Below are 55,818 nucleotides of genomic sequence, written 5' to 3'. Positions count from 1 at the left end.
ATCTTCAGCACGAATGGCCACATCAGCCAGCACGCTGACATTATCGGGTTGAACCTCGAGAATGCCACCTGACAGGTAGATTACCTCTTCACTGTCGTCTTGCTTTCTGATGCGAACCATACCGGGCTTAATGGCGGTGAGCAATGGAGTGTGGCCATGCATGATCCCCAGCTCGCCCTCAACACCTGTGACTTGCAGGTACTGAACGCGGCCAGAGAAAATGCTTTCTTCCGCACTGACTACATCCAAATGAAGTGTCATAGCTGCCATCTCATCCTCTCCGCAACCGGATTACAGTTTCTTAGCTTTCTCGACGGCTTCGTCGATGCCACCAACCATGTAGAACGCCTGCTCAGGCAGTTCATCGTACTCGCCGGACAGAATGCCCTTAAAGCCAGAGATGGTGTCTTTCAGAGAAACGTACTTGCCGGGAGCGCCGGTAAATACTTCGGCTACGAAGAAGGGCTGAGACAGGAAACGCTCAATCTTACGGGCACGGGCTACGGTCTGCTTATCTTCCTCAGACAGTTCGTCCATACCCAGAATGGCGATGATGTCCTTCAGCTCCTTGTAGCGCTGCAGGTTAGACTGCACGCCACGAGCCACATCGTAGTGCTCCTGACCGATGACCAGGGGATCCAGCTGACGAGAGGTGGAATCCAATGGGTCGATCGCCGGGTAGATACCGCGGGCCGCAATGTCACGGCTCAGTACTACGGTCGCATCCAGGTGAGCAAAGGTGGTCGCAGGAGACGGGTCAGTCAAGTCATCCGCAGGTACGTATACCGCCTGTACGGAGGTGATGGAGCCTGTCTTGGTGGAGGTAATACGCTCCTGCAGAACACCCATCTCTTCCGCCAGAGTCGGCTGGTAACCTACCGCAGAGGGCATACGACCCAGCAGTGCGGACACCTCGGTACCGGCCAGGGTGTAACGGTAGATGTTGTCCACGAACAACAGTACGTCACGGCCCTCGTCACGGAACTTCTCAGCCATAGTCAGACCGGTCAGTGCTACACGCAGACGGTTTCCTGGTGGCTCGTTCATCTGACCGTAAACCATGGCTACCTTGGACTGAACTTTGTCATCCAGGTTAACTACGCCAGATTCGGCCATCTCGTAGTAGAAGTCGTTACCTTCACGAGTACGCTCACCCACACCGGCGAATACAGACAGACCGGAGTGTGCCTTGGCGATGTTGTTGATGAGCTCCATCATGTTTACGGTTTTACCTACACCCGCACCACCGAACAGACCGATTTTACCACCCTTGGCGAAGGGGCAAACCAGGTCGATTACCTTGATGCCGGTTTCCAGCAGCTCGGTGGCGCTGGATTGGTCTTCGTAGCTGGGCGCTTCACGGTGGATTTCCCACGTTTCTTCCTCGCCGATCTCACCGCACTCGTCGATGGGATCACCCAGAACGTTCATGATACGGCCCAGAGTGGCAGTGCCCACTGGAACCTTAATTGCACTACCGGTGTTGGTAGCTACCAGTCCGCGACGCAGACCTTCGGACGCACCCATTGCAATGGTACGAACAACACCGCCACCCAGCTGCTGCTGTACTTCCAGCACCAGCTTAGCGCCATCGTTGTCGATGTGCAGGGCGTCGTATACCTGTGGTACGGCGTCTTGTGGGAACTCCACGTCAACTACCGCACCGATCACTTGAACGACAGTACCTGTGCTCATGATTAATCCTCTGATTATCTCGTTTCCGCTGCCTTACACCGCCGCTGCACCGGCACAAATCTCCGACAGTTCCTGCGTAATCGCAGCCTGACGGGCTTTGTTGTACACCAGTTGCAGATCGTCAATCAGGTTGCCTGCGTTGTCGGTTGCGGACTTCATTGCAACCATACGGGCAGCCTGTTCAGACGCGGCATTTTCAACTACACCCTGATAAACCTGAGATTCGACGTAGCGAACCAGCAGCTTATCCAGCAGAGCTTTCGGATCGGGCTCATAGATATAGTCCCAAGCGTGAGCTCGTTTCTGGGTGTCATCTTTTGGCAACGGCAGAAGCTGATCGATCACCGGATCCTGCTTCATGGTGTTCACAAACTTGTTGTACACCACGTACAGGCGGTCCAGCTTGCCCTCGTTGTAGGCATCCAGCATGACCTTCACGGACCCAATCAGGTCGGTGAGGCTGGGGGTGTCGCCCAGGCCAGTGGCCTGTGCAGCAACGTCACCACCAAAGCTCTGGAAGAAACCTGCGCCCTTGGAACCGATGGCCGCATAGGACACTTTCGCGCCTTTCTGGGTCCATTCGGTCGCGGCTTTCACCACCTGCTTGAACATATTGATGTTCAAGCCGCCACACAGTCCACGATCGGTGGAAACGACGATAAAACCGACGTTCTTCACCTCACGCTCTTCCAGGTAGGGATGCTTATATTCCAGAGAGCCCTGCGCTACGTGACCAATCACCTTTCGCATATTCTCTGCGTAGGGACGGCTGGCGTGCATGCGATCCTGCGCTTTACGCATTTTCGAAGCAGCCACCATCTCCATGGCAGAAGTGATCTTCTGAGTGTTTTTCACACTCGCGATCTTGGTACGGATCTCTTTAGCGCCGGCCATCTTCTATCTCCCCCTGTTACCAGGTTTGAGTCGCTACGAACTTGTCCAGAGCAGCTTGCAGCTGAGACTCGATATCGGAGTTGTAGTCTCCGGTCTCGTTGATCAGCTTCAGCAGGTCGGCATGTTCGGCGTTCACGTAGGAGAGCAGAGCCGCTTCGAAGTCACCAATCTTGTTAACTGGTACGGAAGACAGGAAGCCTTTCTCTGCAGAGAAGATGACAACGGCCTGGTCAGCCACGCTCAGAGGCGCATACTGCTTCTGCTTCATCAGCTCGGTAACGCGCTCACCATGCTCCAGCTGGGCACGGGTGGCGTCATCCAGGTCAGATGAGAACTGAGCAAAGGCCGCCAGTTCGCGATACTGTGCCAGTGCGGTACGGATACCACCGGACAACTTCTTGATGATCTTGGTCTGCGCGGAACCACCTACACGGGATACGGAGATACCGGGGTTTACCGCAGGACGCAGGCCGGCGTTAAACAGGTCGGTTTCCAGGAAGATCTGACCATCGGTAATGGAGATCACGTTGGTAGGTACGAACGCAGATACGTCACCAGCCTGAGTTTCAATGATTGGCAGAGCGGTCAGAGAGCCGGTCTGTCCTTTCACTTCACCGTTGGTGAAACGCTCAACGTAGTTGGCGTTTACCCGGGCTGCACGCTCCAGCAGACGGCTGTGGAGGTAGAATACGTCACCGGGGAAGGCTTCACGGCCTGGGGGACGACGCAGCAGCAGGGAGATCTGACGGTAGGCGACGGCCTGCTTGGACAGGTCATCGTAGATGATCAGAGCATCTTCACCACGGTCACGGAAGAACTCACCCATGGTACAACCGGAGTAGGGGGCCAGGTACTGCAGAGCAGCCGCTTCAGAAGCGGAGGCAACCACTACGATGGTGTTCTTCAGGGCATCGTGCTCTTCCAGCTTGCGCACCACGTTGGCGATGGTGGAGGCCTTCTGACCAATCGCAACGTAGACACACTTAATGCCGGAGTCTTTCTGATTGATGATGGCGTCAACGGCCATCGCAGTCTTACCAGTCTGACGGTCACCGATGATCAGCTCACGCTGGCCACGACCGATTGGGATCATGGAGTCAACGGACTTATAACCGGTTTGTACAGGCTGAGATACAGACTGACGGTCAATAACACCGGGAGCAATCACTTCAACGGGGCCGTAGCCTTCGGCCTCAACAGGACCTTTACCGTCGATGGGCTCACCCAGGGTGTTTACCACACGGCCCAGCAGACCGCGGCCAACTGGCACTTCAAGAATACGGCCAGTGGACTTAACTTTTACGCCCTCAGCCAGATCGGCGTAAGGACCCATTACTACCGCACCCACGGAGTCACGCTCCAGGTTCAGTGCGATTGCGTAACGGTTGCCAGGAAGCTCGATCATCTCACCCTGCATCACGTCGGCCAGGCCGTGGATGCGGATAATACCGTCGCTTACAGATACGATGGTACCTTCGTTGCGAGCTTCGTTGACAACATTGAACTTCTCAATTCTCTGTTTGATCAGTTCACTGATTTCGGTTGAATTCAGTTGCATGCTTAAATCCCCGTTAGGATTGCAGCGTATCGGCCATGCGGTTTAACTTACCGCGAACCGAGCCATCAATGACCAAGTCACCAGCGTTGATTACAACACCGGCAATTAGCTGCGGATCAACAGTGCAGTTCAGCTTTACCTTGCGCTCCAGACGTTTCTCCAGAGACTCGGCAATCTTCTGCTTCTGTTCGTCACTAAGTTCTGTTGCGGAAACCACATCGGCCTCCACCAGGCTTGCCCGCTCATCGGCCATCTGCTTAAACAGAGTGGCAACCTGAGGCAGTACAGCCAGACGACCATTTTCCGCCATCACCTTCACCAGGTTCTGGCCAAACTCGTCGAGGTTCTCGTCACAGACCTTGATAAAGATCTCCGCGAGTTGCTCAACGGCAATGGCGCCATGCAACAGCTCAGCAATCGCATCGTTATCAGCTACCGCGGCAGCAAAATCCAGCTGGGTTTGCCACTTGTCGATAGCCTGATGCTCTGCTGCAAACTCAAAGGCAGCTTTGGCATAGGGGCGTGCAACAGTAGTCAGTTCAGACATATGCCCTCTCCCCTGTTAAAGCTCCGCAGCCAATTTCTCAACGATGTCGCTATGCGCGTCAACGTCGATGGAACGCTCAATAATCTTCTCAGCACCGGCGACGGCCAGAACGGCAACCTGCTTGCGCAGGGCTTCCTTGGCACGGTTACGCTCGGCTTCGATTTCGGCCTGGCCCTGAGCGATGATCTTGGCACGCTCGGCTTCCGCCTCAACTTTAGCTTCGTCGACAATTTGCGCTTTACGCTTGTTCGCCTGCTCAATGATCTCTCCGGCTTGCAGTTTGGCGTCTTTCAGCTGATCGCTGATTTTCGCCTGTGCCAGCTCGAGATCCTTGGAAGCTCGGTCAGCGTTTGACAGGCCATCCGCGATTGCCTTCTGTCGTTCTTCGATGGCAGCCATCAAAGGTGGCCACACATACTTCATGCAGAACCAGACGAAGACAATAAAGGCGATGGTCTGACCGATAAAAGTCGCGTTGAGATTCACAACGGCTCCTCCTCAAAACCCATTCAAAGTCGGCTCCGGTCTATCCGGAACACATAGACATTGGATTAAAGGGTCGCCTTAAACACCAACAACGAACAGGATGTACAGACCGATACCTACACCGATCATAGGTACCGCATCCAGCAGACCGGCCATGATGAACATCTTGGTTTGCAGGGCAGGGGTCATTTCAGGCTGACGACCAACGCTCTCCAGGAACTTACCACCCAGCAGACCGAAACCAATAGCAGTACCCAGAGCACCCAGGCCAATCAGCAGAGCAACAGCAATAGCAGTCATCGTATTCTCCAGTTTCTCTTAATTTGTTACTTAGTCTTAAAAATTAATGATCTTCATGAGCCATGCTGAGGTACACAATTGTCAGCATCATGAAGATAAACGCCTGCAATGTAATCACCAGGATGTGGAAGATCGCCCACGCCAGCTGCGCAAAGCCGCCGAGCGCGCCGATAGCCACGTTACCGGTGTACATAAGAGCAATAAGAATAAAGATCAGCTCACCTGCATACATGTTACCGAACAGACGAAGGCCCAGAGACACAGGTTTAGAGATCAGTCCTACAATCTCAAGCAGGAAGTTAAAAGGAATCATTAACTTGTTGTTAAACGGCTGGAGCGTCAACTCCTTAACGAACCCGGACACGCCTTTCACCTTGATGCTGTAGAAGATCATCAAGAAGAAGACGCTGCAGCTCATCGCCAGGGTGATGTTCAGGTCAGTGGAGGGAACCACTTTCAGGTAGTGAACACCAGCGGCGCCTGCTGCTGCGGGTAGCCAATCAACCGGAATCAGATCCATCAGGTTCATCAGGAAAACCCAGACGAAGATGGTCAGAGCCAGTGGGGCGATCAGCTTATTCTTACCGTGGAAGGATTCCTTCACGCTGGTATCGACGAACTCAACCAGCATCTCGACAAAGCACTGCAGCTTGCCGGGAACGCCAGTAGTGGCCTTTTTACCAACGGAACGGAACAACCAAAGGAAGAAAACGCCGAGTCCAACCGAAAACAGCAATGAATCCACGTTCCAAGTCCAAAAACAGTACTCGCTTGCATCGGCGCTGCAGCTACCAGCGCGATACTGCAAGTTCTGCAAGTGGTGCAGAATATACTCCTGCGGATTTGCAGCCATGATTCATCCCAAATGTTTTCGTTGAAACAACAAAGGTGCCATCCATAACACCATGAGGGCGGAAATGTAGCAGCCAAACACGGCCCTAGGGTCAGATTTAACTACCGCAAATGCCAGCACAAACAGGGTTACGGTCAGCATCAGCTTAATCGCTTCTCCCCGGTAGAAGGCGTTAACCATGCTGCCGGTTACCTTTTCCCACAGGTGGGAGAAGGTGAGAGTTGCGAAAACGAGGTTGGGGATCACCGCCACACTGCCACCCATGAGGGCGGACAGGGCCAGCTGCTCTCCCCAAAGTACGAAACAAAGCGTACTGATCAGAGCAACCACTATTGCTTGAGCGGCCACTAACCGCAGTGCGGTTATCCGGCCTTTGCGCCTGGGGTCTCGTTTCAACGCCTTGACTCCGTAATCTTTCAAGAGAGGGTCCGAAAACCCTTAATCTGCCTAAAAGCAAGCGAAAGTATACCTACTTGCCTTGCCGATGCAACCGAGTGGAGGTTGGAAAACTGTGATCCCGAACGGATGGTGAGACCTTGAAAACCCGGGGCTTCTCACATGTTGTCAGCCATATTTGTTATTGATCAACAAGAGCTGATTATAACCCGTCAAAAACCACTCTCATCGCCACTCACTGCGGCCAGATTAATCTGTTTATTGAATTCAAAAGTACAAAATTAACGGTTTTATCATGCATAAAAAATGACAAATTCTGTGATTCGAACGATTTTTTGCCCATGCCTGCCGTACGAAAAAAATTTAGTTTGTGCATATGATCACAAGCAGAAAAAAACCTCCCGAGGGAGGTTTTTGTTCTTAGGTTGCAATTACGCGACTTATGATCCCGTCCAGCTGGTCCAGACTGTCATAGCTGATCACCAGTTTTCCCTTGCCCTTGCTGCCCTGTTGGATGGCCACCTGGGCTCCCAGGCGCTCGGTCAGGTCATTGAGCAGTCGCTTAACGTCGGGATCCACCACCTTGGTCGGTTTCACCGGTGTGGGCTCCAGCTGTTTGCTCACCAGTTTCTCGGTTTCCCGAACCGTCATCCCCTTGGCCACAACAGCACGGGCCGCCAGGGTCTGAGCATCGCCCTCCAGGCTGAGCAGGGCTCGGGCATGGCCCATCTCGATGTCGCCATGCTCCAGCAGAATCTTCACCTCGTCGTTGAGGTTGTTCAGCCGCAGCAGGTTGGTCACCGTGGTGCGGGACTTACCCACCGCCTTGGCAACCTCGGCGTGGGTCATATCGAACTCATCGGCGAGGCGCTGCAGGGCGATCGCCTCCTCCATGGCGTTGAGGTTCTCACGCTGAATGTTCTCAATCAGGGCGATGGCCACCGCCGCCTCATCCGCCACCGGCTTGATGATGCAAGGAATGGTGTCCAGCCCGGCAATCTGGGAAGCACGCCAACGGCGCTCCCCAGCGAGAATCTCATACTGGCCGCCATCGATGGGACGCACCACCACGGGCTGGAGTACCCCCTGGCGACGGATAGACTCCGCCAACTCCTCCAGGGCCTCCTCGGACATGTCCCGACGAGGCTGGTAGATGCCTCTCTGCAACAGTTCCAGTCGCAGATGCACCAGGGCGCCATCCCGCTTTTCGGTGACCGGTTCGGGGCGGGGGGCACTCTGCATCTGCTGCTCCCGCTTCTCCACCACAGATTGGCTGGTTCCCAGCAGGGCATCCAGTCCCTTGCCTAATCCGCGTTTCTTGGCTGACATGCTTTCCCCTTAAACCTCTTCTGTGGCCAGCTCATTACGCTCAGCACGGCGCAACATCTCTCCGGCCAATGCCAGGTACGCCTTGGCGCCGGCACTGCTCTTGTCGTAGTAGATGGCGGGAGCTCCAAAACTGGGAGCTTCCGCCAGGCGCACGTTGCGCGGAATCACGGTGCGGTACACCTTGTCGCCGAAATGCTGTTTCAGCTGATCGGACACGTCATTGGCCAGACGGTTGCGCGGATCGTACATGGTGCGCAGAATCCCCTCGATGGCCAGTTCCGGATTGACCACTGCAGCCAGCTTGGTGATGGTGTCGATGAGGGCAGTCAACCCCTCCAGGGCGTAGTATTCGCACTGCATGGGCACCAGCACCGAATCGGCGGCACCCATGGCGTTCACTGTCAGCATGTTCAGCGACGGCGGACAATCGATAAAGATGAAATCATACTGATCTTTCACCCTTTCCAGGGCGTTGCGAAGACGCACCTCCCGGGCAAAGAACTCCATCAGCTTAATCTCCGCAGCGGTGACATCACCATTGGCGGCAATCAGATCGTATTTGCCGCTGGTATCCCTGACGATCACCTGCTCCGCCGGGGTCTCCTCCACCAGCAGATCGTAGGCAGTATGCTCCACCTCGTACTTGTCGACACCACTGCCCATGGTGGCATTGCCCTGGGGATCGAGATCCACCACCAGCACCTTGCGCCGGGTGGCGGCCAGGGAGGCGGCCAGGTTGACACAGGTCGTGGTCTTTCCCACGCCCCCTTTCTGGTTGGCTACCGCAATCACTCTTGCCATCGACTGTTCCCCAAAATCTACGAATGGTTTCTGACAAATACCAGGTGTCGCTGGGCATCGAGTTCGGGCACATGCAGTGGCTGCTGCCCCAGAATCTCAAACCCCGGCGGGATGGCAGCCAGCTCGTCGGCGTCCAGCTGCCCCTTCAGAGCGTAAAACCGTCCTTGTGGCCCCGGCAGATGCCGGCACCACAGCAGCATGTCGGAGAGGGAGGCGAAGGCGCGGCTGAGCACACCGTCGAAGCCCTGCTCCGGCTGATACTCCTCGACCCGGCTCTGTACCGGGGTGACATTGTCCAGGCCCAGGGTATGGACCACGGTCCTAATGAAGCGGATCCGTTTGCCCAAGCTGTCCAGGAGGACAAAGGATTTGTCCGGGTTGCAGATCGCCAGAGGCAACCCAGGCAGTCCGGGACCGGTACCCACGTCGATGAAACTCTGCCCCTGCAGATGGGGTCCCACCACAATGCTGTCCATGATGTGACGCACCAGCATCTCCTGGGGATCACGGACCGAGGTCAGGTTGTAGGCTTTGTTCCATTTGTTCAGCAGCTCGACCAGTAGCACCAGCTGATCCATCTGCTTGCCGCTCAGCTGCAGATCGGTCTGCGCAACCAGGTCGGCCAGCCTTGTGGCTAACACGTGTAGGTACCTTCAGATTTGGAAAATAGAGAATAGGTTATTATGCGGGGATGAGCGGGGCTTGGAAAGCCCCGCGTTTGGCGGTTATGCGGTTTTTCGCAGCAGACCGTGTTTTTTCAGGTAGACCAGCAGCAGGGAGATGGCCGCCGGGGTGATGCCGGAGATGCGGGAGGCGGCCCCCAGGGTCTCGGGCTTGTGCTCCTTGAGCTTGGCCACTACCTCATTGGAGAGGCCTGATACCAGGCTGTAATCCATCTCTGCCGGAAGCAGGGTCTGCTCATTGCGCTGGGCCTTGGCGATCTCATCCTTCTGCCGCTCGATGTAACCGGCGTACTTAATCTGAATCTCCACCTGTTCTGCGGCCTTGGGATCCTCCAGCCCGGGACCGATCTCGGTCACCCGCATCAGTTGGGCATAGTTCAGTTCTGGGCGGCGGATCAACTCTTCCAAACTGGCTTCCCGCGACAGGGGGGTCTTCAGCTGGGGGTTGAGTTCATCAGCCTGAACGCCGCTCTTCTGCACATAGGTGCTGCGCAGGCGCTGCTTCTCCTGCTCGATCGCCTCCAGCTTGTGGTTAAACGCCACCCAGCGCTCATCATCCACCAGTCCCAGTTCACGACCTTCCGGGGTCAGACGCAGATCGGCATTGTCTTCACGCAACAGCAGACGGTATTCGGCGCGGGAGGTGAACATCCGATAGGGTTCCTTGGTGCCCAGGGTGGAGAGATCGTCCACTAGCACCCCCAGATAGGCTTGGTCCCGCTTGGGTGACCAGGCATCGCGCTCCTGGACCTTCAGTGCGGCATTGGTGCCCGCTAGCAGCCCCTGGGCGCCGGCCTCCTCGTAGCCAGTGGTGCCGTTGATCTGCCCGGCGAAGAACAGGCCGTCGATAAAGCGGGTCTCCAGGCTGGACTTCAGATCGCGGGGATCGAAGAAGTCATACTCGATGGCGTAACCCGGGCGCAGGATCTCCGCTTTTTCGAAACCGTGGATGGAACGGATCAGCTTCAGTTGCACGTCAAAGGGCAGGGAGGTGGAGATCCCGTTAGGGTAGATCTCGATGCTGCTCAATCCTTCGGGTTCCACGAAGATCTGATGGCTGCTCTTGTCGGCAAACCGCATCACCTTGTCCTCGATAGAGGGGCAATAGCGTGGCCCCACTCCTTCGATCACCCCTGCGTACATTGGGCTGCGATCCAGGTTGGATCGAATGATCTCATGGGTCTGCTCATTGGTGTGGGTGATGAAACAGGAGATCTGCCGGGGATGTTCCTCCGCCTTACCGATGAAGGAGATGGTTGGAATGGGGGTATCGCCAGGTTGCTCCTGCATCACGTCGTAATTGAGCGTACGGCTGTCCAGGCGAGCAGGGGTGCCGGTTTTGAGCCGATCGACGCGGAATGGCAACTCACGCAGACGACAGGCCAGGGCATTGGAAGGAGGATCGCCGGCCCGTCCGCCCTGGTAATGATCCAGCCCGATGTGAATCTGGCCACCGAGGAAGGTCCCGACGGTCAGTACCACGGTGCGAGCATCGAAGCGCACACCCGCCTGGGTTATCACGCCGACCACCCGATCCTGTTCCACCACCAGGTCATCCACCGCCTGCTGAAACACGGTGAGATTAGGCTGGGCAAACAGAATATTCTGGATCGCCTGTCGATAGAGGGCGCGGTCGGTCTGAGCTCGGGTGGCGCGCACAGCCGGCCCCTTGGAGGCATTCAGGGTGCGAAACTGGATCCCGGCGCGATCGGTCGCCCGTGCCATGGCTCCGCCCAGTGCGTCGATCTCCTTGACCAGGTGTCCCTTACCGATGCCACCGATTGCAGGATTGCAGGACATCTGGCCCAGGGTGTCCAGGTTGTGGGTCAACAGCAGGGTTCTTACCCCCATGCGGGCACTGGCCAACGCGGCCTCGGTACCGGCGTGACCACCGCCTACCACAATGACGTCATATTGATCCTGAGACTGCATCTGCCTTACTACCCCTTATCAGCCGGCCTGGAAAAAGCGCGACATTCTAGCATTGCCGGAAGCGGAGATAAATGGTCATTTTTTAGTCTCGGCGATCGAGGCGGCGGCTAATAGATCTTAAAGATCTTTATATAAGATCTTTGTTATTACTCTTTTTAGGGATCGCGATCTCTGTGGTTAAGCCTGAATTCCTTTTGATCTTCATGATCTTAAAGGCGATCGATCCCTGTGAATAGAGCGCGATCTACCCTCGGAAAAGCTGGGATCAGATCGCGATCTTATTCACAGGCAAATCTTTAGCTCTCTAGGGGAGTGGATTAATCCAAGGTTGGATCCCAGTTTGATCCAAAGTTACTCACAAGGATCTGTGTATAGAGATCTATTCTGTGGGTAACCTTGGATCAGATCTGTATAACGATCAGTTCGACAGGATCGGGATCAGGGTATCGATCCACAGCAAAGCCTTGTCTTCCGGGAGATCCAGCCCCTGCACATCGATCTCGATCTTATGCACAAGCTCCTTGGCGCCGCCTTGCTGCATGCGATCTTCGAGGGATTTGGCGGCGCCGCAGAAGGTGTCATAGCTGGAGTCGCCGATGCCACAGATGGCGTAGTGAATGCCGGAAAGATCGGCGGTTTGTAGGGCCTCCGCCAGGGGGTGGAGGTTATCGGGAATCTCTCCGGCGCCATGGGTGGAGGTGACGATCAGCCAGTTTTGCACTCCCATGAGTGATTCCAGGCTGGGGTTAAGATGGATCTCGGTGTCGATACCGTGGATTTGCAGCTTTTCCGCCAGCTCATCGGCGACGGCCTCGGCACCACCCATGGTGGTGCCGACGATCAGGGCGAGTTGGGTCATAGGGGGGTCCTCATTGTGTCCGTCTCCATTATACGGAGAGCGGCGGCTGGGGGCAGTCCCTGTCTGGAAATGACGGTTTATGGTGACCGGGGGTTGGTTATTTGCCCAAAAAAAGAGGTACCTGATGGTACCTCTTTTCCTGGCGGCCAAGGGGTTACTTGCCGATGCAGAAGGAGGAGAAGATCCTGCCCAGCAGATCGTCTGAGCTGAACTCTCCGGTGATCTCCGTCAAGGCCTGTTGAGCCAGGCGGAGCTCTTCGGCAAGCAGTTCGCCGGCTTGGAACACCTCCAACTGCTCACGGCCGAGCTGCAGATGTTCATCGGCGCGGGCCAGGGCCTCCAGGTGACGGCCGCGGGCCATGAATCCCCCCTCGCCGGCTCCCTGGTAGCCCATACAGGCCTTCAGGTGCTGGCGCAGTGGCTCCATTCCCTCACCGGTCTTGGCGGAGAGCTTAAACAGGGGGTAATCGTGACCCTCTTCGGTAAGCTGATGTTCACCGGTCAGATCCAACTTGTTGCGGATGATGGTCAGTCCCATCTCTTCGGGCAGCCTGTCCATGAATTCCGGCCAGATTCGGTGAGGATCGGTGTCGCTGGTATCGGTGCCGTCCACCATCATCAGCACCCGATCAGCCTGTTCGATCTCCTGCCAGGCGCGCTCGATGCCGATCCGCTCCACTTCGTCGCTGGCTTCACGCAGGCCGGCGGTGTCGATGATGTGCAGGGGCATGCCATCGATGTGGATATGCTCGCGAAGGACATCACGGGTGGTGCCGGCGATGTCGGTGACAATGGCGGACTGGCGGCCGGCCAGGGCGTTTAGCAGGCTGGATTTCCCTGCGTTAGGACGGCCGGCGATCACCACCTTCATCCCTTCGCGCATCAGCGCTCCCTGGCGGGCGCTGGCCCTCACCTGGGTCAAAGCCTCCTGCACCTGCCGCAGATCGGCGGAAATCTTGCCGTCCGAGAGGAAGTCCACCTCCTCGTCGGGGAAATCGATGGCCGCCTCCACGTAGATGCGCAGCACGGTGAGCTGCTCCACCAGTTCGGTCACCTTGGCGGAGAACTCCCCCTGCAGGCTCTTCAGGGCGCTGCGGGCCGCCTGTTCGGAGGAGGCTTCGATGAGATCGGCGATCGCCTCGGCCTGGGCCAGGTCCATCTTGTCATTGAGGAAGGCCCGTTCGGAGAACTCCCCCGGGCGGGCCGAGCGGGCCAGGCCGGTGGCGATGATTGCCCGCTGCAGCATGTCCAGGACCACTGGGCCTCCGTGGCCCTGCAGCTCCAGCACATCCTCTCCGGTGAAGGAGTTGGGGGCCTTGAACAGCAGGGCGATCCCCTGATCCAGTTGTTGGCCCTTCTCATCGCGGAACGGCAGATACTCCGCCTGGCGGACCTTGGGGAGCCGGCCCAGGATGGCCTTGGCCAGGGCTTCGGCGTTGGGTCCCGAGATGCGGATGATGCCGACGCCGCCTCGGCCCGTGGCGGTTGCCTGGGCCACTATGGTGTCTGTGGTGATGGTCATTGGGATAGGTTTCAAAGAGTTTTCTTTATTGTACAAAAAAAGGCGGCATAGATGCCGCCTTTTCAGAGTGTTCGAAGTGGCTTACTTCAGGCCCTGAACTTCCAGGGAGCGGTAGATGTACCACTGCTGAGTGATGGCCACCAGGTTACCCACCAGCCAGTACAGCACCAGGCCTGAGGGGAACCACAGGAAGAATACGGTGAAGATCACCGGCATGTACTGCATCATCTTCTGCTGCATCGGATCCATGCCCGGGGCGGTCGGCTGCATCTTCTGCATCAGGAACATGGACGCCCCCATCAGCAGAGGCAGGATGTAGTAGGGATCCTTCACCGACAGGTCAGTGATCCATAGCATGAAGGGAGCCTGGCGCAGCTCGACGCTTTCCAGCAGAACCCAGTAGAAGGCGATGAAGATGGGAAACTGAAGCAGCAGCGGCAGACAGCCACCCATGGGGTTGACCTTCTCCTTCTGGTACAGTTCCATCATGCTCTGGCTCAGGCGCTGACGGTCGTCGCCATACTTCTTCTTGAGCTCCTCCAGCTTGGGCTGCAGCTTGCGCATTTTCGCCATGGAGGTGTACTGGGCCTTGGTCAGTGGGTAGAGGGCACCACGCACCAGCAGGGTCATGCCGATGATGGCCACACCCCAGTTGATCACCACGGATTGCAGGGCGGTCAGAAGCCAGTGGAGAGGCACGGCGATAAACCACAGCCAGCCGTAGTCCACCACCAGGTTCAGAGTCTCTGACAGGGCGGACAGGGCTTCCTGATTCTTGGGACCGATGTACAGCTGGCTGTCAAAGCTGGCGCTCTGGCCTGCGGCGACAGTAGTCACAGGCTGTTTGACGCCGATGGCGCCTTCGCTGCCGGCATACACCTTGGAGTAGATGCTGTTCTGGCTCTCGGCAGAGGGGACCCAGGCGGTGACGAAGTAGTGTTGCAGCATGGCAACCCAGCCACCAGGGGTGACCTGGCCCAGGTTGCGATCCTTCATGTCGTCGAAGTCGTACTTGCTGTAGCGGGTATCTGTGGTGCTGTAGGCGGCGCCGCGGTAGGTGGGCATCATCATGCTGCTTTCTTCAGCGGTGATGCTCTGGCGCAGTTCGGTAAACATCTGCATGGAGGCGTTGTTACCGGACTGGTTGTCTACCTTGTATTCGACCCGGACATCGTATTGACCACGGGTGAAGATGAAGCGCTTCTCGAAGTGGATGCCGTTGGCATCGACGTAGCTCATGGGCACCACCAGGTCACCCTGTTCACCCATGGTAAAGCTGTCTGCGCTTACCTGGTAGACGGGACGCTGGGCGGATGAGTCGGGGCCCTGGGCGCCGATCAGGCCGCTGCGGGCGACATAGTTGAAGCCGTTATGACGCTGCAGCAGTTTCAGGGGCTCGACGGAGTCCTGGGTTACCGGATATTGCAGCAGGGAGGATTCAATGATGTCACCGCCCTGGGTATCGATAACCAGCTTCAGGGTGTCGGTCGTTACCGTGACCAACTGTCCTGACGTGGAAGTCTGCGCCGGCAGGGGATCGACACCGGTGCCGGAGGGCACCTCATTGGAAACCTGGGCGCTGCTCTGCTGAGCAACGGGCTGAGGTTGTGGGTTCTGATCTGCATTCCACTGTTGCCAGAGCAGGAAGCTGACAAACAACAGACAGACCAGCAAAAGATTACGTTGAGAGTCCATGCCGGTTTAGCTCTACCTTTATTTCGCTGGAGGTACGGGGTCACGGCCACCCGGGTGCAGGGGGTGGCATTTCAATATTCGTCTTAATGCTAACCAACTTCCCTTCAAACAGCCATGAACAGAGATGGCCTCAATCGCATATTGAGAGCAAGTTGGCTGAAAGCGGCAATTTTGCCCCAGGAGCGGGCTCAGCAGCTTTTGGTAGAGTCGGATCAATCCGATGAGCAACTTTTGCATCGTTTAGAAAGCTTTTTAAGCAGCTTCTCTACCAGCTTGTGGAGAGTGGCATTGTCCAGGTCATCAACCCCTTTCTTGGCAATGGCCACAATGTCCACGCCGGGAAGGTCATGTTGATGTAAGCGGAATTCGTCTCTGACTATGCGTTTGATACGATTGCGCTGACACGCCTTTTTGACATGCTTTTTGGCCACAGTCAATCCTAACCGAGGATGGTTCAGATCATTGACTACAGCTAGAAGGGTCATGTGGGGATGTGCTGCCCGGACAGGGTTAGCAAAGACAGATTTGAATTGAGCGGGAGTCAACAGACGTAACTCCCGCTCAAAGGTATAACGCACCACTGATGCGCTTTGCATAATCTGAGCGATTAAGCAGACAGGCGAGCGCGGCCCTTGGCGCGGCGACGAGCCAGCACCTGACGGCCAGATTTGGTGGCCATGCGAGCACGGAAGCCGTGGTTGCGCTTACGCTTCAGAACGCTCGGTTGAAAAGTACGTTTCATAGCTTCTTACCGTTTAGTTAAGCTTCGACTCCCGCACAAGGCGGTGGAATCGGTTCAAAAAAGAGGCCGAATTCTACAAAAAGTCGACCTACTTAGTCAATCTGGAGATGGGGATTTTTCAATAAATATTCCCACCCCCATGTCTTGTGGATAAAACTGTGTTTTTACCCCAAGATATAGACAGCATGATCGCGATCGGATCCTGCGGAGGCGGAGTATAGTGTTTTTTGCGATCCCTTTCCACTCCTTGATCTTCAGGCGCTTCAGCCGGGATCCCCGGGATCCTTTCGGGGGGATCCTGGGGCAAAAGATCAAGGATCAAAATTGGGGATAACTTAGGTAAATGGCTGGCGATCACCCTTGAGGAAGGGTAGAATTGACGCCCTTGGGTGATCAATTTTTCGGAGTAATAACGGTGACTTTGTCTGTATGGCAGCAATGCGTCGCAACCCTTCAGGAGGAGCTGCCGGCTCAGCAATTCAGCATGTGGATTCGTCCTCTTCAGGCTGAGTTTGACGATCAGACATTGACTCTCTATGCCCCCAATCGTTTCGTTCTGGATTGGGTTCGGGACAAATACCTGAATCAGATCAACAGCTATTTCCAGGGCGTCATGGGTGATCAGGCTCCCACTCTCAAGTTCGATATTGGCAGTCGTCCCTCGGCGGCCAGGACCAGTGCGCCCAAACCGGCCCAACCGGCTTCGCCGGTACCTGTGCCGGCGGTTGGTCATGCCGAACCCCCCCAGGTCAACCCGGTGGCCGGCGCCAGCCGCAGCAACATCAATCGCACCTATCAGTTCGATAACTTCGTTGAGGGTAAGTCGAACCAGTTGGCCCGGGCGGCCGCCACTCAGGTGTCCGATAATCCTGGGGGTGCCTACAACCCGCTGTTCCTGTATGGCGGTACCGGCCTGGGTAAAACCCACCTGCTGCACGCCGTGGGCAACGGCATCCTGAAAAACAATCCGAACGCCAAGGTGATCTATATGCACTCGGAGCGTTTTGTTCAGGATATGGTGCGGGCCCTGCAGAACAACGCCATCGCCGAGTTCAAGCGCTACTACCGCAGCGTCGACGCCCTGCTGATCGATGATATCCAGTTCTTTGCCAACAAGGACCGCTCCCAGGAGGAGTTCTTCCACACCTTTAATGCCCTGCTGGAGGGCAACCATCAGATCATCCTGACCTCGGACCGCTATCCAAAGGAGATCGACGGGGTGGAGGACAGGTTGAAGTCCCGCTTCGGCTGGGGGCTTACCGTGGCCATCGAGCCACCGGAGCTGGAAACCCGGGTGGCGATCCTGATGCGTAAGGCGCAGGAGAGCAAGATCCATCTGCCGGACGAGGTGGCGTTCTTCATCGCCAAGCGGCTGCGCTCCAACGTTCGCGAGCTTGAAGGTGCCCTGAACCGGGTGATCGCCAACGCCAACTTTACCGGCCGCCCCATTACCATCGATTTTGTCCGTGAGGCCCTGAGAGACCTGCTGGCCCTGCAGGAAAAACTGGTGACCATCGACAATATTCAGAAGACGGTGGCCGAATACTACAAGATCAAGGTGGCGGACATTCTTTCCAAGCGCCGCTCCCGCTCCGTGGCTCGTCCTCGCCAGGTGGCCATGGCCCTGGCCAAGGAGTTGACCAACCACAGCCTGCCAGAGATCGGCGACGCCTTCGGCGGTCGCGACCACACCACGGTGCTGCATGCCTGTCGTAAAATTGAGCAGCTGCGGGAGGAGAGCCACGACATCAAAGAGGATTACGCCAATCTCATCCGGACACTTTCCTCTTAATCCAGAGAGACAGAGATGAAATTTTCCATTAACCGCGAAGCCCTGTTGAAGCCGTTGCAGCTGGTCTCCGGGGCCGTCGAGCGCCGTCATAACCTGCCGATCCTGTCCAATGTGCTGATGGAAGTAAGTGATCACTTACTCAAACTCACCGGCACCGACCTGGAGGTGGAGTTGGTGGGGCAGTGCGCCCTTGAGGGGGAAGTGGTTTCTGGTCGCACCACGGTACCGGCCAGAAAGTTTCTCGACATCTGCCGCAGCCTGCCCGATCTGGTGGAGATCCAGATTGAGCAGCAGGACAACCGGCTGATGATTCGTTCCGGCCGCAGCCGCTTTAATCTGACCACTCTGCCCGCCGAAGATTACCCCGATATGGGGGATTGGCAGGAGGAGCAGCAGTTCACCCTGAAGCAGGGCGTGCTGAAGCAGCTCATCGAAGCCACCCAGTTCTCCATGGCTAACCAGGATGTTCGTTACTACCTCAACGGCATGCTGTTCGAAACAGAAGGCAATGTGCTGAGAACCGTGGCCACCGACGGCCACCGACTGGCGGTGAGTTATCGGAATATTGACGCCAACCTGCCGGAAAGGCAGGTTATCGTGCCGCGAAAAGGGGTGATCGAGCTGGTTCGTTTGTTTAACGAAGAGGATGCCGATATCACCCTGTGCATCGGCAGCGGTAACATTCGTGCCATCGCTGAAGACGCCATCTTTACCTCCAAGCTGGTGGACGGCCGCTTCCCCGAGTATCGTCGGGTACTGCCCAAGGGGGGGGACAAGGTGTTGATCGCCGACCGGGAGGTGCTGCGCAGTGCCTTTGCCCGGGCCGCCATCCTCTCCAATGAGAAGTTTCGTGGTGTCCGTCTCAACCTGGACAACAACGAACTGAAGATTACCGCAAACAACCCTGAACAGGAGGAGGCAGTGGAGATGCTGGATGTCCAGTACCCCCATGGCGAACTGGAGATCGGGTTTAACGTCAGCTACGTGCTTGACGTGCTCAACGCCCTCAAGCGCGATCAGGTCAAGCTGATCATGAGCGACGCCAACTCCAGTGCCCTGTTCGAGAACGTGGAGGATGATGAGGCCCTCTACGTTGTCATGCCCATGCGGTTGTAATGGCCCTCAGTCAACTCAGGCTCTCCCATTTTCGCAATATTGAGTCCGCCGAGCTGCGCCCGGCTGCCGGCCTCAACCTTATCCACGGTGCCAACGGCAGCGGCAAGACCAGCGTGTTGGAGGCGATCTGGTTTTTGGGGGTGGGGCGCTCCTTTCGCAGTCAGCAATCACAGCGGGTGATCCAGTATCAGCAGGAGGCCTTCACCCTGTTTGCCCGTATCGGCGATGAGCGGATGGGGATGCAGCGCAACCGCCAGGGGGAGGTCGATGTTCGTATCAACGGTGAGCGACCGCAAAGGATGGCGGATCTGGCCAAGCTGCTGCCGCTGCAACTGATCACCCCAGAGAGCTTTGCCCTGCTGCTGGATGGCCCCAAGGCCAGGCGCGAGTACATCGACTGGGGCGTCTTTCACAGTGACATCCAGTTTCACTTGGTGTGGGCCCGGTGCCGGCGGCTGCTGAAGCAGCGGAACCAGTTGCTCAGGAACCAGGTCGAAGACAGGCAGATTGCCATTTGGGATAAGCAGTTAGCCCAATACAGCCGATCCTTGACGGAGATGAGAAGGGCGTGGGTAAACTCGTTAAATGGTGTCTTGGAGGGTATAATAGGGACGTTTTTACCCCAAGTGCCTGTTCGTGTATCGTTCAGCCAGGGATGGGATGCTAAATACGACATAGAACAAATACTTACTGAGCAGCTTCGGCGTGATAAGCAGCTGGGATACACCGTCTCCGGTCCACACAAGGCGGATCTGAGGTTGAGGGTTAGCAACATTCCGGTTCAGGATGTGCTGTCCAGGGGCCAGTTGAAGCTGCTGGTTTGTGCCCTTAAGATCGCCCAGGGGGTGCTGCTCAGTAAACAGCACAATAAGCAATGCATTTATTTAGTTGATGATTTGGCCTCCGAGCTGGACGCTGAAAAGCGCACCCTGTTGCTTCGGCAACTGGAGCAGACCGGAAGTCAGGTCTTCGTGACCGCCATCGACCCCGAGCAACTGGCCATGATAGATTGGCAGCGCAGGTTCCACGTGGAACATGGCGAGGTTGCGGCAAAGGATAGTTAACCAGAGACAAGCGTATGTCAGAGCAAAGTTACGGATCCTCGAGCATTAAGGTCCTTAAGGGTCTGGACGCCGTTCGTAAGCGTCCGGGTATGTACATTGGTGATACGGATGACGGCACTGGTCTGCACCACATGGTGTTCGAGGTGGTGGACAACTCCATCGACGAAGCGCTTGCGGGCCACTGCAACGACATCATCGTGACCATTCACATGGACGGCTCCGTGTCGGTTCAGGATGATGGTCGAGGTATCCCCGTAGATATTCACCCCGAAGAGGGGGTATCTGCGGCGGAGGTGATCATGACCGTGCTGCACGCCGGTGGTAAGTTTGACGACAACTCCTATAAGGTGTCCGGTGGTCTTCACGGCGTGGGGGTGTCTGTGGTGAACGCCCTGTCGGACAAACTCGAACTGACCGTTCGTCGCCAGGGTCGGGTGCACCAGCAGATCTACCGCCTGGGTGAGCCGGAGGCGCCGCTGGCGGCCATCGGCGAAACCGACAAGACCGGAACGGCCATCCGTTTCTGGCCAAGTCCGGCGACCTTCTCCAACATCGAGTTTCACTACGATATCTTGGCAAAGCGCCTGCGTGAGCTCTCTTTCCTGAACTCGGGCGTCTCCATCAAGCTGCTGGATGAGCGCGACGATAAGAGCGATCACTTCTGCTATGAGGGTGGCATTCAGGCATTCGTCGAGTACTTGAACCAGAACAAGACCCCGATCCACCCTACCGCTTTCAGCTTCATCAGCGAGCGCGAGGATGGCATCTCGGTGGAGGTCTCCATGCAGTGGAACGACGGTTTCCAGGAGAACATCTACTGTTTTACCAACAACATTCCCCAGCGGGATGGCGGTACCCACCTGGCGGGGTTCCGTGCGGCCCTGACCCGTACCCTCAACACCTACATGGAGAAAGAGGGATTCAACAAGAAAAACAAGACAAGCGCCACCGGTGATGATGCCCGTGAGGGCCTGACGGCGGTGATCTCGGTGAAGGTGCCCGATCCCAAGTTTTCCTCCCAGACCAAGGATAAGCTGGTCTCCTCCGAGGTGAAGTCCGCCGTGGAACAAACCATGGGCGAGAAGCTCAGCGACTACCTGATGGAGAACCCAAACGACGCCAAGGCGGTGGTCAACAAGATCATCGATGCAGCCCGCGCCCGAGAGGCGGCCCGCAAGGCGCGCGAGATGACTCGCCGCAAGGGGGCCATGGACCTGGCCGGACTGCCGGGTAAGCTGGCTGACTGCCAGGAGAAGGATCCTGCCCTCTCCGAAATCTACATTGTGGAGGGTGACTCGGCCGGCGGTTCCGCCAAGCAGGGCCGAAACCGTAAAACCCAGGCAATTCTGCCCCTCAAGGGTAAGATCCTGAACGTGGAGAAGGCGCGCTTCGACAAGATGCTCTCCTCCCAGGAGGTGGCCACCTTGATCACCGCCCTGGGCTGCGGCATTGGCCGTGAGGATTACGATCCTGAGAAGACCCGCTACCACAACATCATCATCATGACCGATGCTGATGTGGACGGCTCCCACATCCGTACCCTGCTGCTGACCTTCTTCTACCGTCAAATGCCTGAGCTGATTGAGCGCGGCTACGTCTACATCGCCCAGCCCCCGCTGTACAAGGTGAAGAAGGGCAAGCAGGAGCGCTATATCAAGGATGAGCCGGCCCTGACCGAGTACCTGACCACCCTGGCCCTGGAGAGATCGTCCCTGCACGTGAATCCCGATGCCCCCGGCATCGCCGACACCGCCCTGGAGACACTGGTGAACCAGTTCCGTGGTGCGGAAGCGGTGATCGAGCGCCAAAGCCGTCGTTTCCCCAAGGAGTTGCTCAAGGCGCTGATCTACGCCGGCGGCGTTGGTCAGGCCCACCTGGGATCCGAGGCCGAGATGCAGGCCTGGGCCGATGCCCTGGTCGAGGCGATCAACAGTCATAACGGCGATGGTTCCTACTACCGGGCCGAGACGATGTTCGATGCCGAGCGTAACGTCCAGCAGCCGAAGCTGATCCTGCGTCAGCATGGTATCGACCACGAGTACTTGCTGACCTACGATTTCCTGCAGTCTCCCGATTACCAGGCGATCGTTGCCCTGGGCGACCAGATCGCCGACCTGGTCGAGGAGGGCGGCTTCGTCCGCCGCGGTGAGCGGATTCGCCCGGTCGCCAGCTTCGAAGAGGCACTGACCTGGTTGATGACCGAGTCCAAGCGTGGTCTCTACATCCAGCGCTACAAAGGGCTGGGAGAGATGAATCCGGAGCAGCTGTGGGAGACCACCATGGATCCCGAGGCGCGCCGCATGCTGAAGGTGACCATCGAAGATGCCATCGCCTGTGACCAGCTGTTCACCACCCTGATGGGGGACCAGGTGGAACCGCGTCGTGACTTTATCGAGCGAAACGCACTGCTGGCGAATCTGGACGTGTAATCAGGGACGACAGAGTGTTGAAAAGGGGCGCCTTCATGGCGCCTTTTTTTATTGTCTTTTCATGAGAGCTGTGGCCTGAAGCCCGGGTGTGAGTGACTGTCTGTCGCCCAAGGCTACGAGTCACTTTAGGGGGTAGTTTGGTGACACAGCGGGCTGGTCCAAGAGTGTTCCACGTGGAACATGGGAGTCGGCTGAGGTAGAAATATGGAAAGGGGGACGAGAGTGCCCCCTTTATAATGATCAGTGTTCCACGTGGAACATTAGGTAAAGACGCGGTTCTCCTGTTCCTGGACCCGGATGAAGGTGGTACGTTTTGACAGCTCCTTCAGCTTGGCGGCACCCACATAGGTGCAGGTGGAGCGCACGCCTCCCAAGATGTCCTGGATGGTGGCTTCCACATCTCCGCGGTAGGGCACCATCACCGTCTTCCCCTCTGAAGCGCGATAGTTGGCGACGCCGCCGGCGTACTTACCCATGGCGGTGGTGGAACTCATTCCGTAGAAGGCGCGATACTGCTTGCCCTCCCTCTCGACCGCTTCTCCGCCACTCTGATCGTGCCCGGCAAACATGCCACCGATCATAACAAAGTCGGCGCCGCTGCCGAAGGCCTTGGAAACGTCACCGGCACAGGTACAGCCGCCGTCGCTGATGATCTGCCCGCCCAGCCCATGAGCCGCATCGGCACACTCGATCACTGCCGAGAGCTGAGGGTAGCCGACGCCGGTCTTTACCCTGGTGGTGCAGACCGAGCCTGGGCCGATGCCGACCTTGACGATGTCGGCACCGCTGATCAGCAGCTCCTCCACCATCTCGCCGGTGACCACGTTACCGGCGACGATTACCTTGTCAGGGTAGTGCTGACGCACCTTGCGGACGAAGTCGACGAAGCTCTGCTGATAGCCATTGGCCACGTCGATACAGACAAAGCGCAGGCCGGGGTGCTGACACAGCAGTCGTTGCAGTTTACCGAAGTCGTTGTCGGAGACGCCGGTAGAGACCATGATGTGCTCATATAAGCTGGTGTCCTTGTCCGCCAGCCACTGCTGCCACTCCTCTTCGCTGTAGTGCTTGTGAATGGCACAGAGCATCTTATGGTGGGCCAGGGCTTCGGCCATCTCGAAGGTACCCACAGTATCCATGTTGGCGGCGATGATCGGGACGCCTGTCCAGGGCTGAGGGGCGTGTTTGAAGATAAAGGTACGTTCAATGTTGACCTGGGAACGGCTGGCCAGAGTTGAGCGCTTGGGGCGGAACAGGACGTCTTTAAAACCCAGTTTGATGTCAGCTTCAATATGCATGATCGATTCCCGAATACTACGAAATTGGGGGGAGGAATCGGTGGGATCTTTTGAGGAAAGCACCGATACACTGACCCATGAAATTGGTCGTACGCACCGGTTTTCGACATTCTATGTCGAGTTGCGCCAAAAACAACAACATTCGATAGAACACAGCGTTCCTGATCTGGAACAATTAAAAAAGGGGCGCCCACTCGGCACCCCTTTAGTCAACTGAAACCGCGTCTTACTGCTGCAGCAGGGAGATGTCGGCAGCCTGCATGAACAGGCCGCGCAGCTGTTTCAGCATGGCCAGACGATTGGCCTTCAAGGCGGGATCTTCGGCGTTCACCATCACCTCCTCGAAGAAGTTGTCGATGGTGTCACGCAGACCGGCCAGAATCGCCAGGGCATCGCCGTAGTTGCCCTGGGCAAACAGTGGTTCCACCTTGCCCTTGGTTGTGGCGATGGCGGCCGCCAGGGCCCGCTCAGCGGCTTCCTGCATCAGGGCCTCGTTGATGTGGTCGGCGATGGCGACATCGGACTTGGCCAGGATGTTGCCGACGCGCTTGTTGGCGGCGGCCAGGGCCTGGGCAGCATCCAGCTGACGGAAAGCCTGAACCGCCTTCACCCGGCGGTCAAACTCAAGTGGACGGCTGGGGCGCAGGGCCAGCACTGCCTGAATCACGTCGACGGGGTAGCCCTCATCCTGATACCAGGCGCGGAAACGGCCCAGCATGAACTCCAGCACGTCGTCGGCTACCTTGTCGTTGGTCAGCCTGTCGGCGAACAGCTCCTGGGCCTTGGCGATGAGGTCGGCCAGATCCAGGGGCAGGGCCTTCTCCACGATGATGCGCAGGGCGCCGATGGCGGCGCGGCGCAGGGCGAAGGGGTCGGCGGCGCCTTTGGGGGCCTGGCCGATGCCGAAGATGCCCACCAGGGTGTCCATCTTGTCGGCCAGGGCCAGGGCCTGGGCCACGCCGGAGGCGGGCAGGTCGTCGCCGCTGTAGCGGGGCATGTACTGCTCGTTCAGGGCTACTGCCACCTCCTCCGCTTCGCCGTCGTGGCGGGCGTAGTGCATCCCCATGATCCCCTGGGTGTCGGTGAACTCGAACACCATGGAGGTCATCAGGTCGCACTTACACAGCAGGCCAGCGCGGGCGGCATGCTCGGTGTTGGCGCCGATCTGGCCGGCGATGTACTCGGACAGGGCCAGGATGCGGTCGGTCTTGTCGCGCAGGGTTCCCAACTGCTTTTGGAACAGCACATTCTGCAAGCGGGGCAGCTGATCGACCAGTTGCTGCTTCTTGTCGGTTTCGAAGAAGAACTCGGCGTCGGCCAGGCGGGGGCGGACCACCTTCTCGTTGCCCTCAATCACCTGGCGGGGATCCTTGGAATCCACGTTGGCGACGAACAGGAAACGGGGCATCAGCTTGCCGTCGTTATCGTAGAGGGGGAAGTACTTCTGATCCCCCTTCATGGTGTACACCAGGGCTTCGGCAGGCACATTGAGGAACTTCTCTTCGAAGGAGGCCATCATCACCACCGGCCACTCTACCAGAGAGGTAACCTCCTCCAGCAGTTCATCATCCATGTCCGGGTTACCGCCAATCTCAGCCGCGGCGGCGGTCAGGTCGGCCTTGATCTTGGCTTTACGCGCCTCGTAGTCGGCAATCACCTTACCCTGCTCCTCGAGCAGAGCAGGGTACTGCTCCGCGTCGGCAATGGTCAGGGTTTGCTGGCCCATGAAACGGTGACCCTGAAGGGTCAGGCCACTCTTCACATCCAGGATTTCGGCGTCCAGGGAGGTGTTACCCAGCAGCAGAGTCAGGGTGTGCACAGGGCGGATAAACTGAGTCTCGGAGCTGCCCCAGCGCATCGCCTTGGGGATGGGCAGCTTGGAAAGGGCTTCCTTGACCAGCTGTGGCAGCAGGGCGTCGGCGCCCTGGCCCTTAGCCTCGGCCTTGTGCAGCAGCCACTCACCCTTGTCGGTGACCATGCGGTCGGCCTCGGCAACGGTGATGCCGTTGCTTCGGGCCCAGCCTTCTGCGGCCTTGGTGGGGTTGCCATCGGCGTCGAAAGCGGCCTTCACCGCGGGACCGCGCTTCTCAACCACCTTGTCCGCCTGGGAAAGAGTCATCTCAGCGATCTTCACCGCCAGCCGACGAGGGGAGGCGAACCACTCAACCTGACCATGGGGCAGTTCCGCCTTGGCCAGCAGCTCCACCAGGTTGTCGCGAAACGCTTCGCCCAGCTGTCGCAGTGCCTTTGGTGGCAGCTCTTCGGTGCCCAGCTCTACCAGAAATGTTTCAGTAGCCATTGTCTCTTACTGCTCCTTTTGGCACATGGGGAAGCCAAGGGCCTCACGGGAGGCGTAGTAGGCTTCGGCGACGGACTTGGTCAGGGTGCGGATACGCAGGATGTAGCGCTGACGTTCGGTCACGGAGATCGCCTTGCGGGCGTCCAGCAGGTTGAACGCGTGACCCGCCTTGAGGATGCGCTCATAGGCAGCCAGGGGCAGGGGGGTCGCCAGCTCCAGCAGGTGCTTGGCTTCCTTCTCGCACTGGTCGAAGAAGGTGAACAGGAAATCGACGTCGGCGTGTTCGAAGTTGTAGGTGGACTGCTCCACCTCGTTCTGATGGAACACGTCGCCGTAGCTGGTCTTGCCCAGAGGGCCATCGGACCACATCAGGTCATAGACGTTGTCTACGCCCTGCAGGTACATGGCCAGACGCTCCAGGCCGTAGGTGATCTCGCCGGTGACGGGACGACAGTCCAGGCCGCCTACCTGCTGGAAGTAGGTGAACTGGGTGATCTCCATGCCGTTCAGCCACACTTCCCAGCCCAGACCCCAGGCACCCAAGGTGGGGTTCTCCCAGTTGTCTTCAACGAAGCGGATGTCGTGCACTTCGGTGTCCAGACCCAGCTCCCTCAGGGACTCCAGGTACAGCTCCTGAATCTCCGCCGGAGAGGGCTTGATGATCACCTGGAACTGGTAGAAGTGCTGAAGGCGGTTTGGGTTCTCGCCGTAACGACCGTCGGTGGGACGGCGGGAAGGCTGCACATAAGCGGTGGCTATTGGCTCGGGGCCAATGGCACGCAGGCAGGTCATGGGGTGGGAAGTACCCGCACCCACTTCGATGTCCAGCGGCTGCACTATGGTGCAACCCTGGCGAGCCCAGAAGTCCTGCAACTGCAGGATCAGACCCTGGAAGGTCTTGACGTCAAACTTTTGCATGGGGTATCACCTGGATACGTCTAAATGGCGTGAAACTTGCGCGAAATGGGCAATAGTATACCTTCCTAGGGGCCGGGTATGTAGGCTAAATTTTGTCGTCTTGAGTAAGGAATAGGGAATCGATGGATAAGCAACGTTGCTCCTGGTGTGGAGAGGACCCCCAATATGTCGAGTATCACGACACTCAGTGGGGCAGGCCGGTCACCGATGGTCGGGAACTCTTTGCCAAATTGTGCCTGGATGGTCAACAGGCGGGACTCTCCTGGCTGATTATCTTGCGCAAGACGCCGCGCTATTACGAGGTGTTTGAGCAGTTCGAGCCGGCGCGCATCGCCCTGTTCGATGAGGAGAGGGTCGAGGAGTTGTTGTTGGACCCGGGCATCGTCCGCAACCGACTCAAGGTGAACTCCATCATCAAGAACGCCCGGGCCTACCTGACAATGCAGGAGCAGGGCATCGACTTTTCAGAGTTTCTCTGGTCCTTTACCGGCCATAAGACTCTGGTGAATGCCTTGGAGCCGGGTCAGCCTTACCCCACTTCCAGTCCGGAATCGGACGCCATGAGCAAGGCACTTAAAAAAGCGGGGTTCTCTTTCGTAGGAACCACCATCTGCTACGCCTTTATGCAGGCGGTGGGAATGGTCAATGACCATCTGGTGACCTGTCCCTCCTATGAGGACTGCCTGACGTTGGCAAGATAGCCAAAAAGAGAGGGCTCAGATGAGCCCTCTCGTCTTAGTCTGAGTCTCTACTTTTCAAAGTAGAAGGGGGCTCTTTCCCGCTTGCGCCCATTGAGCTCATTCATCGATTCGGCGTCATAGAGTCGGCCGCCCACCATGGTGTGGGTCACCCTGTCGCTGTGGCGGATGTTCTCCAGTGGGTTGCCGTCGATAACGATCAGGTCCGCCAGCTTTCCGGGCTCAATACTGCCCAGCTGATGGTCCATGCCGAAGTGCATCGCCGGGTTGATGGTGGCGGTCTTGAGGGCCTCCAGGTTGCTCATTCCTCCCTGGGCGAACATCCAGATCTCCCAATGGGCCCCGAGGCTTTCGCGCTGGCCGTGGGCACCGATATTGGCATGAACACCCAGCAGGCCAAGCTCATTGGCTACTCGGGCTACATTGAAGTGGTTGTAATGCTCATCCGGCGCCGTGGTGCGGCGCATGGATCTGGGGTGGAGAATCTCCTGGGGGACGTACCTGGCCAGGCGGGGGTGCTTCCACACTTCGGTCTTGTCATACCAGTAGTTTTCACCCCAGATGCCGCCATAGGCAACCACCAGGGTGGGGGTGTAACCGACTTCGGTCTGGCTCCAGAACTGCTTGATGTCGTCATAGACCGCAGCCACGGGTATGGCGTGTTCCACGCCGGTGTGGCCATCGGCGATCATCGACAGGTTATGCTGCAGCAGGCTGCCCCCTTCGGGAACCACCATCATCTCCAGCTCGCGGGCGGCGGCGATGATCTGCTGGCGCTGGTTCCGACGCGGTTGGTTGTAACTTTTCACCGAGAAGGCGCCCACCTTCTTCAGCCGCTCCAGGTGAAATTTGGCGTCCTCCAGGCTGTCCACATGGGAGGTGTAGCCCGGGATGTCGGCGCCATAGAGGATGGTGCCGGTGGAGAAGATGCGGGGGCCGGTGACTTCGCCCGCCTTCTGCAGTTCGCTGGCGGAGAACACCTCGGTGGTGTCGTTGGAGGGGTCGTGGATGCTGGTGACCCCCAGGGCCAGGCTGGCGTAGTTGATGCGGTTCTGCCTGGGGATGATCTCATTGTTGCCCTGGCCTCCGTGGGCGTGGGCATCGAAGAGGCCGGGCATCAGGGTCTTACCCTGGATGTCGATCACCTGGGCATCCTCGGGAACTGGAACGTCGCTGCGCTGGCCTACGGCGACGATGGTGTTGTCTTTCACCACCACCACACCATCTTCGATGACCTTATCCCCGTCCATGGTGATGATGCGGCCGCCGGTGAAGGCCAAGGTTCCACGTGGAACATAGGTGTCCGAGCTAAAGCCGATCTCGGTCATCTGAGCCTGAGTGTCACCCTCGAAACCTGGAGTAAAGAGCTCGGAGATGCCCACCTGGTACAACTCTGGCCCCAGGGACCAGTAGATAGACTGACTGTCGCCGCTCCAGTTGATGTTCTCGCCGGCTCGCTGATAAAGCTGCTTTACCGGCAGCCCGCCGCCATCCGGGCCGATGTGCAGGGTTTCACCATGCTGGCCGAAGGGGGTGACAAACACCTTGAACCGCTCGGCGAAGGCCAAGCGCTGACCATCAGGAGAGACGTGGAACTCGGTGGCGTGGTCGGAAGTAAAGTGCACCCGCTTGTCGAACCCATGGAGGTTGATGGAGACCAGGGCGGGTTTGCCCTCTGCCAGGTCGGTGAGAAACAGCCTGTCTGAATTGGCGCCGAAGTGAGGCATGCTGCCGCTGTCGCTGACCAGTCGGGGGACGCCGCCTTTGACCGGGATGGTGTAGATGCCGGGGTCTCTGTCCCAGGTGGGGGAGGTGATGTAACCGCCGGTCGCTTTACGGAACACCACGCTGTTGCCATCCGGGCTGAAGGCGGGTTCCACGTACTTGCCCGGTTCCTCGCTCAGGGTGGTGATCTTACCCCGGCGCAGATTCATCACCTTGATGGCGCCCTGTTTGTCATCCTGCCAGGTGACGAACACCAGAGACTTGCCATCGCGGGAGAAACGGGGGAACAGCTCGAAGGCGTCTTGCTGACGGGTCAGGCGCTTGGGTTTGCCGTTTGGCAGGCTGCGTTGCCACAGTTTACCCAGGGCTTCAAACACCACTCGGCTGCCATCGGGAGAGACCTGCACCTGGCGTAGCATCTTCACTTGGAATTGCTCTGGATCGAGCTGCTGGGCAAAGCGCACCGCAGGCTGCACCTGTTTAGTGGTATTGACGTGGAAGGGGATCACCTGGCTGTCACCAGTGTCGATGTCCAGCCTGTGGATCTTGCCGCTGGCCCAGAACAGCAGGCTGCCACTGTCCGGGGTCCAGGACAGGGTGGGATAGACGCCGTGAATGGCCCAGGTTTCCTGCATGTCCCGGTCCAGCCGGTCGTACACCTTGCGTTTTTCTCCTGAGGCCAGGTCATAGAGAAAGAGGCTGGACTGGAAACCGTCTCGGCTGATGTAGGCTAAAGTCTTGCCATCTGGACTTGGGGTGGGGCGGATGGCGCCGCCGGTGCCGCTGAGCAGCACTTCGATTTCGCCGCTGTGGCGGTCGTAGCGCTTGATCTTGTAGATCCCCTGCACCGAGTCCTTGGAGTAGTGGAAGGTCTTGCCCGGGGTGGCGTCCTGGGAAAAGTAGATATAACGCCCGTCCGGGGAGAACGCCGGCTCGCCGAGATCCTTCTGGTCATTGGGACGGTCGGTCAGGGGGATCCCCTCACCGCCCTGGATGTGGTACATCCACACCTCGCCGGCGCCAAGACTGCGGGCGGCGGTGAAGTGCTTGCGTCCCACCAGGTACTGGCTGTCGGGGCTCCAGGCGGGGCTGTTGAGCAGCCGGAACGACTCCTCGGTGACCGGTCGTGGGTCGCTGCCGTCCGCCTTCATGAGCCACAGATTATCGCCGCCATCCTGATCCGAGGTAAAGGCGATGTAGTTGCCGTCGGGGCTGAATCTGGGCTGCATGTGCCAGGCGATCCCCTTTATCAGCGGGGTAGCTTCCCCTCCGGCTATCGGCATGGCGTAGATGTCCCCAAGCAGGTCGAACACCAGGATCTTACCGTCCGGACTGATGTCCAGGTTCATCCAGGTACCCTGGGTGACATCGATGCTGATCGTCTGCAGAGGCCCTTGGGGCTGATTGACGTTCCAGCCGGGGGAGTCTTCGGCCAGGGTTGCTCCGGTGCAGGCCAGTCCGACCGCCAGCAGGGCGGCATAGAGGGGTTTGAGAGCTGACATAGGGTTCCCTGTCTTTGTCTTTATTCGCTGGAGACCGAGTCTACTGAATGGCCGGGGTGGTGAATACCAAGGAGTCGTTGGCGGTTCAGGGGGATTCTCTGGTGTGCCCCAGATCTGCCATTTATGGTGCTCAATACTGGAGTGTGGTTGGTGGTTTTGTTGAGCAGGCACAAAAAAAGCCGTGATAAACGGCTTTTTTGCAAGGGAGTGTGTTTCCCCCTAACCGCCTTTGCGGATCAGGTACTGATAGGGCGCCTGGTCGGTCTGGCAGGCCACCAGGGTGTGGTCCATAAAGCGACAGAAACTGGGGATGTCCCGGGTGGTGGAGGGATCATCGGCGGTGATCAGCAGGGTTTCGCCCTGGGCCATGTTGCGGACCGTCTTACGCACCATCATTACTGGTTCCGGGCAGCGCAGCCCGATGGCATCCAGGGTGTGTTTGGCGTCGGCAAAGGTGTCGGACATGGGGTCTACCAGATTCAATAAACAGGGCGGTAATGATACGCCGCTGGTGTGATGACGCAAGAGATGGCGGCCAGCTGAACATAATTTGTGCAGAGGGATCACAAAAAAGGGGAAGCGGATGCTTCCCCTGAGGTAGGACGGGTTCTTTAGACCCGCTCGAAGATGGTGGCGATCCCCTGGCCCAGTCCGATGCACATGGTGGCCAGGCCCAGCTGGACGTCGCGGTGCTCCATCAGGTTGATTAGGGTAGTGGAGATGCGCGCACCAGAGCAGCCCAGAGGGTGCCCCAGGGCGATGGCGCCACCGTTGAGGTTGACCATCTCATCCATCTTATCCATCAGCCCCAGGTCCTTGGCACAGGGCAGGGACTGGGCGGCAAAAGCTTCATTGAGCTCAACCTGCTGTATGTCCGCCATGGTCAGGCCGCCGCGTTTGAGCGCCTTCTGAGTGGCGGGCACCGGGCCATAGCCCATGATGGAGGGATCGCAGCCGGCGATGGCCATGGAGCGGATGCGGGCGCGAATGGGCAGGCCCAGGGCCTTGGCCCTCTCCTCGCTCATCAGCAGCATGGCGGACGCGCCATCGGACAGGGCGGAGGAGGTGCCTGCGGTGACGGTACCATTGACCGGGTCAAACACGGGACGCAGGGCGGACAGGCTTTCGGCGGTGGTTTCCGGGCGAATCACCTCATCCTGAGTCACCCGGATCAGGGTGCCGTCCCCATCGTGTCCCTCGATGGCGACGATCTCCTTGGCGAAGCGCCCCTCCAGGGTGGCCTGATGGGCTAACTGGTGGGAGCGGGCACCGAACTCATCCTGAGCCTGGCGGCTGATGCCATGCATCTTACCCAGCATCTCGGCGGTCAGGCCCATCATTCCCGCAGCCTTTGCCACGTTGTTGGCCAGGCCGGGGTGGAAGTCCACGCCGTGATTCATGGGCACATGGCCCATATGCTCGACACCGCCGACGATGAAGATGTCACCCTGGTCCAGCATGATGGCCCGGGCTGCATCGTGAATCGCCTGCATGGAGGAGCCACACAGGCGGTTGACGGTGACAGCGCCAACGCTCTTGGGCAGACCCGCCAGCAGGGCGGCATTGCGGCCAATGTTGAACCCCTGCTCCAGAGTCTGCTGCACACAGCCCCAGATCACATCCTCAATCTCGTTGGGATCCACCTTGGGGTTGCGCTTGAGCAGCTGTTTCATCAGTTCCGCTGACAGGGTCTCAGCACGAACGTTGCGGAACACCCCACCCTTGGATCGTCCCATGGGGGTGCGGATGCAATCGACGACTACCGCATGTTTCATTGCCAATCTCCTTATTTAGCGGGGTAGAAACGGTCGCCGGCGGCGGCCATTTCGCGCAGTTTGTCGGTAACCTGGTACATCTCGCCCAGGTGAGCAAAGCGATCGGCCATGGCCACGAACTTGTCCAGCCCCAGGGTATCCAGGTAACGGAAGACGCCACCGTGGAAGGGAGGGAAACCGATGCCGTAGACCAGGGCCATGTCCGCTTCTGACGGGGTGGCCACAATGCCCTCTTCGAGGCAGCGCACAGTTTCATTGATCATCGGGATCATGGTGCGGGCGATGATCTCCTCCGCCTCGAACGCCCTGGTGTCGCCATAGGCCTCCTTGAGGGCGGCGATGGTGAACTCGTCCACGCTCTTCTTGGGCTTGCCCTTACGGTCAGGGGCGTACTGATAGAAGCCCTTGCCGTTCTTCTGACCGAAGCGCTCCGCCTCGAACATGATGTCCACGGCATCTCGAAAGCTCTTGCTCATGCGGGTGGGGAAGCCTTCGGCCATCACCGCCACCGCATGGTGGGCGGTATCGATGCCGACGACATCCAACAGGTAGGCGGGGCCCATGGGCCAGCCAAACTGCTTGCTCATCACCTTGTCCACCTGCTGGAAATCGGCGCCGTCGCGCAGCAGCAGGTTGAAGCCGAAGAAGTAGGGGAACAGCACCCGGTTGACGAAGAATCCGGGGCAGTCGTTTACGACGATGGGGGTCTTGCCCATCTTGGCGGCGTAGGCCACCACAGTGGAGACGGTCTCTTCGCTGCTGTGCTCGCCACGGATGATCTCCACCAGGGGCATGCGATGCACCGGATTGAAGAAGTGCATGCCGCAGAAGTTCTCAGGGCGTTTCAGGTTCTTGGCCAGGGCATTGATGGAGATGGTGGAGGTGTTGGAGGTCAGCACCGCATCATCACGCAGAATCTCCTCCGCCTCCGCCAGTACGATCCCCTTCACTTTGGGGTTCTCCACAACCGCTTCAACGACGACGTCGGCGTGCTTGATGGCGGAGTAGTCCAGGCTGGGGACGATGTTGTTGAGGACCCCGGCCATCTGGGCGGGCTTCATGCGTCCGCGCTCCACCTGTTTGGCCAGCAGCTTGGAGGCTTCATTGAGACCCAGTTCCAGGGCGGGCTGGGCAATGTCCTTCATCACCGCGGGCACTCCTTTGCGGGCAGACTGGTAGGCGATGCCGCCACCCATGATGCCGGCCCCCAGAACGGCGACACCGTTGACCGGGCGAGCCTGTTTGCCTGCCCTCTTGGCCTTGCCCTTCACATACTGGTCGTTAAGGAAGATACCCACCAGCGCCTGGGCGACGTCGCTCTTGGCCAGCTTGATGAAGGCAGCTGCTTCGCCCTGTAGGGCTTCGGCTCGGCCACATCCCGCCACCTGCTCCAGCAGCTTGACGACGGCATGAGGGGCAGGGTAGTGAGGCCCGGCCTTCATGGCCACCATCCCCTTGGCGGTGGTGAAGGACATCGCCGCCTCGACCTTGGACAGGTTCAGCGGGGATTGCTTGCGCTGACGGCGTGCCTGCCAGTCGATGTGGCCGTCGATGGATTGCCGCACCATCTTGACGGCGGATTCCATCAGTTTCTCGGGTGAGGTCACCGCATCCAGCACGCCCACCTTCAGGGCGGCGTCGGCACGGTTTTCCTGGCCGGTGGTGATCCACTCCATGGCGTTGTCGGCACCGATCAGCCGGGGCAGACGCACGGTGCCGCCGAAACCAGGGATGATCCCCAGCTTGGTTTCTGGCAGCCCGATGCGGGCACTGATGTCACCGACTCTCAGATCACAGGCCAGAGTCGCTTCACAGCCTCCGCCCAGGGCGAAGCCGCGGATCGCCGCCACTGTGGGTACCGGAAGATCTTCCAGTTTGTTGAAGATAGCGTTGGCTTCCACCAGCCAGTTGCCGAGAACCTCTTCCGGCTCGGCAAACAGGCCGAGGAATTCGGTGATGTCGGCGCCGACGATAAAGACATCCTTGCCGCTGCTGACCACCAGCCCCTTTAGGCCAGATTCCTGCTGCAGTGCGGTGAGGGCCTGATCGAAATCGTTCAGTGTGGTTCGGTCGAACTTGTTCACTGAACCCTCAGCGTCGAAACAGAGGTTGGCGATACCGGGCTCCAGCCAGCTGACCTTAATGGTGCTGCTTTGATAAATCATGCTTGGTTTCCTTTTTACCGCGGGGGGTCACGTCCGATTTGGTGACCGATTACTCAAAGTGTGTCCTGCGTCACAGTAAATTGCAACACCTATTTAAAACACCTGTTTGATATCTGTGGCTGCTCAGTTCCTGAGCTGCCACGGGGACTGTGTTACACTGCCGCCACAGATCACTATCACAACAACAGAGAGAGTCATGGACCGTTTCGCTCCCCTCTATCAGGATCACCTGGCCACCCTGACCCGACGCACAGAAACCCTGCTGGACAGGGAAGGGCTGCAGGGGTTGGTGATTCACGCCGGTGTGCCCCAGAGAATCTTCCTGGATGACATGGATTACCCGTTCAAGGCCAACCCCCATTTCAAACACTGGGTGCCGGTGACCGACAATCCTCACTGTGTGTTGCTGATTCGTCCTTCAGAGAGGCCGACCCTGCTGTTCTACCGTCCTGTGGACTTCTGGCACAAGGTACCGCCGCTGCCTCAGGGATTCTGGACCGATGCGTTTGACATCAAGGTGATAGAGAAACCGGAACAGGCGAGAGCCTTGCTGCCCGACAACCTGTCCGCCTATGCCTTTATTGGCGAGCCTACCGAGCTGGCGAGTCAATGGGGCATGGGAGAGGTGAACCCTCAGCCGGTGATGGACTACCTGCACTACCACCGTGCCTATAAGACCGATTATGAGCTGGCCTGCATGCGCATTGCCAGTGAGATCGCCGTATGCGGCCATGAGGCGGCCCGTGATGCCTTCTTCGGTCAGAAGAGCGAGTTCGATATTCAGTTGGCCTACCTGAGCGCCACCGCCCAGGGGGAAAACGAGGTGCCCTACGGCAACATCGTTGCCCTTAACGAGAACAGCGCCATCCTGCATTACACTGCCCTGGAGCGGGTTGCGCCGAAACAGCTGCGCAGCTTCCTGCTGGATGCCGGTGCCAGCTTCCACGGCTATGCATCCGACATTACCCGGACCTACGCCTTTGAGTCCGGCAGCCGTTTTGCCGAGCTGGTGGCGGCCATGAATGAGCAGCAGCTGGCGATCATCGACACCATCAGGCCGGGAATGGCTTATACCGAACTGCACCTGGATATGCACCGCCGGGTGGCCGAGCTGCTCAGCCGTTTCGGGTTGGCACGGGGATCCGCTGAGGCGTTGATTGCCGACGGGGTGACCGCGGCTTTCTTCCCCCATGGTCTGGGCCACCAGATTGGCTTGCAGGTTCACGATGTGGGTGGCTTCATGCAGGATGAGCAGGGGGCCCATATGGCGGCGCCCGAGGCGCATCCGGCCCTGCGCTGCACCCGCATCCTGGAGCCTGGCATGGTACTGACCATTGAGCCCGGCCTCTATGTTATTGATTCCCTGCTGAGTGGCCTGAGTGACAGCGCCAAGGGGATGCTCAACACCTCGGTGATCGATGAGTTGCGCCCCTATGGCGGCATTCGCATCGAAGACGATGTGGTGGTCCATGGCGACCGAATCGAAAACCTGACCCGGGACCTTGGGCTGGCCTGATGAGCGCCTCATTCCAGGTGCCTACCCGCTTCCACCAGGTGGAGGAGGTGATCAAACGCAGCCGTTTTATCACCTGGGTGGCCCATGTCACCGATGGCAAGCAGGCCCGCGAGCTGCAGCAGCTGGCCCGACAGCAACACCCGGAGGCCAGCCATCATTGCCTGGCCTTCAATGCGGGCCCTCCTGGAGATACCCGGGAGATTGGCGCCAGTGATGACGGGGAACCGGCGGGCTCAGCCGGACGCCCCATGCTCAACGTGGTGCTGGGCGCCGAGGTGGGGCAGCTGGCGGTGGTGGTGATCCGCTACTACGGAGGCACCAAACTTGGGGTTGGCGGGTTAGTGCGTGCTTACTCGGGCGGCGTTAAGCTGGCCCTGGAGAGCCTGCCTACCCGCCCCTTTGTGACCATGGTGCAGGGACGGATCCGGGTGGATTATGCCGATCAGCCCACCCTGGAACACTGGCTGGGTCACTTTGACGGCAAAATTATTTCCCAAGAATTTGAACAACAAGTAACTTATAGCCTGGCGCTGCCCGAGGAGCGAAGGCAGCGCTTCGCCTTGCAACTGGCTCAGAGCAGTCAGGGCCGGTTGCAAGTTGAGTGGGACTGAACCCGGACAAGAACAGCTAACACACTGATGCAATATCGATCGATAGTTCGAATCATCGGCCTGCTGGTGATGCTTTTCAGCCTCACCATGGTGCCACCGGCCCTGGTCGCGGTGATCTACAAGGACGGAGAGGGCGCCACCTTTATGCAGGCCCTGGTGATCAGCCTGCTGATCGGCCTGGCCGCCTGGTACCCCAATCGCCATCTGAAAGAGGAACTGAAGGCCCGGGAGGGGTTCCTGATCGTGGTGCTGTTCTGGACCGTACTGGGTTCCATCGCCGCCATCCCCTTCCTGCTCTCTTCGCAGCCGGATCTGTCGATCAGTAACGCCTTCTTCGAAGCCTTCTCCGCCCTGACTACCACCGGGGCCACGGTGATCACCGGCCTGGAGGGCCTGCCTAAGGCGATCCTCTTCTATCGTCACCTGCTGCAGTGGCTGGGGGGGATGGGGATCATCGTCCTGGCGGTGGCGGTACTGCCGATGCTGGGCATTGGTGGCATGCAGCTCTACCGCTGCGAAACGCCGGGGCCGGTCAAGGACAACAAGATGACGCCCCGTATCGCCGAGACCGCTAAGGCGTTGTGGTACATCTACCTGGCGCTGACCCTGCTCTGCGCCGGCGCCTACTGGTTGGCGGGGATGAGTGCCTTCGACGCCCTGGGACACAGCTTCTCCACGGTCTCCATCGGCGGCTTCTCCAGTTATGACGACTCCATGGGCGCGTTCGACAGCCAGTTGATCAACACCATCTGTGTGGTGTTTCTGCTGATTGCCGGGGTCAACTTCAGCCTGCACTTCGGTGCCTTCAGCCGCCGGGGCATCAATCTGCGCAACTACTGGTGTGACGCCGAGGTCCGGGTGTTTCTGCTGTTCCAACTTATCCTGACCCTGATCTGCTTCATGGTGCTGCTGGACAGCGGCATCTACCAATCGCCGGAGGAGACCCTGGACTACGCCTTGTTCCAGGCAGTCTCCATCTCTACCACCGCCGGCTTCGGTACCCACAGCTTCTCCGAATGGCCCCTGTTCCTGCCGGTGCTGCTGATCCTGTCCAGTTTTGTCGGCGGCTGCGCCGGTTCCACCGGCGGTGGCATGAAGGTGGTGCGGTTTGTCTTGCTGCTGCTGCAGGGGGGACGGGAACTGAAGCGGTTGGTGCACCCCCGGGCGATGTTCTCAATCCGCCTCAATGAGAAGGCGGTACCGGACCGGGTGATCGATGCGGTCTGGGGTTTTTTTGCCGCCTATGCCCTGGTGTTTGCCATCTGCCTGGTGGCCCTGATGGCGACCGGCCTGGATGACATCACCGCCTTCAGTGCCACCGCCGCCTGTCTGAACAACCTGGGGCCCGGCCTGGGATCGGTGGCATCCCATTACGGGGATATCAGTGATGTGGCCAAATGGATTCTGGTACTGGCCATGCTGTTTGGCCGACTGGAGATTTTCACCCTGCTGGTGCTGTTTACACCGGCATTCTGGAAGAGCTAAGGAGAGGCTGTGAGGCGGATACTGATTCTCTACTCCACCGTGGATGGCCAAACTCGAAAGATCGCCCAGCGGATCCAATCCCGGCTGGAGGCAACGGAAAACCAGGTGCAGCTGGCGGAGATCGATCATCCGCCGAAGGATATGACCGGTTTCGACACCCTGGTGGTGGGGGCCAGCATTCGCTATGGCCACTATAGACCGGCGGTGCTCACTTTCGTCAGGGACAACCTGGGGCTGCTCGAGCGCAAGCGCAGCGCCTTCTTCTCGGTGAACCTGGTGGCCCGCAAGCCGGAAAAGAGCAGTGCCGACAGTAACCCCTATGTGGCCAAGTTCCTCAAGCTGGTGCCCTGGCGGCCGCAACTGCTGGATGTCTTCGCCGGATCATTGGATTACCCGGCGCTGGGATTCTGGGACCGTCACATCATCCGCTTCATCATGTGGATCACCAAGGGGCCCACGGATCCGTCTACGGTGAGGGAGTTTACCGACTGGGGCAGGGTGGAGGCGTTTGCCGACAGGCTTGCCGGCGAATAGAGGGGAAGTAATCCACCCCGGTAACCGGATGGCCGGTTACGGGAGGGATTACTTGTCGGCGCCGCAGTAGAGGTCGTACAGCAGGTTGATGATCGCCTCAACCTCGCGGCTGTCCAAGCTGTACCACACCAGTTGTGCCTCTTTGCGGGTCTTAACCAGGCCCTCGTTACGCAGCACCGCCAGGTGTTGAGAGAGGGCAGACTGGCTCAGGGGCACCTGCTCGTTCAACTCGCCCACGGTCAGTTCCTGTTTGCCGATCAGGCACAGCAGCATCAGACGGTGTGGGTTGGCAATGGTCTTCAACAACTTCGACGCTTCCTGAGCGTTGGTTGTCATGTTCTCCAAATCAATTGTCAGTGCCATAATCTACCTCAGCTTTAGCAGAGACTAATATTAATCCGAACTCGGCGTTTTGTTAAGCAGCGCCAGATCCCGAATCGACCCATTCTTACAAAATCTCCTTAAAAAAGTGTGATCTTTCTCCATAGATGAGAAGGTGGGCGGACCTATATCATCCATGAGTCGATATTTGCGCATTAAGGCGGAGGCGAAGTGAAGCGATTATTAATTCTGTATATGAGCCGGGGAGGCCACACAGCTCGGGTGGCCCGGGTGCTGATGGAGACCATCCGCGAGGCGGGTCACCAGTGTGACATGATGGATATTGTCGAAGCGACCCACGAACCCGTGGGTTGGGACGGCTATGATGCCGTGGTTTTGGGGGCGCCAGTCCTCTATGGCAATTACGATAAGAACTTCATGCAGTTCGTGGCCGATCACAGGGATCAGATCCAGTCGAAGCCTAACAGTTTCTTCAACCTCTCCGTGGTGGCCCGCACGCCGGAGAAAGCCACGGTGGAGGGGAACCGCTACATGCAGAAGTTCCTGGAACTGTCACCGTGGCAACCGGATGACCTCAAGGTGATTGCCGGCAAGGTGGATTACCCCTCTTGGGGCATGCTGGACACCCTGATGATTCAGATGATCATGAAGATGACCAACGGTCCCACCGATAAGCATTCGGTGATCGACTACACCGACTGGGAGGATGTGAAGGCCTACGGCCGCCACTTAATCACCCTGGCGCAGAGGTGATGGCGGCAGCGCGCCAGCCCTAATAGCGCCAGAAGGAGGGCAGGAACAGCACGGCAACCGTGATGATCTCCAGCCTTCCCAGCAACATCCCCAGGCTGAGTGCCCACTTGGCCGAATCCGGCAGGCTGGCGAAGTTGCCAGCCGGGCCGATCACCTCGCCCAATCCGGGCCCGACATTGGTGACCGCGGTAATGGCGCCGGTCAGGCTGGACACCGGGTCTACTCCCGTCAGCACCAGGAACAGCGCCAGGACGATGATGGTGGCAATAAACAGGATGGAGAAGCTCACCAGGGAGCGGACGATATCCTCGTTGATGGTGCGTCTGTTGTAGCGCTGCGGGAAAAGGGCCGAGGGGTGAATCTGCTGCTTCAGCGCCTTATGCAGGATGGCACCTGCCAGTTGGAAGCGGAAGATTTTGATTGCCCCCGAGGTCGAGCCGGAACAGGCACCCACGAACATCAGGAAGAAGAAGATCACCCCGGCGGCAGGCCCCCAGGCGCTGTAGTCGGTGGAGGCGAACCCTGTGGTGGTCACCACCGACACCAGGTTGAAGCTGGCCAGGGTCAGGGCGTCGAAGAAGGGGAGCTGCTTGGCATTGCTTAGCCACCAGGCCAGAGCCAGGGAGGCCGCCACTACGAAGCTCAGGTATCCCTTCACCTGCTGATCGTTCCAGACGCTCAGCGAGCGCATGTGCACCATCTGCAGGTAGATCAGCATTGGCATTCCCCCGAGGAACATGAACAGGGTGCCATTCCAGTGGGCCAGGGTGCTGAAGTGGGTCATGGAGCTGTCGGTGGTGGAGTAGCCCCCGGTGGACAGAGTGGTCATGGCGTGATTGATCGCTTCGAACGGGGTCATCCCCGCCAGCAGGTAGCCTAGACAGCACAGGGCGGTCAGCAGCAGGTAGACCTTGACCAGGCCCCGGCCAATCAACTGGGTGCGAGGCATCCATTTATCCGACCAGTCCGAGGATTCGGTGCGGAACAGCCGCATGCCGCCGACGTTGAGCATGGGGAAGATGGCCACCCCCATGACGATGAAGCCGATGCCGCCCAGCCACTGCAGCAGGGAGCGCCAGATCAGGATCGACCAGGCGGTGTCATTCAGCCCCGACAGCACAGTGGAGCCTGTGGTGGTGATGCCTGACATGGTCTCGAAGAAGGCATCGGTGTAGCTGATGCCGTGGTAGAAGGTGAAGGGCAGGGCTGCGAACATCGACACGATGATCCAGGTCAGCGTGGTGAACAGGTAGAGATCCCGGGTGCTCAGGGTGAGCTGGCTACGGTAGCCGCTGCTCACCGCCATCAGGGCGGCGATGGCGGTGAGGGAAGCGGATTTGAAGAAATCCTCGGCCAGTCCTTCGCCATGATAGAGAGACACCCCTGCTGGAATCAGCATCAATCCGGCGACCACAGCCAGAAAGAGCCCCAACAGGAAGGAGAGTGGCCTGATATTGATCATGATTAAAGTCTAGATAAACAGCGCACTGGGCTGGAACAGTTTCTCGACTTCCGTGATGTATTTCTTATCTACCAGGAACATGATCACATGGTCGTTCGCCTCGATAACGGTGCGGTCGTGAGCGATCAGTACCTGTTCCTTGCGGACGACGGCACCAATGGTGGTGCCCGGGGGCAGCTTGATGTCCTGAATCTGCTTGCCCACCACCTTGGAGGTGTTCTCGTCGCCGTGGGCCACCGCCTCGATCGCTTCGGTGGCGCCGCCCCGCAGTGAGTAGACGTTGGTGATGTCTCCCTGGCGCACGTGGGTCAGCAGCGAGCTGATGGTGGCCTGTTGGGGGGAGATGGCGATGTCGATGTTGGCGTCTTTCACCAGGTCCACGTAGGCCTCGCGCTGGATCAGCACCATCACCTTCTTGGCCCCCAGGCGTTTAGCCAGCAGGGCGGACATGATGTTGGCCTCATCGTCGTTGGTGACGGCAATGAACACGTCGGTCTGGTTGATCTGCTCTTCATGGAGCAGCTCTTGATCCGAGGCATCGCCATGAAACACCGTGGTGGAGTCCAGCCACTCCGAGAGGGAGGAGGCCCGTTCGGCGTTGCGTTCGATCAGCTTAACCTCGTGATAGGACTCCAGGGCCTTGGCCAGGCCGAACCCGATGTTGCCGCCGCCGGCGATCATGATGTGGCGGTAGCTGGACTCCAGCTCCTGCATCTCGCTCATTACCGCTCGGATGTGCTTGGAGTCGGCAACGAAGAACACCTCGTCATCCGCCTCGATCACCGTGGTACCCCGCGGCAGGATGGGGCGTCCCTGGCGGAAGATCGCCGCGACCCGGGTATCGATGTTGGGCATATGCTCGCGCAGGGCAGACAGGGCGTTGCCCACCAGGGGACCGCCGTAGTAGGCCTTGACCGCTACCAGGCTGACCCGGCCATCGGCAAACTCCACCACCTGCAGGGCGCCGGGGTACTCGATCAGCCGCCGGATATAGTGGGTGACCAGTTGCTCCGGTGCGATCAGCTCATCGATAAAGAAGCGCCCACGGCAATCGTTGCCCTGGCCGCTGCGTTGAAACAGGGCCTCCTGGCGTGCCATAAACTGTTCGGAGCGGATCCGGGCGATCTTGGTGGGGGTGCCATACAGGGTGTAGGCCAGATGACAGGCCACCATGTTGGTCTCATCGGAGTTGGTTACCGCAATCAGCATGTCGGCGTCCTCTGCGCCCGCTTCGTGCAGCACCCCGGGGTGGGCCGCATGGCCATTCACCACCCTCAGGTCGTACTTGTCCTGCAGGGAGCGCAGGGTGACCTGATCGTTGTCCACTATGGTGATGTCATTGTTTTCGCCAACCAGGTTTTCGGCCAGCGTGCCGCCCACCTGGCCGGCTCCGAGAATGATGATCTTCATCTGCTAGTTCAGCGCTGTTTAGTCATTCTGGCGTAGTAGAAGCCGTCGCCCTCATCGGGACGGGGGAGCAACTGCCAGCCAGGTTGGTCACTGGTATCATCCGGATTGATGCTAAGCAGCATAGCATCCGGCACCTGTTGAAGAAATGTCTTGATCTGGTTCACATTTTCTTCAGGAAGAATCGAGCAGGTGGCGTACACCAGGGTGCCGCCGGGTTTGAGCATCTTCCAGCAGGCGTGGAGGATACGCTGCTGCAGCTCGGCCAGTGCGGCGATGTCGCTTTCCCGGCGCAGCCATTTGCTGTCCGGATTGCGCCGAATCACGCCGGTGGCGGAGCAGGGGGCGTCCAGCAGGATGCGGTCGAACGGGCGACCATCCCACCAGCTGTCCGGATCGGCGGCATCTCCGGCCACCAAGGTGGCGGAGAGGTTGAGGCGATCCAGGTTCTGTTGTACCCGGTCGAGGCGACTCTGGTCGATATCCAGGGCGACCACCTCCTGCAGCTGTGGTTGGAACTCCATCAGGTGACAGGTCTTGCCGCCGGGCGCGGCGCAGGCGTCCAGCACCCGCTCACCAGGGCGGGGATCCAGCAGGTAGGCGGACCACTGGGCGGAGAGATCCTGCACCGAGACATTACCGGAGTCGAAGCCGGGTAGCCGGGTGACATCCATCGCCTGGGGCAGGCGCAGGGCATTGGCACTCTGGCCCGGCTGGGCGTCGATTCCCGCCTCCTTCAGGGTCGCCAGGTAGGCGGCCCGGCTCTGGTGGCTGGCGTTGTTGCGCAGCCACAGGGGCGGGTGCTGGTTGTTGGCGTCCAGGATCTGTGGCCACCATCTGGGGTAGGCCTGGCGTACCCGCTCGATAAACCAGCGGGAGTGCAGATGGGTTCGGCTGTCGTCGTCGAAGCGTTGTTGTTGCAGTTGCTCCAACTCGCGGCAGAAGCGGCGCATCACGCCGTTGACCAGCCCGGACAGTCCCCCGGCCTTGAGCTGACGGGTGGCTTCCACGGTTTCCGTCACTGCGGCGTGCTGCTTCACCCTCATGTGCTTCAACTGATAGAGTCCTGCCAGCAGCAGGCAGTGGATAATGCGCTTTTTCCCCTTCAGAGGGGTGTCCAGGCAAGCCAGCACCTGGGAGTCCAGCACTGGCAGCTGGCGCATCACACCGTAACAGATCTCCGCCAGCAGCCCCTTGTCCTTGGGATTGGCGAGCTGTTGCTGGGCTTGGGGCAGGCAGGCGCCCAGGGACTGGCCCTTGTCGATCACCTGCTCGATCACCCAGGCGGCCTGGGCGCGGGTGTTGCGTGTACTCATGACAGGCGGGTCCCAACCGCAAACCACTCCTTGCGGGCGTTGAGGACGTCGGTGGCGGCCATCGCCTTCTTGCCGGGCAGCTGGATGGTCTCCAGCTTGAGCGCCTGCTGGCCACAGGCGATCACCAGTCCCTGCTTGTCCGCCTGGATAACGGTACCGGGCTGGGCGCCACTCCCGTCGACCACGGTGGCCTGCCACAGCTTGAGGCTACTGTCGCCCGCCTCGAAGTGGCTCACTGGCCAGGGGTTGAAGGCGCGAACGCAGCGCTCGATAAAGTCGGCCGGCTGGTTCCAGTCGATGCGAGCCTCCTCTTTGGAGAGCTTGTCGGCGTAGTTGGCCTGGCTGTCGTCCTGCTTCTCCGCCACGATGGTGCCATCGGCGATCTTCTTCAGGGCTGCCAGTAGGCCCTGAGGCCCCAGCTCCGCCAGCTTGTCATAGAGGGCCGCCGAGGTGTCACTGGCATCAATGGGCAGGGTCACCTTGTGCAGCATGTCCCCGGTGTCCAGACCCTCATCCATCTGCATGATGGTCACGCCGGTGACCGCGTCCCCGGCCCAGATGGCACGCTGGATGGGGGCGGCACCGCGCCAGCGGGGCAGCAGGCTGCCGTGGACATTGATGCAGCCGAGTCTGGGTGTTTCCAGCACCCCCTTGGGCAGGATCAGGCCATAGGCCACCACCACCATGATATCGAAATCCAGGTCTGCCAGCTCGCGCTGGGCCTCCTCCTGGCGCAGGGACTTGGGTTGGTATACGGGGATGTCGTGATCCAGGGCCACGGTCTTTACCGGACTGGCGGTCAACTTCTTGCCCCGGCCAGCGGGGCGGTCGGGCTGAGAGTAGACGGCCACCACCTGGTGGTCGCTCTGGATCAGCGCGTCCAGGTGACGCGCGGCAAAATCCGGCGTACCGGCAAACACAATCTTCAGGGGGGTCAAGGCCGTCTCCTAAGCGTGGCGGGCTTCTACGCGGGCTTGTTTTTCCAGCTTCTGGCGGATGCGCTGACGCTTAAGGGGCGACAGGTAATCCACGAACAGCTTGCCTTTGAGGTGATCCATCTCATGCTGAATGCAGATGGACAGCAGTTCCTCGGCGTCTACGGTGAAGGGGTTGCCTTCCCGGTCCAGGGCGTCGATGGTGACGGTTTCATAGCGATCCACTTTGGCATAAACGCCAGGCACGGACAGGCAGCCCTCCTCATTGGTGAAGGAACCACTCTGGTTGGACAGTGCTGGGTTGATGAATACCATCGGGGCGGATTTGTCCTCGGAGTGATCCATGACGATCACTTGAACGTGGCGGTCCACCTGGGTGGCTGCCAGGCCGATACCCTTCTCTTCGTACATGGTTTCCAGCATGTCATCAATCAGTTGCTGGAGTTCGCCATCAAATTCGGTCACCGGTTTGGCAACCGTTCTCAGGCGCTCGTCCGGGAAACGCAGGACTTGCAAAGTAGCCATGGTTCTCTCGTCTTCAAATCGGTAAAAACATTCAACCTGATTATACTTAGGTTGTCATTGGCTCAATTTTAACTGTTTGCCGAGGCCATGAACAGGCACAGGCGAAACCGTTAATGATCGACAAGGATGTTGAATGCGCCGAGTTCCTCTACTGTTTCTGCTGATCCTCTCCCTGGCAGGGTGGGCCGAGAGCCTCTCCCTGCGACCGGGTTCGCCTAAGGTATACACTGTAAAACAGGGTGATACACTGTGGAGCATCTCCTCTCTCTATCTGAATGATCCCTGGCAGTGGCCCAGGTTGTGGCGAACCAACCTCACCGTGTCCAACCCTCATCTTATCTACCCTGGTGAGCGCCTGTTGCTGGGGTTGGAAAATGGTCAGCCCGTGCTGCGCCGTGAAGAGGGGCCGATGGCCGGCGAGCCGATCCTGACCCTGGACTGGGCATCGATCCGCCCGCGGCTGGCAAGGGTGAGGGTGGTGACGGCCCAAGCCCTGCAGGCGGCCCCTGTGGTGGAGGCCGGCAGCCGCTCCTCGCTGCGCTTTGTCGCCGGGGACACCCTCTACCTGAGTCATCCCCTGCAACCCGGCGGGGATTACGGGGTGTTTCGTTATCGTCAGAGCCTGAACGATCCGCAAAGCGGCAAGCGCCTAGGGGAGGAGATGGTGCTGGCGGCCATTGGGGTTGCCAATCCTTCCGGGCAGCTGCGGCTGCTCTATAGTGACCAGGAGGTTGGCCCAGGGGAGCCGCTCTATGCCCTGGCGACGCTGGTGGCCGATCCCCTGCTGGTGCCTCTGATGGCCGCCCCTCCGGATACCGACCTTGCCTTGGTAGCCACACCGTCGCTGGCCCGGGAGGTGGGGCCAGGGGAATTGGTGTACCTGAGCCGGGAAAACGGCGTTCGGCCGGGGCAGATGTTGATCGGTATCCACCGCATGGGACCGGGGGCGGAGCTGAAGCGGGGTGAGTTGGTGGTGGTGCACTGTTTCGCGCGGGTGTGCCTGGCACTGGTCACCCGGGGCGGCCACCCTCTCCGGCTGGCGGACAGGGCGGTGACCCCGGAGCGTCGATGGCGGCCTCGGTAACGGATTGGCTGGCGCTGGAGTTGGCCCGGGGGCTGGGTCTCGGCCGCAAGCTGAAACTGTTGGATATGGCGCCGGTCGAGGTGTTACGTCAGTGGGCTCTGGCCGGGGATCTTCCCGACATTCACCCAGGGTTTGCCCAAACTCTGGCCTATCCGGAGCGGCGGCGGCTGGAATTGGCGCTGGCCTGGTCCGAGCCGCCCAACCGGCAAATCCTGACGCTGGAACACCCGGATTACCCCCTGGCGCTGAAACAGATTGCCGACCCGCCTTTGCTGCTGTTCGTGGAGGGGGAGGCGTCGTTGCTGGCGGGGCCGGGGCTGGCGGTGGTCGGCAGCCGCGGCGCCACCCCACCGGCCCTGGAGCGGACTCATCACTGGTGCCGGGAGTTGGCTCAGCAGGGGTGGGTGATCGTCAGTGGTCTGGCCGAAGGGATCGACGCCGCCGCCCATCGGGGCGCCCTGGAGGGGGGCGCGACGGTGGCGGTCACCGGTTGTGGTCTGGGCCACTGTTATCCCCGTAGACATAAAGAGCTGCAGCGGCGTATCGCCGAGCAGGGAGCGGTGGTCTCGACCTTCTGGCCGGATCTTCGCCCGCACAAGGGCTGCTTTCCCCGGCGCAACAGGGTCGTCAGCGGCCTGTGCTACGGCACCCTGGTGATGGAGGCCGGAGTGAAGTCCGGCTCGCTGATTACTGCCAGAATGGCGGCGGAACAGGGTCGGGAGGTGTTCGCGGTGCCCGGCTCGGTCGACAACCCCCAGGCCGCCGGTTGTCATTTTTTGATCCAGCAGGGTGCCAAACTGACCTCTGCCCCGGTCGATATCTATGAGGAACTGATGCCGCAGCTGAGTCGGCGGCCCCAGAACCGGGTTCGCGCCCAGGTGCCGGAGTTGCCTTTGCCCAGGTTGTTGGATAGTGTGGGTTATGAGGCCACTTCAGTAGATGTGGTGGTGGCTCGGAGCGATTTGCCAGTAGATGTTGTACTTGAGCAACTGTTACTGCTGGAGTTAGAGGGTCGGGTTGCGCAAGTGCCCGGCGGTTACATCCGGCTTAGGGGAGGGTAGCGCATGTTCGACATACTGATGTACCTGTTCGAGACCTATGTCCAAAGCGATGTTGAGTTGTTGTTGGATCGCGAAGAGCTGACGGAAGAGCTGAGTCGTGCGGGTTTTAAATCGGAGGAGATAGGCAAGGCATTAATCTGGATAGAGAAGCTCGCGGCGCTGCAGGATGGCACCGATCAGCCCTATCTGTACACTAACCCTAACCACAGCCTTCGCGTCTACACCGAAGCGGAGCAGATCCGTCTGGATACGGCCTGCCGAGGTTTTCTGCTGTTCCTGGAGCAGATTCAAGTGCTTAGCGGTGAAACCCGCGAGATGGTCATCGACCGGGTAATGGAGCTCGACGGCGAGCCTCTGAGTCTGGATGACCTGAAGTGGGTGGTGCTGATGGTGTTGTTCAACGCCCCCGGTAACGAAGGCGCCTACCGCCAGATGGAGGATCTGGTGTTTGAGGAGCCCGAGGGGATGATCCATTAAATACGACTAAGAAAGCGGCACTTGAGTGCCGCCGCGGTAAGGGGAGGGCCAGGGGTGCCCTCTTTTTATTTCCCGTTACAGGTGCAGGTGCTCTTCGCCCGAGGCCAGGTGCACCGGCTTCAGGTAGTCGCGGTAGCTGTACCGGTTCTCTCTTCTGGGCTGGGGGGCCTGGGCCAGCATAAGCTGTGGCATCTCCTGGGGCATGGCGTCCACCTGTTCGGACAGCCAGTCGTTGAAGTCGGCCTGATTCTCCCGGGCCAGCGCCAGCAGCGCCTGATCATAGGCAGTGAAGTCGTTCCCCTTCAGGGAGCGCCCCAGGGCTTGCAGCGCTTCCCTGTTGTTTTCACAGAAGTAACGAACCGCCAGGTAGCTCCATCTGTAGGTACGATCCAGGCCGTCGGTATAGTGGGTGGCGAAGATCTCCTCCAGAGAGGGCCAGTTGTCCACGCCATAATCCCGGGCCAGGGTCATCGCCTGGGGGTTGTCGTGGCCCTTGGAGACATATTCCGCCATCCCCTCTGCCCACCACACCATTTTTCCCGGGAAGTGGCCGAATCCGCCGTATTTGACGAAGCGCCCGTCCAGGTAGTGGATATATTCATGGTTGAGGTTCCAAACCTGGAACTCCTCTTGCCACCAGGCGCGATAGGCGTAAAAGGTGGCCTGGTTGCCTGCCTGGCCCGGGTTGCCCTCGATATACATGCCGCCGTTGTCTGTATCGATGTCGAACAGCAGTTGTCCGTAGGCGTTGTACTGACTCCAGTTCTTGAACACCACCACCTTGAGGGCGTCGTTGTGATCGTCGGCCACCGGCTGCTGATCGGTGGCCAGCAGCAGATGGAAGTCCTGCTCCTGAGAGGTGAGACGGCCACAGGTCTGATTGAGCTCAGCCTCGGTCAGATCCTGGGCCCGGATATAGAGGCTGTCGGAGCAACGGTGTTCGATGGGCAGGATCTCTTCCTCCTTGGGGAGGGTGCACAGATCGGCGTAGTCGCCGGTGCAGGCCTGTTGCCCCAGGAAGGCGTTGACCAGGAAGCCCAGGGTAAAGGCGCGTCCGGCCTGTGCGCCGCGACGCTGCTGATCATCCCGGGCCAGTTTGGCCACCCGCTGTTCGGTAAGCAGGCGGATCTCGGCAGGCTGGTTCAGCTGCCACATCGCCAGGGCCCAGTAGGCGTTCTGCTGGGGCCAGTCGCCGGAGGGGCGCTGGGCCCCGTCGCTGGCGGCGAAACTCAGCAGGGCCTGATCGAGCTCGCTCTCCAGCAGTTGTTGCTTCAGGAGGCTGTCGGGCACCCGGCGTACCGACTCCAGCAGCATGCCGGCGCTGCGGAGCAGCTCCCACAGGGCGTAATCCTGGATGGCGGAGCCGCTGCCGACCGTTTCGAAGGAGGCAAGCTGGTTGGCCAGTAACTGGGGCAGGATGTCCAGATCCTGGCCGGTGCCATCCTGACGGTAGAAGCGGTAAAGCAGTACCCCCCACTGCTCCAGCAGTTCCGGGGTCTGGCGGTCCAGGGTTTGCCCCAGGGTCATCAGACCCCGGTGCAGTTGCTGAATCTGGGCATCCTCCATCAGATCCACATCGGCAAAGTAGCTGTAGGCACGCAGATATTGGAGATGGTTGAACAGGGCTTCCCTGTGGGAGCGGGGGTGGGGCGCCATGGCGACGACCGCAGCGATGCTGTCGGCCAACTGTTGGTCATTGATGACGCTGGCATCGCCGCGGTTGGCCTGGGCGAGATCCACGGCTGGGGTGATGACCCGGGGGGGCTCTGGGGTGGCCGAGCAGCCGTAGAGCAGGGCCGCCGCGGCCAGACAGAGAGAGACGCTCTTCAATTTCATCACCAGACACTCCTCTACAGCGGTGGTACACAATGTTCCGAATGACGCCTTAGAAGCCAATTCACGGCAAACTCCGTGCCCCCCGGCTTGGGCACTGGTACTATATTCAGTCACACAAGGTGTGTCGACGATTGTTCATTTTTTGAGCGGAAAAGTGTGACGTGAGTAGAATTGATGACGGTTTGTTCAATGTCCATGAGCATGCCCTGGAGCGGGAGTACGAGGTTTGCCCCCGGTGCGGGTCCGAACTGCACATCCTCAACGGTAAGCGAGGCCAGTTTCTCGGTTGCCAGAGCTATCCTGCCTGCGACTACAGTCGCCCATTGAGTCACAAGGAAGTTGGCATCATCGAGGTGATGGAGGATCAGCCCTGTCCCAAGTGTGAGCGTCCCCTAGCGCTGAAATCCGGACGTTATGGCTTCTACATCGGCTGTACCGGCTACCCCGAGTGTGACTTTATCGTCCGCGAGGAGGAGGAGGATTCCCAGGTGGAGTGCCCCGAGTGTGGCAAGGGACACCTGGTTCATCGAAGCGGTCGTTCGGGAAAACCTTTCTATGGGTGCAGCAGTTACCCGAAATGCAAGTATGTGGTGAATGCTCCGCCACACCCCGACAGCTGTCCGGATTGCGGCTGGGGGATATTGGTGGAGAAGCGGGTCCGGGGCGAAATGAGACTAATTTGTCCCCAGCGAGCCTGTAAATATCGGGGTAAAACGATATAATCGCCGGCGAAGTACCCTACCCATAATAAAACGGTATAAATAGGAAGTACCACAATGACCACACCCTTTGTTGCTGTACTCATGGGCTCAGATTCCGATCTGCCCGTTATGCAGTCCACCCTGGACGTCCTCAAGAGCTTTGACATTCATTTCGAAGTCAAGGTGACCTCCGCCCACCGCACTCCCGCGGCGACTCACGCCTATGTGAAAGATGCCGAGGAGCGTGGTTGCAAGGTGTTCATCTGTGCTGCTGGCCTGGCCGCTCACCTGGCCGGTGCCGTTGCCGGTATCACGACCCGCCCGGTCATCGGTGTGCCGATCGATGCTGGCCCGCTGCAGGGACACGACGCACTGCTCTCCACCGTGATGATGCCTGGCGGTGTGCCGGTGGCGGCCGTGGCCATTGGTAAGGCTGGTGCCAAGAATGCCGGTTACCTGGCTGCCCAGATGCTGGCGGTGGCCAGCGAGGAGATGGCCGAACGTGTTAAGGCGGATCGTCAGAAGAACGCCGAAGCCGTGATGGCCAAGGATGCCGCCCTGCAGGAAAAGCTGGGCCGTTAATCCGTGATGGAGCGCATTACCCTGCAGTCCGGCGCCAGGAAGATGGCCGAAGGTGAAGTGATCGCCTACGCCACCGAAGCGGTATTTGGCCTGGGCTGTGATCCGGACAACCGGGAAGCGGTGATGCGCTTGCTCGCCATCAAACAGCGTCCCGTGGAAAAGGGGTTGATCCTGCTGGCGGCGGATGTCGATCAGCTGCGCCCCTATGTGGATTTTGATGCCCTGTCCGATGCCCAGCGACAGCGGGTGTTCGACAGCTGGCCCGGCCCCTATACCTGGGTGGTGCCGGCCAAGCCCGGGGTCCCTGAATGGATTACCGGCCAGTTTCAATCTGTGGCGGTCAGGGTGACCGCCCACCCCCAGGCGGCCGATCTGGCCCGCCTGTTCGGCAAGCCCATGGTGTCCACCAGTGCCAACCTGAGCGGTGACGAGCCGGGCAGAAGCGTGGCCGAGGTTCAGCACACCCTGTCTGGTCGGGTGGCCGGAGTTGTCGACAGTCAGGTGGGAGACTCTCTCTCCCCCTCCACCATCATCAATGCCATCACCGGCGAGACATTGCGCGCCGGCTAACGTCAGTCGAGGGACACATGGAACAACGGATTGAGCAGGTGCGCCAGTTTTTGCTGGCGCTGCAGGACAGTATCTGCACCAGCCTGGAGCGTGCAGACGGCGGAGCGGCCTTTGCCGAAGATGAGTGGCAGCGTTCGGAGGGCGGTGGCGGCCGCAGCCGGGTGCTGGCCGACGGTGCCGTATTCGAGCAGGCCGGAGTCAATTTCTCCCATGTGTTCGGTGACCGTATGCCGGCTTCTGCCACCGCCCAGCGTCCGGAGCTGGAGGGGTGTCATTTCCAGGCGATGGGCGTCTCCCTGGTGATTCATCCCAAGAACCCCCATGTGCCCACCTCCCACGCCAATGTTCGATTCTTTATCGCTCAGAAAGAGGGAGCCGATCCCATCTGGTGGTTTGGTGGCGGCTTCGATCTGACCCCCTACTACCCCGTGGACGAAGACATTCTTCATTGGCACTCCACCGCCCGAGCGCTGTGCCTGCCCTTCGGTGAAGAGGTCTATCCCAAGTACAAGCGGTGGTGTGATGACTACTTCTACCTCAAGCATCGGGGAGAGACCCGCGGGGTGGGCGGGCTGTTCTTTGACGACCTGAATGAACCGGGCTTTGAAAAGAGCTTCGCCTTCATGAAAGCGGTGGGTGAGGGGTTCATCCCTGCCTACGAACCCATAGTGGCTCGCCGGAGGGACACCCCTTACACGGAAGCGCAGAGAGAGTTCCAGCTCTACCGCCGTGGCCGCTATGTGGAGTTCAACCTGGTTTGGGACCGCGGCACCCTGTTTGGGTTGCAGTCTGGGGGACGGACCGAGTCCATCCTGATGTCCATGCCGCCGCTGGTTCGCTGGCAGTACCAATATCAGCCGGAGGAGGGCAGTGCCGAGGCCAAACTGTACAGCGACTACCTTCGCCCCCGGGACTGGCTGTCGGAACTGAGCTAGTCCACGTCGACGTTGCGCATGTGGTCCGCCAGGGGGATCAGGGCCTTGAGTATGGCCTGGCGCCCCGGCTTGTGGCGGACCGTGTCATTCAGTGCCCGGCGCATGCAATCCAGCCACTGATCCCGCAGGGCTCTGTCGACCCTGAAGCTCAGGTGTCTGGCCCTCAGCATGGGGTGACCATGGGCCTGTTCAAACAGGGGCGGGCCGCCGAGCCAGCCGGACAGGAACATAAACAGCTTGTCGGCGCTTTCGTTCAGATCCTGTGGGTGTTGGGCGCGAAGTGGCCGATATCTAGGGTCCTCCTCCATCAACTGATAGAAGCGCTGGGCGATGGCCTGCACCACAGGTTCGCCACCAATGAGTTCATAAGCACTGCTGGGCTCTGACACCCCTTGCCTGCCGCCAAGCAGGCGACGTATAACTGATAACATTCCTTTCCCCAATTACAGATGACGACGCCAATGGACAGATATGCCGTATTCGGTCATCCCATCAAACACAGTAAATCGCCCCTTATCCATGCCTGTTTTGCCAAGCAGACTGGCCAGAAGCTCAGTTACGAGGCGATTCTAGCACCCCTGGACGGCTTTCCTGAGGCGATCCATCGTTTTCGTCAAGAGGGGGGACTGGGGGCGAACGTGACTCTGCCGTTCAAGCAGCAGGCAGCGAAGCTGTGTGACACCCTCAGTGAGCGCGCCCGGCTGGCGGGGGCGGTGAACACCCTCTATTGGCAAGGGGAGAAGCTGTGTGGCGACAACACCGACGGCGAAGGGCTGGTCAGGGACCTGCGGAAACATCACATTGCCCTGAATGGCCGCCGGGTGCTGCTGTTAGGCGCCGGCGGGGCGGTTCGAGGCGTCATTCCCGAGCTGATGGCGGCAGAGGTGGGGGAGTTGGTGATTGCCAACCGCACCGCCGCCAAGGCTAAGGAGCTGGCTTCCCTGTTCAGTCACTTGGGAGCCATCCGCGGAGGGGGTTTTGATGAGATTGAGGGAAGCTTCGACCTCATCATCAATGGCACCTCAGCCTCGCTCTCCGCGGCACTGCCCCCACTGTTGCCGGAGATGCTGGCGGCAGGCGGCAGCTGCTATGACATGGCCTATGGCGATAAACCCACCATATTTCAGCAATGGGCGTCTGAGACGGGGGCAACAATCAACCTGGCCGGCTTGGGAATGCTGGTGGAGCAGGCCGCGGTCAGTTTCGAGATCTGGCGAGGAGTGTCCCCAGCCACCGATGAGGTCTATGATCTGCTCATGGCCCAGCTGGGAGAGGCAACATGAACCAACAGATCCTGTTTAATGACCAACTCCGGGTGGATATGCAGCAGCTCCACCTGAGCTTCACTGCACTGGTGGCGGGTCAGCAGGTGGGCTGCTACATCTCACTTCCGGCGCTGGCCCATCTGGCCGACACAGAGATCACCACGGAAGAGCAAGCGATCCAGGCGTTTGAACAGTACAGGTTTGACCTGGAGGAGGAGGCGGAAACCCTCATCGAAGAGGAAAACTTCGACGCCCAGGGCCGGATCTGGCTGCAGCATCCGGCCATCTGAGGCTACTCCTGAGCTAGGTACTCGTTCTTTAGCCGGACATAGTTGCTTGCTGACACCGTCAGGAAGGCGCGCTCCTTGTCTGTCAGGGGACGAGCCTGCTTGGCCGGACTACCGACATAGAGGTAGCCAGACTCCAGGGTTTTACCCGGAGGCACCAGGCTGCCGGCCCCCAGTATGACGTCATCCCCAATAACTGCGCCATCCAGCACTATGGCGCCCATGCCTACCAGCACCCGATCGCCGATGGTGCAGCCGTGGAGCATCGCCTTATGGCCCACGGTGACATCGGCGCCGATGAGCAGTGGGAAGCCATCTGGGTTGGACTCGCCTTTGCGGGTGACATGCAGCACGGTGCTATCCTGGACATTGCTGCGGTCACCGATGCGGATCTGGTTGACGTCACCCCGGGCGGCAACCAGTGGCCAGACACTGACGTCTTCGCCAAGGGTAATATCGCCATACAGTACGGCGCTGGAATCGACAAAGGCGCTATGCGGCACCGTCGGTACAATGTGATTGAAGGGTTTGATGGCCATGATGTGCTCCCTAAATGCCCAGTTTGACTGCTTTGCCGTCCTTGCTGGGGGTTTTGTGAACAAACGAGTTTGTCACATCATAATAGCGCTTGTCAGAACAAAATAACCCCCTATAATGCGCCTCCGTCGACAGGGCAAAGGGTTGAAAACAACGCTTTGACTGAAGACTCTAAGTCAAAATCGAATTTCTGATGAAAGTTTTGAGATTTCCCTTGACTTGGACGATGGGAGGCGTATCATTCGCATCCCGCTACGGTTGAAAATCGTAGCGCGCTCTTTAACAATTAGTCAGACAATCTGTGTGGGCACTCGCGCAGGATTGATATCTCATATATCAATGTTGCACTGAGTGACTATAACAAGTTAATTCAGTAATTCATTGAGTCGGAATTTTAGGATTCCAAAAAACTTTTTAATTGAAGAGTTTGATCATGGCTCAGATTGAACGCTGGCGGCAGGCCTAACACATGCAAGTCGAGCGGAAACGACATCATTGAAGCTTCGGTGAATTTGATGGGCGTC

The 55,818-nt window shown here is 59.1% G+C and carries 54 protein-coding genes and 1 rRNA gene (1 of these 55 only partly in view); 20 read left to right on the top strand and 35 right to left on the bottom strand.

The features are described from left to right. The 19 genes from FCL40_RS16710 to rpmH form a co-directional block, all read right to left on the bottom strand. Positions 1–270: the 5' portion of a F0F1 ATP synthase subunit epsilon gene (locus FCL40_RS16710; RefSeq protein ID WP_136854440.1), read on the bottom strand. The gene continues 159 nt to the left of window position 1, outside the view; 270 of the gene's 429 nt are visible here — the first part of the coding sequence; it begins with the start codon at positions 268–270; its stop codon lies off the left edge, out of view. 21 nt (positions 271–291) lie between these two features. After that, entirely contained in the window at positions 292–1,695 is a 1,404-nt protein-coding gene (gene atpD / locus FCL40_RS16705; protein ID WP_136854439.1) for a F0F1 ATP synthase subunit beta, read from the bottom strand. Positions 1,696–1,728: 33 nt separating this feature from the next. Further along, positions 1,729–2,589: a F0F1 ATP synthase subunit gamma gene (gene atpG, locus FCL40_RS16700; RefSeq protein WP_136854438.1), complete on the bottom strand. Its 861-nt coding sequence runs from the start codon at positions 2,587–2,589 to the stop codon at positions 1,729–1,731. Positions 2,590–2,605: 16 nt separating this feature from the next. Further along, complete coding sequence (atpA, locus tag FCL40_RS16695; protein ID WP_136854437.1) at positions 2,606–4,147, bottom strand: F0F1 ATP synthase subunit alpha; 1,542 nt, start codon at positions 4,145–4,147, stop codon at positions 2,606–2,608. Between the two features lie 13 nt (positions 4,148–4,160). After that, on the bottom strand, positions 4,161–4,694 hold the full coding sequence (gene atpH, locus FCL40_RS16690) for a F0F1 ATP synthase subunit delta (protein WP_136854436.1): 534 nt from the start codon (positions 4,692–4,694) through the stop codon (positions 4,161–4,163). 15 nt (positions 4,695–4,709) lie between these two features. Then, positions 4,710–5,180 (bottom strand): F0F1 ATP synthase subunit B, encoded by a 471-nt coding sequence (gene atpF, locus FCL40_RS16685; RefSeq protein WP_136854435.1) that lies wholly within the window; start codon positions 5,178–5,180, stop codon positions 4,710–4,712. A 78-nt stretch (positions 5,181–5,258) separates the two neighbouring features. Further along, positions 5,259–5,480, bottom strand: a complete 222-nt coding sequence (gene atpE / locus FCL40_RS16680; protein ID WP_028110369.1) for a F0F1 ATP synthase subunit C — start codon at positions 5,478–5,480, stop codon at positions 5,259–5,261. 43 nt (positions 5,481–5,523) lie between these two features. Next, positions 5,524–6,333: a F0F1 ATP synthase subunit A gene (gene atpB / locus FCL40_RS16675; RefSeq protein ID WP_028110368.1), complete on the bottom strand. Its 810-nt coding sequence runs from the start codon at positions 6,331–6,333 to the stop codon at positions 5,524–5,526. A gap of 3 nt (positions 6,334–6,336) precedes the next feature. Further along, positions 6,337–6,753, bottom strand: a complete 417-nt coding sequence (locus tag FCL40_RS16670) for an ATP synthase subunit I (RefSeq protein ID WP_136854434.1) — start codon at positions 6,751–6,753, stop codon at positions 6,337–6,339. A 396-nt stretch (positions 6,754–7,149) separates the two neighbouring features. Beyond that, positions 7,150–8,058 carry a ParB/RepB/Spo0J family partition protein gene (locus FCL40_RS16665; RefSeq protein ID WP_136854433.1) on the bottom strand — a complete coding sequence of 303 codons (909 nt, stop codon included), beginning with the start codon at positions 8,056–8,058 and terminating at the stop codon, positions 7,150–7,152. 9 nt (positions 8,059–8,067) lie between these two features. Beyond that, on the bottom strand, positions 8,068–8,859 hold the full coding sequence (locus FCL40_RS16660) for a ParA family protein (RefSeq protein WP_136854432.1): 792 nt from the start codon (positions 8,857–8,859) through the stop codon (positions 8,068–8,070). Positions 8,860–8,876: 17 nt separating this feature from the next. Continuing rightward, entirely contained in the window at positions 8,877–9,500 is a 624-nt protein-coding gene (rsmG, locus tag FCL40_RS16655; RefSeq protein ID WP_136854431.1) for a 16S rRNA (guanine(527)-N(7))-methyltransferase RsmG, read from the bottom strand. Between the two features lie 84 nt (positions 9,501–9,584). Continuing rightward, complete coding sequence (gene mnmG, locus FCL40_RS16650) at positions 9,585–11,474, bottom strand: tRNA uridine-5-carboxymethylaminomethyl(34) synthesis enzyme MnmG (RefSeq protein WP_136854430.1); 1,890 nt, start codon at positions 11,472–11,474, stop codon at positions 9,585–9,587. Positions 11,475–11,892: 418 nt separating this feature from the next. Next, positions 11,893–12,333 (bottom strand): FMN-binding protein MioC, encoded by a 441-nt coding sequence (gene mioC, locus FCL40_RS16645; protein WP_136854429.1) that lies wholly within the window; start codon positions 12,331–12,333, stop codon positions 11,893–11,895. A 154-nt stretch (positions 12,334–12,487) separates the two neighbouring features. After that, positions 12,488–13,855, bottom strand: a complete 1,368-nt coding sequence (mnmE, locus tag FCL40_RS16640; RefSeq protein ID WP_169307165.1) for a tRNA uridine-5-carboxymethylaminomethyl(34) synthesis GTPase MnmE — start codon at positions 13,853–13,855, stop codon at positions 12,488–12,490. Between the two features lie 81 nt (positions 13,856–13,936). Next, positions 13,937–15,550 carry a membrane protein insertase YidC gene (gene yidC, locus FCL40_RS16635; protein ID WP_136854428.1) on the bottom strand — a complete coding sequence of 538 codons (1,614 nt, stop codon included), beginning with the start codon at positions 15,548–15,550 and terminating at the stop codon, positions 13,937–13,939. Between the two features lie 18 nt (positions 15,551–15,568). Continuing rightward, on the bottom strand, positions 15,569–15,787 hold the full coding sequence (gene yidD / locus FCL40_RS16630; protein ID WP_136854427.1) for a membrane protein insertion efficiency factor YidD: 219 nt from the start codon (positions 15,785–15,787) through the stop codon (positions 15,569–15,571). Further along, positions 15,763–16,131 (bottom strand): ribonuclease P protein component, encoded by a 369-nt coding sequence (gene rnpA, locus FCL40_RS16625; protein ID WP_136854452.1) that lies wholly within the window; start codon positions 16,129–16,131, stop codon positions 15,763–15,765. Before rnpA ends, yidD begins: the two co-directional genes overlap by 25 nt. A gap of 26 nt (positions 16,132–16,157) precedes the next feature. Then, on the bottom strand, positions 16,158–16,292 hold the full coding sequence (gene rpmH, locus FCL40_RS16620) for a 50S ribosomal protein L34 (protein WP_028110358.1): 135 nt from the start codon (positions 16,290–16,292) through the stop codon (positions 16,158–16,160). A gap of 415 nt (positions 16,293–16,707) precedes the next feature. On the opposite strand from rpmH, the gene dnaA reads away from it, so the two are divergent. The 4 genes from dnaA to gyrB are packed head-to-tail and all read left to right on the top strand — an operon-like array spanning position 16,708 to position 22,693. Beyond that, positions 16,708–18,084 (top strand): chromosomal replication initiator protein DnaA, encoded by a 1,377-nt coding sequence (gene dnaA / locus FCL40_RS16615; RefSeq protein WP_136854426.1) that lies wholly within the window; start codon positions 16,708–16,710, stop codon positions 18,082–18,084. Positions 18,085–18,099: 15 nt separating this feature from the next. Continuing rightward, positions 18,100–19,200, top strand: a complete 1,101-nt coding sequence (gene dnaN / locus FCL40_RS16610; protein WP_136854425.1) for a DNA polymerase III subunit beta — start codon at positions 18,100–18,102, stop codon at positions 19,198–19,200. Then, positions 19,200–20,264: a DNA replication/repair protein RecF gene (gene recF, locus FCL40_RS16605; RefSeq protein WP_136854424.1), complete on the top strand. Its 1,065-nt coding sequence runs from the start codon at positions 19,200–19,202 to the stop codon at positions 20,262–20,264. Before dnaN ends, recF begins: the two co-directional genes overlap by 1 nt. 14 nt (positions 20,265–20,278) lie before the next feature. Further along, complete coding sequence (gyrB, locus tag FCL40_RS16600; RefSeq protein WP_136854423.1) at positions 20,279–22,693, top strand: DNA topoisomerase (ATP-hydrolyzing) subunit B; 2,415 nt, start codon at positions 20,279–20,281, stop codon at positions 22,691–22,693. Positions 22,694–22,953: 260 nt separating this feature from the next. On the opposite strand, the gene FCL40_RS16595 is transcribed toward gyrB, so the two are convergent. From FCL40_RS16595 to glyQ, 3 genes are all read right to left on the bottom strand, one after another. Beyond that, positions 22,954–23,991, bottom strand: a complete 1,038-nt coding sequence (locus FCL40_RS16595; protein WP_136854422.1) for a GMP reductase — start codon at positions 23,989–23,991, stop codon at positions 22,954–22,956. Between the two features lie 226 nt (positions 23,992–24,217). After that, on the bottom strand, positions 24,218–26,290 hold the full coding sequence (gene glyS / locus FCL40_RS16590; RefSeq protein ID WP_136854421.1) for a glycine--tRNA ligase subunit beta: 2,073 nt from the start codon (positions 26,288–26,290) through the stop codon (positions 24,218–24,220). Between the two features lie 6 nt (positions 26,291–26,296). Continuing rightward, positions 26,297–27,208: a glycine--tRNA ligase subunit alpha gene (gene glyQ, locus FCL40_RS16585; protein WP_136854420.1), complete on the bottom strand. Its 912-nt coding sequence runs from the start codon at positions 27,206–27,208 to the stop codon at positions 26,297–26,299. Positions 27,209–27,330: 122 nt separating this feature from the next. Here glyQ and FCL40_RS16580 point away from each other — a divergent pair, with 122 nt between their 5' ends. Next, positions 27,331–27,909, top strand: a complete 579-nt coding sequence (locus tag FCL40_RS16580) for a DNA-3-methyladenine glycosylase I (protein ID WP_136854419.1) — start codon at positions 27,331–27,333, stop codon at positions 27,907–27,909. Positions 27,910–27,956: 47 nt separating this feature from the next. Here the strand turns inward: FCL40_RS16580 and FCL40_RS16575 are convergent, their stop codons facing one another. From FCL40_RS16575 to fadB, 4 genes are all read right to left on the bottom strand, one after another. Continuing rightward, positions 27,957–31,133 (bottom strand): amidohydrolase family protein, encoded by a 3,177-nt coding sequence (locus tag FCL40_RS16575; protein WP_136854418.1) that lies wholly within the window; start codon positions 31,131–31,133, stop codon positions 27,957–27,959. Positions 31,134–31,352: 219 nt separating this feature from the next. After that, on the bottom strand, positions 31,353–31,598 hold the full coding sequence (tusA, locus tag FCL40_RS16570; RefSeq protein ID WP_136854417.1) for a sulfurtransferase TusA: 246 nt from the start codon (positions 31,596–31,598) through the stop codon (positions 31,353–31,355). A 146-nt stretch (positions 31,599–31,744) separates the two neighbouring features. Then, complete coding sequence (gene fadA / locus FCL40_RS16565) at positions 31,745–32,908, bottom strand: acetyl-CoA C-acyltransferase FadA (RefSeq protein WP_136854416.1); 1,164 nt, start codon at positions 32,906–32,908, stop codon at positions 31,745–31,747. 11 nt (positions 32,909–32,919) lie between these two features. Further along, positions 32,920–35,073 (bottom strand): fatty acid oxidation complex subunit alpha FadB, encoded by a 2,154-nt coding sequence (gene fadB, locus FCL40_RS16560; protein WP_136854415.1) that lies wholly within the window; start codon positions 35,071–35,073, stop codon positions 32,920–32,922. Between the two features lie 196 nt (positions 35,074–35,269). On the opposite strand from fadB, the gene pepQ reads away from it, so the two are divergent. From pepQ to hemG (FCL40_RS16540), 4 genes are read left to right on the top strand one after another with little or no spacing between them, the layout of a single operon-like run. After that, positions 35,270–36,589 (top strand): Xaa-Pro dipeptidase, encoded by a 1,320-nt coding sequence (gene pepQ / locus FCL40_RS16555; RefSeq protein ID WP_136854414.1) that lies wholly within the window; start codon positions 35,270–35,272, stop codon positions 36,587–36,589. Next, the gene (locus tag FCL40_RS16550) at positions 36,589–37,200 is read left to right on the top strand and encodes a YigZ family protein (protein WP_136854413.1); all 612 of its coding nucleotides are present in this window, start codon (positions 36,589–36,591) and stop codon (positions 37,198–37,200) included. Before pepQ ends, FCL40_RS16550 begins: the two co-directional genes overlap by 1 nt. 27 nt (positions 37,201–37,227) lie before the next feature. Next, the gene (locus FCL40_RS16545; protein ID WP_136854412.1) at positions 37,228–38,685 is read left to right on the top strand and encodes a TrkH family potassium uptake protein; all 1,458 of its coding nucleotides are present in this window, start codon (positions 37,228–37,230) and stop codon (positions 38,683–38,685) included. 9 nt (positions 38,686–38,694) lie between these two features. Further along, positions 38,695–39,219 carry a menaquinone-dependent protoporphyrinogen IX dehydrogenase gene (hemG, locus tag FCL40_RS16540; RefSeq protein ID WP_136854411.1) on the top strand — a complete coding sequence of 175 codons (525 nt, stop codon included), beginning with the start codon at positions 38,695–38,697 and terminating at the stop codon, positions 39,217–39,219. Positions 39,220–39,267: 48 nt separating this feature from the next. Here hemG (FCL40_RS16540) and FCL40_RS16535 read toward each other — a convergent pair whose 3' ends face one another. Beyond that, positions 39,268–39,582: an ArsR/SmtB family transcription factor gene (locus FCL40_RS16535; RefSeq protein ID WP_169307163.1), complete on the bottom strand. Its 315-nt coding sequence runs from the start codon at positions 39,580–39,582 to the stop codon at positions 39,268–39,270. A gap of 189 nt (positions 39,583–39,771) precedes the next feature. Here FCL40_RS16535 and hemG (FCL40_RS16530) point away from each other — a divergent pair, with 189 nt between their 5' ends. Next, the gene (gene hemG, locus FCL40_RS16530) at positions 39,772–40,314 is read left to right on the top strand and encodes a menaquinone-dependent protoporphyrinogen IX dehydrogenase (RefSeq protein WP_136854410.1); all 543 of its coding nucleotides are present in this window, start codon (positions 39,772–39,774) and stop codon (positions 40,312–40,314) included. A 19-nt stretch (positions 40,315–40,333) separates the two neighbouring features. On the opposite strand, the gene FCL40_RS16525 is transcribed toward hemG (FCL40_RS16530), so the two are convergent. The 5 genes from FCL40_RS16525 to def are packed head-to-tail and all read right to left on the bottom strand — an operon-like array spanning position 40,334 to position 45,959. Further along, positions 40,334–41,776, bottom strand: a complete 1,443-nt coding sequence (locus FCL40_RS16525) for a TrkH family potassium uptake protein (RefSeq protein ID WP_136854409.1) — start codon at positions 41,774–41,776, stop codon at positions 40,334–40,336. Between the two features lie 9 nt (positions 41,777–41,785). After that, on the bottom strand, positions 41,786–43,186 hold the full coding sequence (gene trkA, locus FCL40_RS16520) for a Trk system potassium transporter TrkA (RefSeq protein ID WP_136854408.1): 1,401 nt from the start codon (positions 43,184–43,186) through the stop codon (positions 41,786–41,788). Positions 43,187–43,194: 8 nt separating this feature from the next. Then, the gene (gene rsmB / locus FCL40_RS16515) at positions 43,195–44,499 is read right to left on the bottom strand and encodes a 16S rRNA (cytosine(967)-C(5))-methyltransferase RsmB (RefSeq protein ID WP_136854407.1); all 1,305 of its coding nucleotides are present in this window, start codon (positions 44,497–44,499) and stop codon (positions 43,195–43,197) included. Next, positions 44,496–45,437 (bottom strand): methionyl-tRNA formyltransferase, encoded by a 942-nt coding sequence (gene fmt, locus FCL40_RS16510; RefSeq protein ID WP_136854406.1) that lies wholly within the window; start codon positions 45,435–45,437, stop codon positions 44,496–44,498. The genes rsmB and fmt overlap by 4 nt, the downstream gene beginning before the upstream one ends. Before the next feature lie 9 nt (positions 45,438–45,446). Continuing rightward, positions 45,447–45,959, bottom strand: a complete 513-nt coding sequence (gene def / locus FCL40_RS16505; protein WP_136854405.1) for a peptide deformylase — start codon at positions 45,957–45,959, stop codon at positions 45,447–45,449. A gap of 133 nt (positions 45,960–46,092) precedes the next feature. On the opposite strand from def, the gene FCL40_RS16500 reads away from it, so the two are divergent. From FCL40_RS16500 to FCL40_RS16490, 3 genes are read left to right on the top strand one after another with little or no spacing between them, the layout of a single operon-like run. Then, on the top strand, positions 46,093–47,043 hold the full coding sequence (locus FCL40_RS16500) for a LysM peptidoglycan-binding domain-containing protein (protein ID WP_136854404.1): 951 nt from the start codon (positions 46,093–46,095) through the stop codon (positions 47,041–47,043). Next, entirely contained in the window at positions 47,028–48,104 is a 1,077-nt protein-coding gene (gene dprA, locus FCL40_RS16495) for a DNA-processing protein DprA (protein WP_136854403.1), read from the top strand. The genes FCL40_RS16500 and dprA overlap by 16 nt, the downstream gene beginning before the upstream one ends. A 3-nt stretch (positions 48,105–48,107) precedes the next feature. Further along, a complete protein-coding gene (locus tag FCL40_RS16490) occupies positions 48,108–48,581 on the top strand; it encodes a DUF494 family protein (RefSeq protein ID WP_136854402.1) in 474 nt (157 codons plus the stop codon). Between the two features lie 75 nt (positions 48,582–48,656). On the opposite strand, the gene FCL40_RS16485 is transcribed toward FCL40_RS16490, so the two are convergent. Further along, positions 48,657–50,417: a collagenase gene (locus tag FCL40_RS16485; protein WP_229360366.1), complete on the bottom strand. Its 1,761-nt coding sequence runs from the start codon at positions 50,415–50,417 to the stop codon at positions 48,657–48,659. Positions 50,418–50,578: 161 nt separating this feature from the next. On the opposite strand from FCL40_RS16485, the gene FCL40_RS16480 reads away from it, so the two are divergent. From FCL40_RS16480 to hemF, 4 genes are read left to right on the top strand one after another with little or no spacing between them, the layout of a single operon-like run. After that, complete coding sequence (locus FCL40_RS16480) at positions 50,579–51,139, top strand: DNA topoisomerase family protein (protein ID WP_136854401.1); 561 nt, start codon at positions 50,579–50,581, stop codon at positions 51,137–51,139. 54 nt (positions 51,140–51,193) lie between these two features. After that, complete coding sequence (gene purE / locus FCL40_RS16475; protein WP_136854400.1) at positions 51,194–51,700, top strand: 5-(carboxyamino)imidazole ribonucleotide mutase; 507 nt, start codon at positions 51,194–51,196, stop codon at positions 51,698–51,700. 6 nt (positions 51,701–51,706) lie between these two features. Next, positions 51,707–52,270, top strand: a complete 564-nt coding sequence (locus tag FCL40_RS16470) for an L-threonylcarbamoyladenylate synthase (RefSeq protein WP_136854399.1) — start codon at positions 51,707–51,709, stop codon at positions 52,268–52,270. 17 nt (positions 52,271–52,287) lie between these two features. Then, positions 52,288–53,205, top strand: coding sequence for an oxygen-dependent coproporphyrinogen oxidase (hemF, locus tag FCL40_RS16465; protein ID WP_136854398.1), 918 nt, complete (start codon positions 52,288–52,290; stop codon positions 53,203–53,205). Here the strand turns inward: hemF and FCL40_RS16460 are convergent. After that, entirely contained in the window at positions 53,202–53,636 is a 435-nt protein-coding gene (locus FCL40_RS16460) for a group II truncated hemoglobin (protein ID WP_136854397.1), read from the bottom strand. The two genes, hemF and FCL40_RS16460, sit on opposite strands and share 4 nt — an antisense overlap. Positions 53,637–53,666: 30 nt before the next feature. On the opposite strand from FCL40_RS16460, the gene aroE reads away from it, so the two are divergent. Beyond that, positions 53,667–54,488 (top strand): shikimate dehydrogenase, encoded by an 822-nt coding sequence (gene aroE / locus FCL40_RS16455; RefSeq protein WP_136854396.1) that lies wholly within the window; start codon positions 53,667–53,669, stop codon positions 54,486–54,488. Next, positions 54,485–54,760, top strand: a complete 276-nt coding sequence (locus FCL40_RS16450; RefSeq protein ID WP_136854395.1) for a DUF1488 family protein — start codon at positions 54,485–54,487, stop codon at positions 54,758–54,760. Before aroE ends, FCL40_RS16450 begins: the two co-directional genes overlap by 4 nt. A gap of 2 nt (positions 54,761–54,762) precedes the next feature. Here the strand turns inward: FCL40_RS16450 and FCL40_RS16445 are convergent, their stop codons facing one another. Then, positions 54,763–55,296, bottom strand: a complete 534-nt coding sequence (locus FCL40_RS16445) for a gamma carbonic anhydrase family protein (RefSeq protein ID WP_136854394.1) — start codon at positions 55,294–55,296, stop codon at positions 54,763–54,765. 413 nt (positions 55,297–55,709) lie between these two features. Here FCL40_RS16445 and FCL40_RS16440 point away from each other — a divergent pair. Continuing rightward, positions 55,710–55,818: ribosomal RNA gene (locus tag FCL40_RS16440) — 16S ribosomal RNA — on the top strand; the annotation flags it as partial.

This window comes from Ferrimonas sediminicola (assembly GCF_005116715.1).
Taxonomy (GTDB): Bacteria; Pseudomonadota; Gammaproteobacteria; order Enterobacterales; family Shewanellaceae; genus Ferrimonas; species Ferrimonas sediminicola.
This window is presented reverse-complemented; position numbering and strand designations above follow the sequence as displayed.

What these genes read in the sequence shown, in the direction of transcription:
- FCL40_RS16580 (WP_136854419.1), top strand. Translation starts at nt 27,331, where the DNA reads ATGGATAAGCAACGTTGCTCCTGGTGTGGAGAGGACCCCCAATATGTC.
- FCL40_RS16550 (WP_136854413.1), top strand. Translation starts at nt 36,589, where the DNA reads ATGAGCGCCTCATTCCAGGTGCCTACCCGCTTCCACCAGGTGGAGGAG.
- mnmG (WP_136854430.1), bottom strand. Translation starts at nt 11,474, where the DNA reads ATGCAGTCTCAGGATCAATATGACGTCATTGTGGTAGGCGGTGGTCAC.
- dnaN (WP_136854425.1), top strand. Translation starts at nt 18,100, where the DNA reads ATGAAATTTTCCATTAACCGCGAAGCCCTGTTGAAGCCGTTGCAGCTG.
- FCL40_RS16500 (WP_136854404.1), top strand. Translation starts at nt 46,093, where the DNA reads ATGCGCCGAGTTCCTCTACTGTTTCTGCTGATCCTCTCCCTGGCAGGG.
- atpH (WP_136854436.1), bottom strand. Translation starts at nt 4,694, where the DNA reads ATGTCTGAACTGACTACTGTTGCACGCCCCTATGCCAAAGCTGCCTTT.
- yidC (WP_136854428.1), bottom strand. Translation starts at nt 15,550, where the DNA reads ATGGACTCTCAACGTAATCTTTTGCTGGTCTGTCTGTTGTTTGTCAGC.
- yidD (WP_136854427.1), bottom strand. Translation starts at nt 15,787, where the DNA reads ATGCAAAAGTTGCTCATCGGATTGATCCGACTCTACCAAAAGCTGCTG.
- hemF (WP_136854398.1), top strand. Translation starts at nt 52,288, where the DNA reads ATGGAACAACGGATTGAGCAGGTGCGCCAGTTTTTGCTGGCGCTGCAG.
- mioC (WP_136854429.1), bottom strand. Translation starts at nt 12,333, where the DNA reads ATGACCCAACTCGCCCTGATCGTCGGCACCACCATGGGTGGTGCCGAG.
- tusA (WP_136854417.1), bottom strand. Translation starts at nt 31,598, where the DNA reads ATGTCCGACACCTTTGCCGACGCCAAACACACCCTGGATGCCATCGGG.
- FCL40_RS16535 (WP_169307163.1), bottom strand. Translation starts at nt 39,582, where the DNA reads ATGGCACTGACAATTGATTTGGAGAACATGACAACCAACGCTCAGGAA.
- FCL40_RS16445 (WP_136854394.1), bottom strand. Translation starts at nt 55,296, where the DNA reads ATGGCCATCAAACCCTTCAATCACATTGTACCGACGGTGCCGCATAGC.
- atpA (WP_136854437.1), bottom strand. Translation starts at nt 4,147, where the DNA reads ATGCAACTGAATTCAACCGAAATCAGTGAACTGATCAAACAGAGAATT.
- trkA (WP_136854408.1), bottom strand. Translation starts at nt 43,186, where the DNA reads ATGAAGATCATCATTCTCGGAGCCGGCCAGGTGGGCGGCACGCTGGCC.
- atpB (WP_028110368.1), bottom strand. Translation starts at nt 6,333, where the DNA reads ATGGCTGCAAATCCGCAGGAGTATATTCTGCACCACTTGCAGAACTTG.
- purE (WP_136854400.1), top strand. Translation starts at nt 51,194, where the DNA reads ATGACCACACCCTTTGTTGCTGTACTCATGGGCTCAGATTCCGATCTG.
- FCL40_RS16470 (WP_136854399.1), top strand. Translation starts at nt 51,707, where the DNA reads ATGGAGCGCATTACCCTGCAGTCCGGCGCCAGGAAGATGGCCGAAGGT.
- FCL40_RS16545 (WP_136854412.1), top strand. Translation starts at nt 37,228, where the DNA reads ATGCAATATCGATCGATAGTTCGAATCATCGGCCTGCTGGTGATGCTT.
- aroE (WP_136854396.1), top strand. Translation starts at nt 53,667, where the DNA reads ATGGACAGATATGCCGTATTCGGTCATCCCATCAAACACAGTAAATCG.
- FCL40_RS16595 (WP_136854422.1), bottom strand. Translation starts at nt 23,991, where the DNA reads ATGCATATTGAAGCTGACATCAAACTGGGTTTTAAAGACGTCCTGTTC.
- FCL40_RS16660 (WP_136854432.1), bottom strand. Translation starts at nt 8,859, where the DNA reads ATGGCAAGAGTGATTGCGGTAGCCAACCAGAAAGGGGGCGTGGGAAAG.
- pepQ (WP_136854414.1), top strand. Translation starts at nt 35,270, where the DNA reads ATGGACCGTTTCGCTCCCCTCTATCAGGATCACCTGGCCACCCTGACC.
- FCL40_RS16450 (WP_136854395.1), top strand. Translation starts at nt 54,485, where the DNA reads ATGAACCAACAGATCCTGTTTAATGACCAACTCCGGGTGGATATGCAG.
- atpE (WP_028110369.1), bottom strand. Translation starts at nt 5,480, where the DNA reads ATGACTGCTATTGCTGTTGCTCTGCTGATTGGCCTGGGTGCTCTGGGT.
- atpD (WP_136854439.1), bottom strand. Translation starts at nt 1,695, where the DNA reads ATGAGCACAGGTACTGTCGTTCAAGTGATCGGTGCGGTAGTTGACGTG.
- recF (WP_136854424.1), top strand. Translation starts at nt 19,200, where the DNA reads ATGGCCCTCAGTCAACTCAGGCTCTCCCATTTTCGCAATATTGAGTCC.
- FCL40_RS16575 (WP_136854418.1), bottom strand. Translation starts at nt 31,133, where the DNA reads ATGTCAGCTCTCAAACCCCTCTATGCCGCCCTGCTGGCGGTCGGACTG.
- FCL40_RS16490 (WP_136854402.1), top strand. Translation starts at nt 48,108, where the DNA reads ATGTTCGACATACTGATGTACCTGTTCGAGACCTATGTCCAAAGCGAT.
- def (WP_136854405.1), bottom strand. Translation starts at nt 45,959, where the DNA reads ATGGCTACTTTGCAAGTCCTGCGTTTCCCGGACGAGCGCCTGAGAACG.
- glyQ (WP_136854420.1), bottom strand. Translation starts at nt 27,208, where the DNA reads ATGCAAAAGTTTGACGTCAAGACCTTCCAGGGTCTGATCCTGCAGTTG.
- dprA (WP_136854403.1), top strand. Translation starts at nt 47,028, where the DNA reads ATGGCGGCCTCGGTAACGGATTGGCTGGCGCTGGAGTTGGCCCGGGGG.
- rsmB (WP_136854407.1), bottom strand. Translation starts at nt 44,499, where the DNA reads ATGAGTACACGCAACACCCGCGCCCAGGCCGCCTGGGTGATCGAGCAG.
- atpG (WP_136854438.1), bottom strand. Translation starts at nt 2,589, where the DNA reads ATGGCCGGCGCTAAAGAGATCCGTACCAAGATCGCGAGTGTGAAAAAC.
- FCL40_RS16665 (WP_136854433.1), bottom strand. Translation starts at nt 8,058, where the DNA reads ATGTCAGCCAAGAAACGCGGATTAGGCAAGGGACTGGATGCCCTGCTG.
- fadB (WP_136854415.1), bottom strand. Translation starts at nt 35,073, where the DNA reads ATGATTTATCAAAGCAGCACCATTAAGGTCAGCTGGCTGGAGCCCGGT.
- FCL40_RS16460 (WP_136854397.1), bottom strand. Translation starts at nt 53,636, where the DNA reads ATGTTATCAGTTATACGTCGCCTGCTTGGCGGCAGGCAAGGGGTGTCA.
- FCL40_RS16485 (WP_229360366.1), bottom strand. Translation starts at nt 50,417, where the DNA reads ATGAAATTGAAGAGCGTCTCTCTCTGTCTGGCCGCGGCGGCCCTGCTC.
- FCL40_RS16525 (WP_136854409.1), bottom strand. Translation starts at nt 41,776, where the DNA reads ATGATCAATATCAGGCCACTCTCCTTCCTGTTGGGGCTCTTTCTGGCT.
- rpmH (WP_028110358.1), bottom strand. Translation starts at nt 16,292, where the DNA reads ATGAAACGTACTTTTCAACCGAGCGTTCTGAAGCGTAAGCGCAACCAC.
- glyS (WP_136854421.1), bottom strand. Translation starts at nt 26,290, where the DNA reads ATGGCTACTGAAACATTTCTGGTAGAGCTGGGCACCGAAGAGCTGCCA.
- mnmE (WP_169307165.1), bottom strand. Translation starts at nt 13,855, where the DNA reads ATGACCATCACCACAGACACCATAGTGGCCCAGGCAACCGCCACGGGC.
- gyrB (WP_136854423.1), top strand. Translation starts at nt 20,279, where the DNA reads ATGTCAGAGCAAAGTTACGGATCCTCGAGCATTAAGGTCCTTAAGGGT.
- fadA (WP_136854416.1), bottom strand. Translation starts at nt 32,908, where the DNA reads ATGAAACATGCGGTAGTCGTCGATTGCATCCGCACCCCCATGGGACGA.